Source organism: Streptomyces sp. DH10 (assembly GCF_029813805.1).
In the GTDB taxonomy this organism is placed as follows: Bacteria; Actinomycetota; Actinomycetes; order Streptomycetales; family Streptomycetaceae; genus Streptomyces; species Streptomyces coeruleofuscus.
On sequence record NZ_JARVKU010000038.1, the window covers coordinates 1 to 50,324 of the forward strand.

A 50,324-nucleotide genomic window follows, 5' to 3' on the forward strand; every position below is an offset into this window, starting at 1 on the left:
GTAGCGGAGGCAGCCGCCCGTTCACCGGCCTGTGCCGTGCTGGCTCGTCGTCGGACGCGAGGTGTCAGCGCTCTTCTTCGGAGGCGGCAGTCGCGGGAGCGGACGTCAGCCGCTCCGTCTCGTCCTGTATCTCAGCGGCGATCTTCTTGAGTTCCGGCTCGAACTTGCGCCCGTGGTGGGCACAGAAGAGCAGTTCTCCGCCGCTGAGCAGGACGACGCGCAGGTACGCCTGGGCGCCGCAGCGGTCGCAGCGATCAGCGGCCGTCAACTGGCTCGCAGGGGTCAGAACAGTAGTCACGTCGCCTCTTCTCTAGCTCGACGAGCTGTCGTACCAGGGTCAACATCCAACCAGCCCCAAAACGTTCCCGCTCGTGGCTTTTCCTCGAAAGAATCTTTGCGAGGCGGCTGTCTGCTGCCGGTTGGCGGCGAATGTGCCGTATTGCGTGTCTATGTGTCTTACGGAGCTTCGCGTTGTATCGGTGGTCGGTCCTCCCGGCTGGGTTGCCGGTTGTTCATGAGGACGTGCCCGGAGCCTAAATGGTTCATGCCTGGAAGGGAACGTGATGTGTGCTTCACTCCAACGAGGGATCGAACAGGCATACGAGTCTGGACTAGGGTGAGTTTCCGACGAGGGTGGCGTTACAACGGCTCTACCAGGCCTCGGTACCCTCTCACCGGTGACTGAAGCCGCGCCCTTACCCATGAGGGCCCCATCTGAAATTCAGCGAGGAGCGAACCGCGTGACCGCCGAGACGTCCGTGCCGTCCACAGCTCTGCTGGCAGGAGCAGACCGGGACGGGTCCAACTACACCGCGCGGCACCTGCTCGTCCTCGAGGGGCTCGAGGCCGTGCGGAAGCGCCCCGGAATGTATATCGGGTCGACTGACAGCCGTGGCCTGATGCACTGCCTCTGGGAGATCATCGACAACTCCGTCGACGAGGCCCTCGGCGGCTACTGTGACCACATCGAGGTCATCCTCCAGGATGACGGCTCGGTCGAGGTCCGGGACAACGGCCGGGGCATCCCGGTCGATGTTGAGCCCAAGACCGGCCTCTCCGGTGTCGAGGTCGTCATGACCAAGCTGCACGCCGGCGGCAAGTTCGGCGGCGGCTCCTACGCCGCATCCGGTGGTCTGCACGGCGTCGGCGCCTCCGTGGTGAACGCCCTGTCCGCCCGTCTGGACATCGAGGTGGACCGCGGTGGACACACCCACGCGATCAGCTTCCGGCGTGGTGTCCCCGGTGCCTTCGCCGGGAACGGCCCCGACGCCAAGTTCGAGGCCAAGAGCGGCCTGCGCAAGGCCAAGAAGATCCCCAAGACCCGCACCGGCACGCGCGTGCGGTACTGGGCCGACCGGCAGATCTTCCTCAAGGACGCCAAGCTCTCCCTGGAGAACCTGCACCAGCGCGCCCGCCAGACCGCGTTCCTGGTGCCCGGCCTGACCATCGTCGTGCGCGACGAGTACGGGCTCGGCGAGGGCGGCAGCAAGGGCGAGGAGTCCTTCCGCTTCGACGGTGGAATCAGCGAGTTCTGCGAGTACCTGGCGAACGACAAGCCGATCTGCGACGTCCTCCGCTTCTCCGGATCGGGCTCCTTCAAGGAGACCGTCCCGGTCCTGGACGACCACGGCCAGATGACGCCCACCGAGGTCACCCGCGAACTCGGCGTCGACGTCGCGCTGCGCTGGGGCACCGGCTACGACACGACGCTCAGGTCGTTCGTCAACATCATCGCGACCCCCAAGGGCGGTACGCACGTCGCCGGCTTCGAGCAGGCCGTCGCCAAGACGATGAACGAGGTGCTGCGCACCAAGAAGCTCCTGCGCGTCGCCGAGGACGACATCGTCAAGGACGACGCCCTGGAGGGCCTGACCGCGGTCGTCACCGTGCGTCTCGCCGAGCCGCAGTTCGAGGGCCAGACCAAGGAGGTCCTCGGGACGTCGGCGGCCCGCCGCATCGTGAACAACGTGGTCACCAAGGAGCTCAAGGCCTTCCTGACGTCCACGAAGCGGGACGCCGCCCAGCAGGCCCGCGTGGTCATGGAGAAGGCCGTCGCCGCGGCCCGTACGCGCATCGCCGCCCGGCAGCACAAGGACGCGCAGCGCCGCAAGACGGCCCTGGAGTCCTCCTCGCTGCCGGCCAAGCTCGCAGACTGCCGCAGCGACGACGTCGACCGCAGCGAACTGTTCATCGTTGAGGGCGACTCCGCGCTCGGCACGGCGAAGCTGGCCCGGAACTCCGAGTTCCAGGCGCTCCTGCCGATCCGGGGCAAGATCCTCAACGTCCAGAAGTCGTCCGTGACGGACATGCTCAAGAACGCCGAGTGCGGCGCGATCATCCAGGTCATAGGAGCTGGGTCGGGCCGCACCTTCGACATCGACACGGCCCGCTACGGCAAGATCATCATGATGACCGACGCCGACGTCGACGGCTCGCACATCCGCACACTGCTGCTGACCCTGTTCCACCGCTACATGCGGCCCATGGTCGAGGCCGGCCGGGTCTTCGCGGCGGTGCCCCCGCTGCACCGCATCGAGATCGTCCAGCCGAAGAAGGGACAGGACAAGTACGTCTACACGTACTCGGACCGGGAACTGCGGGACAAGCTCATGGACCTCCAGAGCAAGGGCGTCCGCTACAAGGACTCGATCCAGCGCTACAAGGGTCTCGGCGAGATGGACGCCGACCAGCTGGCCGAGACGACCATGGACCCGCGCCACCGCACTCTGCGCCGGATCAACCTCTCCGACCTCGAGGCCGCCGAGCAGGTCTTCGATCTGCTGATGGGCAACGACGTCGCGCCGCGCAAGGAGTTCATCTCCAACTCGGCGGCGACGCTGGATCGGTCGCGGATCGATGCGTAGCCGCTGCGCTGGGCTTCGGCCGGGCAAAGCAGGACAGGGCGGGGCTGGGTGCTGGTGATCTGAGCGGGGCGGGTGCTGGTCGGGGTCGGTGCCGGTGTCGGTTGGGTTTTGGTGTTGGCCTGAGCTGGGGCTGACAGAGCCAGGTATCGGCGGGAGCTGGGGCTGACAGCGCCAGGGATCGGCAGGTGCTCGGGCTGGTTCCGGTTGGCCGGCTCGGCCGGGAAGCCGGCGCATGGCTCCGTGGCATGCCTGGAAGCCGGCGCATGCTGCTCTTGCCATGCCTGGTGTTACGGGCCGACCGGCTTGGACGACCCGGCCCGCATGCGGCCCAGGCCGCCGTGTCCAGGCCGTTTCTCCACCCTTGGGTGGAGAGACGCACCGTCGGAGATCCACCCACGGTCCACCCGTACTCCGATCCCGTGAACTGGCCATTTCCGTAGCGTCGAAGGCGTCGGCGGCAACGCTGCCGGCATCCCTTTCTCGCTCACGGAGGTTGTGATGTCCGGGCTCGTCGACGCGCTGGTGATCGTGCTCGTTGCCGTGCTGGTGATCGCCCGGCAGTTCCGCGCAACCCCCATCGACGGCGAGCGCCGCCGGTGGCTCCTGCCCGCGATTCTGGCCGTCGTCGCACTGCGCGAGCCCGGCGTACTCGACGCCCATCACCACACGACCTCGGCGCTTTTGCTCGGCGTCGAACTGCTCGTCGGCCTGGCCATCGGGGCCGGTTGGGCCTGGACCACCCGCATTTGGGTGCAGCCGGACGGCACGGTATGGAGCAAGAGCAGCAGCGCGAGCGTCGCCGTCTGGGGCGTCGGAATCGGACTGCGCGCCGGGCTCTTCGTGCTCGGTGCCGCGATGGGCGTTCACCAGGACAGCTCGGCCCTGCTGCTGGGGCTTGCCGGCACCTTGCTCGCACGGGCCGGAATCCTGGCCCGGCGCGGTCGGTTGTCAGGCCCTGCCGTGAAGTCGGGCCGGGCGTACGGTGACAGCACGGTGCGGCCTGCGGGGAGGGAGCGCGTGTGAAGGAGAACGCCTGGACACGCTGGCCTTCCCGGGAGGCGCTCAGCCGCGAGGGACTCTCACGCTCCCGGTGTCTGCTGGCCTGGACGGTGAGGGCACTGGTCCTCGGTGTGCTGATGTGGGGTGCCTTCGCCGGGACCGAGATACGCGGCTGGAAGGCGGCGGCCGGAGCCGGAGGGGTGCTTGTGGCGGCACTGCTCGCCTGGGCGTTCTTCCGGACCACGCTCCAGCACCGCCTGTGGCCGTCGCTGGCGTTGCTCGCGCTGCTTCAGGGCGTCGCCGTCGCGGCCCAGATGTCGGGGTTCAAGGTCGCGGCCCTGGTCATGTGGTGCGGATGTGCCGTCTCGGCACTGGAGCGACTCCCACCGGCAGTCGCCCTCAGCGCGGCGGGCGTGGCACTCGGTTCGTTCGGGGCCGTGAACAACGACGACGTGCTGACGTCCGTCGTCACCGGCCTGGGCCTCACCCTGGCCGGATACACGCTGCGCCTGGATGCCGAGGCCCGCGGCAGCGCACAGCGGCTGCTCGCCCAGGAGCGGGCCGCGCGGGCGGCCGAGGCGGAGACGGCGGCGCTAGCCGAACGGGCCCGTATAGCGCGGGAGATTCACGACGTGCTGGCACACAGCCTGTCCGCCCAACTCGTGCACTTGGAGGCGGCCCGGTTGCTGATCGAGCGTGGCGGGGAACGGGAGCAGGTTCTCGAACGAGTGGTGGCGGCACGGAAGATGGCGCGTGGCGGGCTCGCCGAGACGCGGCAGGCGCTCTCCGCCCTGCGCGGGGACCTGACCCCGCTGGAGGAGTTCCTGAACCAGTTGGCGGGCGCGGCCGACGGCGCCGAGATCACCATCACGGGTGAACGCAGGGCACTGCCGGCCGAGGCTTCTCAGGCTGTGCGCAGAGCGGCTCAGGAAGCTCTGACGAACGCCCGCAAGCACGCCCCGGGCGCCAAGGTGCGCCTGAGGCTCGACTACAGCCCGCACGAGGTGACCCTGGATGTGCGGGACTCGGGTGGCTCGCCGGGCGACCTGACCGGGACGGGAGCCGGGTACGGTCTGCTGGGCATGCGGGAGCGAGCCGAGTTGCTGGGCGGTTCGTTCGAGGCCGGGCCGGGCGAGGAGGGGTTCATGGTGACGTTGAAGGTGCCGGTATGACGGAAGAGGCCGAGCGGAAGCCCGCTCGGGTGGTGGTCGCGGACGACCAGACCGTGGTGCGGGAGGGCATCGTGATGCTGCTTGGTCTGCTGCCCGGGATCGAGGTCGTCGGCGCGGCGGGGGACGGCGAGGAGGCGGTGCGGCTCGTCGCGGAAGTCGCCCCGGACGTGGTGCTGATGGACCTGCGCATGCCTCGCTGCGACGGAGTGGAGGCGACCCGCAGGATCCGCGCGGAGCACCCCGGGACGCAGGTCGTGGTGCTCACGACGTATGCCGACGACGAGTCGCTCTTCCCGGCCCTGGCTGCGGGAGCGCGCGGCTATCTCACGAAGGACGCCGACGGAGAGGAGATCGTGCGGGCCGTGCACAGCGTGCTGTCCGGGGACGCGGGTCTCTCGCCGAGCATCCAGAGGCGGCTGCTGGAGCGGCTGACGGAGACTGAGGCGAGACAGGCCGCACCCCCTGAGGCGCCGGACGGGCTCACCGTGCGGGAGACGGAGGTGCTGCTGCTCATCGCCGAAGGGCTCAGCAATCAGGAGATCGGCCGCAGGCTGCATGTCTCCACCGCGACCGTGAAGACCCACATCAATAACCTCTTCGCCAAGACGGGGCTCAAGGACCGTGCGCAGGCGGTGCGTTACGCCTACGGAAAGGGACTGGTGCGGCCACCAGTGGGTTGAGTCACCTGATGGGGTGAAGAGCAAGGGGAAGAAGAGTCGGGGATCTTCCCGTTCTGTCCATCCTTGGGCATGCAGCCAAGCAAGGGCCGTCCCCGTAGAGACGGGGCCGGCCAGGAAAGTCCGGTCGAGCCACTCGACGGTGCCGGCCCGGTCCCGGCCGATGAGGCCGGGCGCCTCAGGTACGACGATCCCTGGTACGACGCCCTCGCCTCCGGCTGGGGCGAGGCGGCGGGTGCCGGGGTGCCGGATCCGGCCGTGGTCCCGTCGGCACGGAGGGAGGGCGAGACCGGGGTCGCTGCGGCCGATGTGTATCTGGAGGTGCGGCGCAGCGAGGCCTTCCAGGAGGTGCGGCGGCGGTACCGGAGGTTCGTGGTGCCGGCCTTCGTGGCCTTCTTCGCCTGGTACGTGGGCTACGTGGTGGCTGCCACGACCGCGCCGGAGCTGATGGCGCGGCCCGTGGCGGGAGCGGTGAACGTGGCGCTTCTGGCGGGGCTCGGGCAGTTCCTGAGCACGTTCCTGTTCACCTGGGCGTACGCCCGGCACGCGCGGCTGCGCAGGGACCGGGCGGCGCTCGAACTGCGCTGGGACACACAGGAGCTGACGCGCGGCGTCAACGGCGGTGTCTCGTGACGGATGACCACCAGACGCTGGCGCTGCTGATGTTCAGCGGGTTCGTCGCGGTCACGCTGGCGATCACGACTTGGGTGAGCCGCAAGCGGCGTGGTTCGGCGGAGGAGTTCTACGCGGGCGGGCGGCTCTTCTCACCCATGGAGAATGGTTTTGCCATCGCCGGTGACTACATGTCGGCCGCCTCCTTCCTGGGGGTCACCGGGCTCATCGCGCTGTACGGCTATGACGGTCTGCTGTATGTCGTCGGCTTCCTCGTGGCCTGGCTGGTGGTGCTGTTCCTCGTGGCCGAACTGGTCCGTAACTGCGGACGGTTCACGCTCGCGGACGTCGTGGCGGCGCGGATGAGGGAGCGGCCGGTACGGATCGCGGCGGGAACGTCCTCGGTCACCGTGTCCGTTCTGTATCTGGTGGCGCAGATGGTCGGCGCGGGCAGCCTGGTGGCGCTGCTGCTCGGGGGCACGAGTGAGGCGGCGCGGGCCTGGACCGTCATCGGCGTCGGCGCGCTCATGGTGATCTACGTGTCGTTGGGAGGGATGCGGGCGACGACGTGGATCCAGATCGTCAAAGCCGTCCTGCTGCTCGGCGGCACGATCGCGCTGACGGTGCTCGTCCTGATGCGCTTCCACGGCGACCTGGACCGGCTGCTGCTCACGGCGGCGGAGCGCAGCGGTCACGGGCAGGCGTTTCTGGCGCCCGGGCTGAAGTACGGCGGGGACTGGACCGCCCGTTTCGACTTCATCAGTCTGGGGCTTGCCCTGGTGCTGGGCACGGCCGGGCTCCCGCACATCCTGTCCCGCTTCTACACCGTGCCCACCGCGCGCGCCGCACGTCGCTCGGTCGTGTGGGCCGTCGGGCTCATCGGCGGCTTCTACCTGATGACGATCGTGCTCGGATTCGGCGCGGCCGCCATCGTGGGTCCGGACGCGGTACGCGGGTCGAACGCGGCCGGGAACACGGCCGTTCCGCTGCTGGCGCTCGATCTGGGCGGTGGTGCCGGATCCACGGGTGGAACGGTTCTCTTCGCGATCGTCGCCGCGGTCGCCTTCGCCACGATCCTCGCCGTGGTCGCCGGTATCACGCTCGCGTCCTCGGCGTCGGTGGCCCACGACCTGTACGCGTCCCTCAGGCGCCGGCGCGGCAAGCCCCGTAGCGAGGTGGCCGTGGCCCGTGTCGCGGCCGTCGGTGTCGGCGTGGTGGCGATCGCCCTCGGGCTGCTGGCGCGGGACCTCAACGTCGCGTTCCTGGTGGGCCTCGCCTTCGCCGTCGCCGCGTCGGCGAACCTTCCGGTGCTGCTCTACTCCCTGTTCTGGAGCCGCTTCACCACACGCGGCGCCGTGTGGGCCGTCTACGGCGGTCTGGTCCCGGCCCTGGTGCTCGTGGTGCTGTCCCCGGTGGTTTCCGGAAGCCCCGACTCGCTGTTCCCGAGCGTCGACTTCCAGTACTTCCCGTTGCAGAACCCGGGCCTGGTCTCGATCCCGCTGGGCTTCCTCGCGGGCTGGCTGGGCACGGTCACCTCGGCGGAGGTCCCGGACGAGGCCAGGCACGCGGAGACGGAGGTGCGGTCGCTGACCGGGGCGGGAGCGGCGTAGGGGGCGGGGCCTTCACCGGCGTACGGTTACGGCGCACCCCGACATCAAGAACGCCAGGCTCGATCTCGCGCGGACCCGCACGACGGAGTTCGCGAAGAAGGCCACGGGCCGACAGCCGAAACGGCCTCAGACGGACCGCCTAGGCGCGGGTCGCCCACACGTAACGGTGTTCCGGGCGGCCCGCGTCGCCGTACTTGAGGGTCAGTCTGGCCCGTCCCGTGCGTTCCAGGAGCTTCAGATAGCGCTGGGCGGTCTGGCGGCTCACCCCGGTCCGCTCGGCGATCTCCTGGGCGGACAGCGGCCCGTCCGCGTTCATCAGGGACTGACGGACCAGCTCCGCGGTGGTGGGGGAGTGGCCTTTGGGCAGATCCGGCTCGGAGGGGGTGGACAGCGCCCCGAAGATGCGGTCGACCTCGGCCTGCTCCGCCTCCCCGCCGCCGTCGAGGGTGCGGCGCAGTTCCGCGTACGCCTCCAGCTTGGAGCGCAGGCCGGCGAAGGCGAACGGCTTGACCAGGTACTGCAACGCGCCGTGCCGCATCGCCGCCTGCACGGTGGAAACGTCCCGGGCCGCAGTCACCATGATCACGTCGGTCTGGTGGCCGCGCCGGCGCATCTCCTGGACGACCGCGAGCCCCGTCTCGTCGGGCAGGTAGTGGTCCATGAGCACCAGGTCGAGCCGGGGCAGCGTCTCCAACTGACGCAGCGCGTCCGCGGCGCTGTGGGCCTCGCCGGCGACATGGAAGCCCGGCACCTTCTCGACGTAGGCGGCGTTGACCCGCGCGACCCTGGTGTCGTCGTCCACGACCAGCACCTCGATCATCACGACTCCTCCTTGGCGGTCTGTGGAGCTGACGGCACGGTCAGGGCAGGTTCCGGGCCCGGCTGGGCCAGCGCCTCGGGCAGGACGACGGTGAACTCCGCGCCTCCGCCGTGCGCCTCGCCGACGGTCGCGCTGCCCCCCTGCCGCTCGGCGAGCCTGCGCACCAGGGAGAGCCCGATGCCCCGCTCACGGTGCGCCGGCGGCTTCTTCGTGGACCATCCCTCGGTGAAGATCAACTCTCGGTGCTCCGGCGGGATTCCCGGCCCCGTGTCGCGCACCCGGAGGATCGCCGTACGCCCCTCGACGCGCAGTTCGACCTCCACGCGCGCGTGCGGCTTGCCCGCGACGGCGTCGAGGGCGTTGTCCACCAGGTTGCCGACGACGGTGACGAGCCCCTGGGGGTCGATCAGCCGGTCGGGCAGCCGGGTCCGGTCCGACACCCACAGTGCTACGCCCCGCTCGGCCGCGACGGTCGCCTTGCCGACCAGCAGGGCGGCGAGCAACGGGTCCTCGATCCGCTCGGTGACCTGCTCCGCGGTCGCCCGGTGGTCGCCGACCACTTCGCCGACGAACTCCACGGCGTCGTCGTACATCTCCAGCTCGAGGAGCCCCAGGAGCGTGTGCATACGGTTGGCGTGCTCGTGGTCCTGCGCGCGCAGCGCGTCGATCAGACCGCGGGTGGAGTCGAGCTCGCGGCCCAGCTGCTCCAGCTCTGTGCGGTCGCGCAGGGTGGCCACGGCGCCGCCGTCGTCGGTGGGCATGCGGTTGGCGACCAGCACCCGCTGGCCGCGGACGGTGAGCAGGTCCGTGCCGGCCACGCGCCCGGCCAGCACGTCGGCCGTGCGGCCCGCGCCGAGCGCCTCGTCGGGGGAACGGCCCACCACAGCGTCCCCGATGCCCAGCAGACGCTGCGCCTCGTCGTTGACGAGCCGGATGCGGCCGGTGCGGTCCAGGGCGACGACGCCCTCCCGGATGCCGTGCAGCATCGCCTCGCGTTCCGACAGCAGCGACGCGATGTCCGAGAAGGCCAGGTCCCTGGTCTGCCGGTGGACCCGCCGGGAGATGAGCCACGCGGCCAGCGCGCCTACGGCCAGGGCACCGCCGGCGTACGCGAACAGCCCCGGGATCGCGTGGATCAGCCGGGCCCGGACGCTGTCGTAGGCGATGCCGACCGAGACGGCGCCGACGACCGTGCCGTCGCTGTCCCGCAGCGGCACCTTGCCGCGGGCCGAGCGGCCCAGGGTCCCGCTGTCGATCTCCATGACCTCCTTGCCGGCCAGGGCCTGGCCGGGGTCGGTCGAGACGATGCCGCCGATCTGCTTCGGGTCGGTGTGCGACCACCGCACGCCCCGCCAGTCCATCACCACGATGTACTCGGCCTTGGTGGCCTTCCGGATCCGCTCGGCCTCCTTCTGCACCGGGCCGTTCGGTGCGGGAGGCGTGTCCCGCACCTCCTCCGCGAGGCCCGGCTGCTGCGCGGTGGTCTGCGCGATGGCGAGTGCCCGGCGCATCGCCTGGTCGTCCAGCTGGTCGCTCAGGGGCGCGAGGAACAACCCGGTCGCGAGGACCGCGACTCCCGCGGCGATCGCCACTTGCATCAGCAGCACCTGCGAGAACACCCGCCGGGGCAGGCCGAGGCGCAGGCGGCGTGCGGGGGGAGTGGGGCTCATACCCAAGAAGGTACGTGGGGCCGGCTACCTGCCGTAATGGGTGTGGCGTGGATCTCTTGATCAATGCTTGAGGAGACGACCCGGACCCGAGGCCGGCGGACCGGTCAGCTCGCCAGCGCCGTCGTCACCCTCACCTCGTGCACCGCCACGACGTCCATCCGCGCGGGCGAACCGAGGACTGCCGCCCCGCAGCTCTCCGGCCGGGGCGGCAGGGCCGCGCCTTGGGCCACCTCGACCTGCCAGTGGCGCCCGTCGGTGTGCGCGACGGTCACCTCCCAGCGCGGGGCCGTGCCGACCGTCCGTACGACGCTCAGCGCCTCCGCGGCGTTTTCGCCCGTCCTGGTGCGCACGGCGAGCTCTGCCGCCTGACCGGGCCGTTCCCAGGCCGAACTGCCCCGGCACCCCTCCACGACGATCCGCCCCTCCCGGGCGCTGTGCAGAACCTCCTTGAGGGTGTGCGCCTCGGCGCGGCCGTACGCGTATCCGTACGGCAGTACGAGCACCGTCGGGGAGAAACGGTGACCACCCAGATGGGTGACCTCCCAGACGCCCTCGACCCCGGACGTGGCGAGTTCGGCCGCGAGGGGCCGGCCGAGGAGGGCGCAGCAGCGGTCGCGCTTGCCGTTGGTGCAGACGAGGGCGAGCGGCTCGCCGTCGTGGGGCCGTCCGCCGAGCACCGCGTCGAAGGAGCGGTGCTCGCCCCGGCCGAGTGCGGCGAAATCGAGGTCGAGGAGCTGCCCGGGGTCCGAGATCGTCGCGCCGTGCAGCCAGACGTTTCCCGGAACGGTGTGGGCCGCGTACACCCGGCGTGCGGCGGGCATCCGGCGGTCCGCGTGGCGCCCGGGGCGGCGGATGAGCACGATCCGCACGCCTGTGTCCTTCGCCGCTGCCTCCAGGGCGCGGCCCAGGGCGGGGTCCAGGTGGCTCGAAGTGAGCGCCTTGGCACCCCATGGACCGGGCTGTTCCAGCAACAGCCAGGTCCTCGCGGTGGCCGCGGTTCCCGAAACGGGCTCGTCGGAGTCCCGGGAGACGCTTGAACACGTACTCACAGAGGTGAGCCTAACCTGACTTGGCTCGCGGCGGCTCTCGGCCCCGCCCTGAGCTACTCCGGTAGTGGCTGAGGCGGCTTGGGACCGGCGTAGAGACCGCTCGGGCGCATGCGCAGCGGCCGCTCGCCGTACTCCTCCAGGGCGTGGGCGATCCAGCCCGCCGTACGGGCCACCGCGAAGATCGTCTCGCCCGCGGTCGGGGGCATGCCGCAGGACGTGGTGAGCACGGCGAGCGCCAGGTCGACGTTGGCGTGCAGCGGGGCGTGGCGGGCGGTGGTCTCGACGATGTCCCGGGCCGCGAGGAGGGCGGGTTCCGCGCGCGGGATCTGCTCCAGGAGGGCGAACAGGGCACGCGCGCGTGGGTCCTCGCCCGGGTAGAGCCGGTGGCCGAGTCCCGGGATGCGGCGTCCGGCGCGCAGTTCGTCCGCGATCACGGGCGCGGCGTCGCCCTGGTCGAGCACGTCGACGAGCAGCCGGTGGGCGAGCCCGCTGGCCGCGCCGTGCAGCGGGCCCTCGATCACGCCGAGTCCGGCGGAGACCGCCGCGTACGCGTGGGCGCGGGCCGACGCCGCGACGCGCACCGCCAGCGTGGAGGCGGCCAGGTCGTGGTCGACGAGGAGGGCGAGGGCGGTGTCCAGGGCGCGCAGGGACGCCTCGTCGGGGTCCTTGCGCGGCGACAGCCGGGTCCACAGGCGGCGGGACACGGGGCCCTCGTCGCGGCGGTCGTGTCCCGCCGGCGGCAGAGCGGCGACGAGCGTGGGAATGAGGGTGCGCGCCGTGCCGAGCACGGCGTCCTCGGACAGGTCGTAGCGCAGCGGGTCGGCGGTCGCTGCGGCGATGGTCGCGACGCGCAGCAGGTCGGTGGGCGCGGCGTGTTCGGGCAGCGTGCCGACGGCGCGGCGCGCGACGGCGACCGAGGCGGCCGGCGCGGTGAACGTGGTGTCCGGACGCATCCGGCCGGTCCACAGCCACTCGGCGACCTCCTCGTAGCTGTGCCGGGTGGCCAGGTCGACGGCGTCGACACCGCGGTAGTAGTAGCGGTCGCTCTCGATGAGTGTGATGCGGGTCCGTACGGACAACTCGCCGCAGGAGGGGGAACTGCCCGGGGCTTCCCTCCTGTTGCGCCGGGCGAGCGCCTCGACCTCCCCGGCGTCGAAGGTGCTGCCCCGTCCGCCCGTCACCCGCCGGCTGCTGAGCTGACCGCGGCTCACGTACGCGTACACGGTCTGCGGCTTCACGCCGAGCAGCTCGGCGGTCTCCTTGGTGCTCAGCCGCCGTTCCGCGTCGCGGTGGGCGGGTTCTTGATCGCGCATGGGGGTCACCGTATCCGTCTAGCGGAACCATTGACCGATCTATTGATCGAATCAATATTGACACAACTTGAGTCAACCATGGACAGTCGAATCAAGTACAGGGGGTCCAGGGAGGAAGACATGTCCGTCAACAGGTCCGCATCTGCTCTCATCGACGCACCGCGGGGACTCGCCGGTGTCGTCGTCACCGACACCCGGATCGGTGACGTCCGTGGTGTCGAGGGCTTCTACCACTACCGGCAGTACTCCGCCGTCGACCTCGCGCGGACCCGCACCTTCGAGGATGTCTGGCACCTGCTCGTCCACGGCGAACTGCCGGACGCCCGGCAGAGCGCGGTCTTCACGGTGGAGACCGCGGCGCTGCGGCGGCTGCCCGACGAGGTGCGAGCGGCGCTGCCGGCCATCGCGGCGGCCGGCGGGCGCTCCGGCCCGCTCGCCGGGATGCGCACGGCACTGTCGCTGCTGGGCGCCGCCAAGGGATTCCGGCCCGTGTACGACATCGATGCCGACCGGCGCAGGCAGGACACCCTCGAGGCGGCAGCGGCCGTACCCACGCTGCTCACCGCGCTGCACCGGCTGGAGAAAGGTCTCGAGCCGGTGGAGCCGCGCGTGGACCTGTCGTACGCGGCCAACTACCTGTACATGTTGACCGGCTCGGTGCCGGCCGAGCAGCACGCACGGGCGATCGAGCAGTATCTGATCTCAACCATTGATCACGGATTCAATGCGTCAACCTTCACGGCCCGGGTCATCGCGTCGACCGGTGCGGACGTGGCGGCATGCCTCGCCGGCGCGGTGGCGGCGCTGTCGGGGCCGTTGCACGGCGGTGCGCCCAGCCGCGCGCTGGACACCCTGGACGCGATCGGCACCCCGGACCGGATCGACTCCTGGGTACGGCAGAGGGTGCTCTCCGGTGAGCGCATCATGGGCTTCGGGCACGCGATCTACCGCACGGAGGACCCGCGGTCGCGGATGCTGCGCGAGGTCGCCCAGGGGTTCGGCGGTCCGCGGGTGGACTTCGCCGTGGAGGTCGAGCGGCACGTCGAGGCGATCCTGGCGGAGCTGAAGCCGGGCCGCGAACTCCACACCAACGTCGAGTACTACGCGGGCGTGGTCATGGAACTCTGCGGCCTGCCCCGGGAGATGTTCACACCGACGTTCGCCGCCGCGCGCGCGGTGGGCTGGAGCGCCAACATCCTGGAACAGGCGGAGGACACGAAGATCATCAGGCCGGTGGCGCGCTATGTGGGGCCGGCTCCGCAGGTGAGTGGCAGCGCCTGAGTGCCTGCCGCACGTCACGGTGGAGAGCGTGTTGAGCGGACCGGCGAACGGTGGGCGCCGCTGGCCGTCTCCCAGCGTGCCGAGCGGCTCTGATCGGCGGGAGGCGAGAGGAGGCGCACGGAGGGAAGCGAGAGTCCACAAACCGGCGCCATGGCCAACGTCTGCCCCGCGAGTGCTGCTGACAGTCGGTCACTTCGTCGCGATTCCCGCGGCTCGTATCCTGGGGCGGCATCCCATCCTCGTACGTGTGCCGGAAACGTAAGCCGGTGCACGCGTCGGCGTGAGAGAGGTCGTACGGTGAGCCTGCCGAGCCCGGAACCGCAGCAGATCCCGGTCGTCGTCCTGGCCGGATTCCTCGGCTCGGGAAAGACCACACTCCTCAACCACCTCCTCCACCGCAGTGGCGGCAGTCGCATCGGCGCCATCGTCAACGACTTCGGGGCCATCGAGATCGACGCGATGGCCGTGGCGGGAGCGCTCGGAGACTCCACGGTCTCGCTGGGCAACGGGTGTCTGTGCTGTGCCGTCGACGCTAGCGAGCTGGACGAGTACCTGGAACGCCTCGCGGAGCCCTCCCTAGGCATCGACGTCATCGTCATCGAGGCGAGCGGGCTGGCCGAGCCGCAGGAACTCGTGCGGATGGTGCTCGCCAGCGAGCACCCCGGGATCGTGTACGGCGGGCTCGTCGAGGTCGTAGACGCCGCCGAGTTCGACGACACCCGGTCCAGGCATCCCGAGATCGACCGGCACCTCGCGCTGGCCGATCTCGTCGTGGTCAACAAGTACGACCGGGCGGCGGACGGCGAACGCGTCCTCGGACTGGTCCGCTCCCTCGTCGACCGCGCCGCCGTCGTCCCGGCCTCCTACGGCCGGATCGACCCCGAGTTCCTCTTCGACTGCCGGCCGAGCGAGGAGCGCATCGGGCAGCTGTCCTTCGACGACCTGCACGAGCACGGCACGGACGACCACGCCGGGCACCTGCACAGCGCCTACGACAGCCTGTCGTTCGTCTCGCGGGAGCCCCTCGACCCGCGCCGGCTGATGGAGTTCCTCGACAGCCGGCCCGAAGGGCTGTACCGGATCAAGGGCTACGTCGACTTCGGGCCGTACGACGTGCTGAACCGCTACGCCGTCCATGCCGTCGGGCGGTTCCTGCGCTTCTACCCGGAGCCCTGGCCGGCCGGCGGCGAGCGCCTCACCCAGCTGGTGCTCATCGGCTCCGGCATCGACTCCTCCGCCCTCGACAAGGAACTCGGCGCGTGCAGGAGCGACGCCCCACACGCCGACGAGCGCGGCATGTGGGGCGTCCTCAGGTACGTACAGAATCCGGAGGAGGACCCGGCAGAGCCTGCCTGAGCCCTCCGCCGGGGGCTCTAGACGGGTCCCGCCACCACGGCCACCGTCTTCGCCAGGGACACACCCGAGCCGTCACGCCGCGGGTCCATCTCCGGGAGGTCGGCCGGTGTGCCGTTCTTCTGCGCGGCGAGGGCGGGGGCCGGGCCCGCCCAGGCCAGGGACAGGCAGTCCTCGCCCTTCAGGAACCGCTGGCAGCGGACGCCGCCGGTGGCGCGGCCCTTGCGCGGGTACTGGTCGAACGGGGTCATCTTGGCCGTCGTCTGCACGGAGTCGTCCAGCGTGCCCCGCGAGCCGGCGACGGTGAAGACGACGGCGTCCACCGCCGGGTCCACCGCCGTGAACGAGATGACCTTGGCGCCCTCGGTGAGCTTGATGCCGGCCACGCCGCCGGCCGGGCGGCCCTGCGGCCGGACCTGGGACGCCTGGAAACGCAGCAACTGGGCGTCGTCCGTGATGAAGACCAGATCCTCCTCCCCGGTGCGCAGCTCGACCGCGCCGACGATCCGGTCGCCCTCCTTGAGGGTGATCACCTCGAGCTCTTCCTTGTTGGCCGGGTAGTCCGGCACCACGCGCTTGACGACGCCCTGTGCCGTGCCGAGCGCCAGGCCCGGCGACGACTCGTCGAACGTCGTCAGGCACACCACCGTCTCGTCGTCCTCCAGGGAGACGAACTCCGCCAGCGGGGCGCCTCCCGCGAGGTTCGGCGTCGGCATCGACTCCGGCAGCTGGGGCAGGTCGATCACGTTCAGCCGCAGCAGCCGGCCAGCGGACGTGACCGCGCCCACCTCGCCGCGGGCGGTGGCCGGCACCGCCGAGACGATCACGTCGTGCTTCACGCGCTTGGCGCCGGCGTCCTCCGGGAACGGCTCGCCGTTCGCCGTGCGGGCCAGCAGCCCCGTCGAGGACAGCAGCACCCGGCACGGGTCGTCGGCCACCTGGAGCGGCACGGCGGCGACCGGGGCCCCGCCCGACTCCAGCAGGACCGTACGCCGGTCGGTGCCGAACTTCTTGGCGACGTTGGCCAGTTCGGTGGAGACCAGCTTGCGCAGCTCCGTGTCCGAGTCCAGGATCCTGGTCAGTTCCTCGATCTCCGCGTTGAGCCGGTCCTTCTCCGCTTCCAGCTCAATGCGGTCGTACTTGGTCAGGCGGCGCAGCGGAGTGTCGAGGATGTACTGCGTCTGCACCTCGCTCAGCGAGAACTGCTCCATCAGGCGCTGCTTGGCCTGCGCGGAGTTGTCGCTGGAGCGGATGAGGCGGATGACCTCGTCGATGTCCAGCAGGGCCGTCAGCAGGCCCTCGACCAGATGCAGCCGGTCGCGCTTCTTGCCGCGGCGGAACTCCGAACGCCGCCGCACGACGTTGAAGCGGTGGTCGAGATAGACCTCCAGCAGCTCCTTCAGACCCAGCGTGAGCGGCTGGCCGTCGACCAGGGCGACGTTGTTGATTCCGAAGGACTCCTCCATCGGCGTCAGCTTGTACAGCTGCTCCAGGACCGCCTCCGGCACGAAGCCGTTCTTGATCTCGATGACCAGGCGCAGGCCGTGGGCGCGGTCGGTGAGGTCCTTGACGTCGGCGATGCCCTGAAGCTTCTTCGAGCCCACCAGGTCCTTGATCTTGGCGATCACCTTCTCCGGGCCGACCGTGAACGGCAGCTCGGTGACCACGAGACCCTTGCGGCGGGCCGTCACGGCCTCCACGGACACCGTGGCGCGCATCTTGAACGAGCCGCGGCCCGTCTCGTAGGCGTCCCGGATGCCGGACAGGCCGACGACGCGGCCGCCGGTGGGCAGGTCGGGGCCCGGGACGTGCTTCATCAGGGCGTCGAGATCCGCGTTCGGGTACCTGATCAGGTGGCGGGCGGCGGCGATCACCTCCCGCAGGTTGTGCGGCGGCATGTTCGTGGCCATACCGACCGCGATGCCCGAGGCGCCGTTGACCAGGAGATTCGGGAAGGCGGCCGGCAGCGCCACCGGCTCCCGCTCCTGGCCGTCGTAGTTGGGGTTGAAGTCGACGGTGTCCTCTTCGATGGACTCCGTCATCAGGCTCGTCGCCTCGGCCATCCGGCACTCGGTGTACCGCATGGCGGCCGGCGGGTCGTCGTTGCCCAGCGAACCGAAGTTGCCGTGGCCGTCGACCAGGGGGACGCGCATCGAGAAGGGCTGGGCCATGCGCACGAGGGCGTCGTAGATCGACGTGTCGCCGTGCGGGTGCAGCTTGCCCATCACCTCGCCGACGACGCGGGCGCACTTGACGTACCCGCGCTCGGGGCGCAGGCCCATCTCGTTCATCTGGTAGACGATGCGGCGGTGCACCGGCTTGAGGCCGTCGCGCGCGTCGGGCAGAGCGCGGGAGTAGATGACCGAGTACGCGTACTCGAGGAAGGAGCCCTGCATCTCGTCGACGACGTCGATGTCGAGGATTCTCTCCTCGTACGAGTCGTCGGGCGGCGGGGTCTTCGTGCTGCGGCGGGCCATCGCTGCCGGCTCCTTGCTGAAGCGTGGAACGAGATCTGACGCCGACCATTGTGGACCGCCGCACTGACAACCGGGACCAGGACCCTGTCTACGGCCCCACCGACAGGGGTTGGCCACGGGCCGAGGGTGCCGCTCGCCGGGCCGCCGCGGCCGCCGGGGCCCCGTCGGAGAACTGCCGTGGGCCGGCCCGCCCGCGCTCTTCCGTCCGGCGTCCTCCCGACTCCGGGCGGCCTGCCGTGTGCCGGGATGACCGTACGCGGACACCGCGGTGACCGGGCCCCGGGAGAGGCACGCCGTCACCACGGCACACCGCCACGGCCGCTTCCCTCTCACGCTCTCCGCGTACGCCCCTCGGGAACTTCACCAGGGCCCCGCACGCTTGCATACAGTGGCAGGACTCGCCAGGAAAACCGCGGTTCGAGCGACCGCGCCGCGATCGAAGGGACGTACATGCCCATGGGTCACACGGCCACAGCCCAGGCAGGCTCCGGGGGCCTGACAGCGACCGAGCACCGCCTGGCCAACGGCCTGCGCGTGGTGCTCTCCGAGGACCACCTGACCCCGGTCGCGGCGGTGTGCCTCTGGTACGACGTCGGCTCGCGCCACGAAGTCAAGGGGCGTACCGGGCTGGCTCACCTTTTCGAGCACCTCATGTTCCAGGGTTCCGGCCAGGTGAAAGGCAACGGCCACTTCGAGCTCGTCCAGGGCGCGGGCGGCTCGCTGAACGGCACCACCAGCTTCGAGCGGACCAACTACTTCGAGACCATGCCCGCCCACCAGCTGGAGCTCGCCCTCTGGCTGGAGGCCGACCGCATGGGCTCCCTGCTGGCCGCGCTCGACGACGAGTCGATGGAGAACCAGCGGGACGTCGTCAAGAACGAGCGCCGGCAGCGCTACGACAACGTCCCCTATGGCACCGCCTTCGAGAAGCTGACCGCCCTCGCCTACCCGGAGGGCCACCCCTACCACCACACCCCGATCGGCTCGATGGCCGACCTGGATGCGGCCACCCTGGAGGACGCGCGCGCGTTCTTCCGCACCTACTACGCGCCGAACAACGCCGTGCTCTCCGTGGTCGGCGACATCGACCCGGAGCAGACCCTGGCCTGGATCGAGAAGTACTTCGGCTCCATCCCCGGCCACGACGGCAAGCCCGCGCCCCGGGACGGCGCGCTTCCGGAGATCATCGGCGAGCAGCTGCGCGAGGTCGTCGAGGAGGAGGTGCCGGCGCGCGCCCTGATGGCCGCCTACCGGCTGCCGCACGACGGCACGCGCGCGTGCGACGCGGCCGACCTGGCCCTCACCGTCCTCGGCGGCGGCGAGTCCTCCCGCCTGTACAACCGCCTCGTTCGGCGCGACCGTACGGCCGTGGCGGCGGGCTTCGGCCTGCTGCGGCTCGCCGGGGCGCCCTCCCTGGGGTGGCTGGACGTGAAGACGTCCGGTGACGTGGAGGTCCCGGTCATCGAGTCCGCCATCGACGAGGAGCTCGCCCGGTTCGCCGAGGAGGGCCCCACGGCCGAGGAGATGGAGCGCGCCCAGGCCCAGCTGGAGCGCGAGTGGCTGGACCGGCTCGGCACGGTCGCCGGCCGCGCCGACGAGCTGTGCCGGTACGCCGTTCTGTTCGGCGACCCGCAGCTCGCCCTGACCGCCGTGCAGCGCGTGCTGGAGGTGACGGCGGAGGAGGTCCAGGAGGTCGCCAAGGCCTGCCTGCGGCCCGACAACCGTGCGGTGCTCGTCTACGAGCCGATCGCCCCGGCCGACCCGGAGGCCGAGAGCGCGGAAGGCACCGAAGACCCGGAGTCCGCGGCGACCGTGGAAGCCACCGACGAGAACGAGGAGGCGGCGAAGTGACCGAGCTCGCCACGATGGATTTCCACCCCCAGCCGCAGGGGGGCGAGCCGAAGCCCTGGGCGTTCCCGGCTCCTGAGCGCGGCACGCTCGGCAACGGCCTGACGGTTCTGCGCTGCCACCGCCCCGGCCAGCAGGTCGTCGCCGTGGAGGTGCTGCTGGACGCACCCCTGGACGCCGAGCCGGCCGGTCTCGACGGCGTGGCCACGATCATGGCCCGGGCCTTCTCCGAGGGCACCGACAAGCACTCCGCCGAGGAGTTCGCCGCCGAGCTGGAGCGCGCCGGCGCCACCCTCGACGCGCACGCCGACCACCCCGGCGTCCGGATCAGCCTGGAGGTCCCGGCCTCCCGGCTCGCCAAGGGGCTCGGCCTGATCGCCGACGCCCTGAGGGCACCCGCGTTCGCGGACAGCGAGGTCGAACGGCTGGTCCGCAACCGCCTCGACGAGATCCCGCACGAGATGGCCAACCCCGGCCGCCGTGCCGCCAAGGAGCTTTCCCGGGAGCTGTTCCCGGCGGGCTCGCGCATGTCGCGGCCCCGCCAGGGCACCGAGGAGACGGTCGCCGCGATCGACTCCGCGGCCGTACGCGCCTTCTACGAGAGGCACGTCAGGCCCGCCACGGCCACCGCCGTGGTCGTCGGTGACCTCACCGGCATCGACCTCGACGCCCTGCTCGGCGACACGCTGGGCGCCTGGACCGGCTCCGCGGCCGAGCCGCGCCCGGTACCGCCGGTGACCGCCGACGACACGGGCCGGGTCGTCATCGTGGACCGCCCGGGCGCCGTCCAGACACAGCTGCTGATCGGCCGGATCGGCCCGGACCGGCACGACCGTGTGTGGCCCGCGCAGGTGCTCGGCACGTACTGCCTGGGCGGCACCCTCACCTCCCGCCTGGACCGCGTGCTGCGCGAGGAGAAGGGCTACACCTACGGGGTGCGGGCCTTCGGCCAGGTCCTCAGGTCCGCCCCGGACGGGACCGGTGCCGCGATGCTCGCCATCAGCGGTTCCGTGGACACGCCCAACACGGGCCCAGCCCTCCAGGACCTCTGGACGGTGCTGCGCACCCTCGCCGCCGGGGGGCTGACCGACGCCGAGCGGGACGTCGCCGTGCAGAACCTGGTCGGCGTGGCGCCGCTGAAGTACGAGACCGCGGCGGCCGTCGCGGGCACGCTGGCCGACCAGGTCGAGCAGCACCTGCCCGACGACTACCAGGCCACGCTGTACCGGCAGCTCGCCGCGACCGGCACCGTGGAGGCCACCGCGGCGGCCGTCAGCGCCTTCCCGGTGGACCGTCTGGTGACCGTCCTCGTCGGTGACGCGGCGCAGATCAAGGGCCCCGTCGAGGCCTTGGGCATCGGTGAAGTCTCGGTCGTCGCCGCCGAGTAGGAGCACGCGCGCGCAGGGGCCCTGGTTGTCTTCTAAGGCACCAGGGCTCCTTTATGCCCGAATTGGTGCGGAGGTTGCCTGTCTGCCCTGTGGGATGCGCTACAAAAACCGGGATCCGTTTGGGAATTGAAAGTGGCCCCGCTTAGGTTCGTCCGGGCTGTTCGTCAGGCAGTGCGCCGCACCCGCGGCACCGGACAGTCATCGCCGAGTCCCCGTACGGCGCGAGCCAGGGGAGCCGGGGACCCAACTCAGTCCCTGGGGTGAATCGGACGCCCGCGCGAGCCGCGAGGGGGTCCGTAGGAGACCTTCCTGCTCCGAACCCGTCAGCTAACCCGGTAGGCGAGAAGGAAGGAAAGGACCAGCCACTCCATGGCGTTCACCCGCGCCACCGGGAAGCATCGTCGTCCCAGCCGTATGCAGCGCGGCACGGCCCGCGCCGCGGGCGTCGCGGCCCTCGCCACCACCGGCGTCATCGGCACCGTGGCCGCCCCGGCCTTCGCCGCCGAGCCCGCCGTCGAGCAGACCGGTCTCACCCCCGTCGTCACCATGGGCGGCACCGTGGCCGAGCAGATCGACGCCCAGGCCGCCGCCCAGAAGCAGGCCGCCGAGGAGGCCGCCGCCAAGAAGAAGGCCGAGGAGGCCGCCCGCAAGCGGGCCGCCGAGGCGGCCGAGGAGGCCAAGGAGGCGGCCGAGAAGGCCCGTGAGGCCAAGGAGCGCGCCGCCCGCGAGGCCGAGCGCAAGCGCCTCAACACCTTCGTGTCCCCGATCTCCGGCTCGTACATCTCCACCGGCTACAAGGCCGGCGGCGCCGTCTGGTCCTCCGGCAGCCACACCGGCGTCGACTTCCACGCCGCCAGCGGCACCTCCGTCCACTCCGTCGGCATGGGCACGGTCGTCGAGGCCGGCTGGGGCGGTTCCTACGGCAATCAAGTAGTGATCAAGATGAACGACGGGACGTACACCCAGTACGGCCACCTGTCGTCCGTCGGTGTCTCGGTGGGCCAGCAGGTCACTCCGGGGCAGCAGATCGGCCTGTCCGGCGCGACCGGCAACGTCACCGGTGCGCACCTGCACTTCGAGGCCCGTACGAGCCCCGAGTACGGCTCCGACATCGACCCCGTCGCCTACCTCCGCTCGCACGGCGTGAACGTCTGACGGCGTACCACCGCGTTACCCGAGGCCCCGGCTCCCGAGCCGGGGCTTTCGGCGTTTGTGACGCGTGGCTGTCCAAAAAATATCCATGGATTCCGGTCCGCCGTCGGAAATTCCGGCTCATTGCAATAGAGTCACGGAACACGCGTCACTCGTCGACGTTTCACGGGGATTAAACGGAGGTCGGTCATGCGTATTCCCGCGCACTCGGTGTGCACGGCCATCCGGGACGACATCGTCGCGGGTGTCTACGAGCGCGGCAGCCGGCTGACCGAGGAACTCCTCGCCCGCCGCTACGGTGTCTCGCGCGTCCCCGTCCGGGAGGCCCTGCGCACCCTGGAGGCCGAGGGCTTCGTGGTGACCCGGCGGCACGCGGGCGCGTGCGTCGCCGAACCCACCGAGCAGGAGGCCGCCGACCTGCTGGAGATGCGGACGCTGCTGGAGCCGCTCGGCGCCGCCCGCGCCGCCCAGCGCCGAACCGAGGCCCATCTGAAGGTCCTGCGTGGCCTGGTCAGGCTCGGCCAGGAGCGCGCTCGCCGGGGCAACAGCGACGACCTGCGCTCCCTGGGCGGCTGGTTCCACGAGACGCTCGCGCAGGCCTCCGGCAGCCCCTCGCTGACCTCGACGCTCACCCAGCTCCGCCACAAGATCGCCTGGATGTACACCGTCGAGGCGCCGGCCGGTCCCGTGGAGTCCTGGACCGAGCACGGCGCGATCGTGGACGCGGTGGCGCGCGGTGACAGCGAGCGCGCGCGGGCGGTCACGGCGCTGCACGCCGAGCGCGCGACGGGTGCGCACCGGCTGCGTTTCGGCTTCGCCGGGGAGCGGGCCGAGCGTGTGAGGAACTCGCAACATCCCGTAAACACGGCGAGCCTGCGGCATTAACACGAGAGCCGTATACAAAGAGCAGGTAATTCGCGGGGGATTATTTCTGCTGCCCGTGAACGGGAATTCGACCACCCGTGACCGGAAAAGGCCGAAGGGCCCGCCCGAGGAATTCGGACGAGCCCTTCAGTGGTGCACCGGATCAGGTGCGGAAAAAACTCAGACAGTCTCGGGCAGTTCCTCGAGACCCTCGGAGACCAGCTTCGCCAGCCGGTCCAGAGCGGCGTCAGCGCCCTCGGCGTCGGAGGCGAGGACGATCTCCTCGCCCCCCTGGGCGCCGAGGCCGAGGACGGCCAGCATGGAGGCCGCGTTGACGGGGTTGCCGTCTGCCTTGGCGATCGTCACCGGGACGCCTGCGGCCGTGGCGGCTCGGACGAAGATGGAGGCGGGGCGGGCGTGGAGGCCCTCGGCCCAGCCGACGTTGACGCGGCGCTCAGCCATGTGTTGCTGCCCTTCGGTTTTCAGGGTTGTCTAGACCAGTTTCCCATATCGTGAAGCTGCACCGGGGCGGACCTGATGTCCCGCCCCGGGGTGCCGTCGGATCGCGGCCTCGACCCGACTGACGCCCTCCACAGACTGCCTCGCGCCGCTGTCGGACGCTAGCCGTACTCTGGGGCCCATGCAGACCTCGCCGGACCGGCACGAGTATCCCGCCCACTGGGAAGCCGACGTGGTGCTGCGCGACGGTGGTACCGCGCGCATCCGGCCCATCACCGTTGATGACGCCGAGCGCCTGGTCAGCTTCTACGAGCAGGTCTCCGACGAGTCGAAGTACTACCGCTTCTTCGCGCCGTACCCTCGCCTGTCCGCCAAGGACGTCCACCGCTTCACGCACCACGACTTTGTGGACCGGGTGGGACTCGCGGCCACGGTGGGCGGCGAGTTCATCGCCACCGTACGCTACGACCGGATCGGCGCGGACGGAACGCCCGCGTCCGCACCCGCCGACGAGGCCGAGGTCGCCTTCCTCGTGCAGGACGCCCACCAGGGCCGCGGAGTCGCCTCAGCCCTGCTCGAACACATCGGGGCCGTCGCCCGCGAGCGCGGCATCCGCCGCTTCGCCGCCGAGGTGCTGCCCGCCAACACCAAGATGATCAAGGTGTTCACGGACGCCGGGTACACCCAGAAGCGCAGTTTCGAGGACGGCGTCGTCCGTCTGGAGTTCGACCTCGAACCCACCGACCGCTCCCTCGCCGTGCAGTACGCGCGCGAGCACCGCGCCGAGGCCCGCTCCGTGCAGCGGCTGCTCGCGCCCGGCTCGGTCGCCGTCATCGGCGCCGGGCGCACGCCGGGCGGCGTCGGCCGGAGCGTCCTGGCGAACATCCGCGACGCCGGGTTCACCGGCCGCCTGTACGCCGTGAACAAGGCCCTCCCCGAGGAGCAGAAGGATCTCGACGGGGTGCCCGCCCACCGCTCGGTGCGGGACATCGACGGCCCGGTCGACCTCGCGGTCGTCGCCGTGCCGGCCGAACACGTCCCCGAGGTCGTCACCGAGTGCGGTGAACACGGCGTGCAGGGGCTGGTCGTGGTCTCCGCCGGATACGCCGAGAGCGGCACCGAGGGGCGCGAACGCCAGCGCGCCCTCGTGCGGCAGGCGCGCACGTACGGCATGCGGATCATCGGGCCGAACGCCTTCGGCATCATCAACACCTCCCCGCGGGTACGGCTCAACGCCTCCCTCGCCCCCGAGACGCCGCGGCCGGGCCGGATCGGCCTGTTCGCCCAGTCCGGCGCCATCGGCATCGCCCTGCTGTCCCGGCTGCACCGGCGCGGCGGCGGCGTCACGGGCGTGACCGGCGTCTCTACCTTCGTCTCCTCCGGCAACCGGGCCGACGTCTCCGGCAACGACGTCCTCCAGTACTGGTACGAGGACCCGGACACCGACGTCGTCCTCATGTACCTGGAGTCCATCGGCAACCCCCGCAAGTTCACCCGACTCGCCCGCCGGACGGCCGCGGCCAAGCCACTGGTCGTGGTCCAGGGCGCCCGGCACGGAGCGGCCCCCCAGGGGCACGCCGTACGGGCGACCCGCCTGCCGCACACGACCGTCTCGGCGCTGCTCCGGCAGGCCGGCGTGATCCGGGTCGACACCATCACCGAGCTGGTGGACGCCGGGCTGCTCCTCGCCCGCCAGCCGCTGCCGGCCGGGCCCCGGGTGGCGATCCTCGGCAACTCGGAGTCGCTCGGCCTGCTCACGTACGACGCGTGTCTCGCCGAGGGGCTGCGGCCGCACCCCCCGCAGGACCTGACCACGGCGGCCTCCGCCGCCGACTTCCACACGGCCCTGTCGCGGGCGCTGGCCGACGACCGGTGCGACGCGGTGGTCGTCACCGCCATACCGGCGGTGGGGGAGGGCTCGGTCGCGGACGCGGCCCTCGCCGGCGCGCTGCGCTCCGCGGTGGCCGCCGCCCCGGCCAAGCCGGTCCTGGTGGTGCACGTGGAGCTGGGCGGCCTGGCAGAGGCCCTGTCGGCGGCGGCGAGCACGGCACCGCAGACCGACGCGGGCAATCCGCCGCGAACCCGCCCCGAGAGCCCTCAGGTCACCCTCAGCCCGACGCCTCCCGGAGAACCCCCTGAGGACTCCCACCTCATCCCCGCCTACCCCGCCGCCGAACGCGCCGTCCGCGCCCTCGCGCAGGCCGTCGCCTACGCACAGTGGCGGCGCGACGCCGCCGACCCCGGCAGGGTGCCGGAGTACGAGGACATCGACGAGAAGGGCGCCGCCACGCTGATCGACGGGCTCCTCGCGCGCGGGCAGGGGCTCACGCTCGGCCCGGAGGAGACCTGCGACCTGCTCGGCCACTACGGCATCCACGTCCACCGCGCCCTGCCCGCCCCGACCCCCGACGCCGCCGCCGAGGCCGCCCGCACCCTCGGCTACCCCGTCGCCCTCAAGGCCACCGCCCCGCACCTGCGGCACCGCGCGGACCTGGGCGGTGTACGCCTCGACCTCGCGGACGAGGACCAACTGCGGCGTTCGTACACCGAGTTGACCGAACTGTTCGGCGCGCCCGAGGAGCTGCGCCCGGTCGTGCAGCGGATGGCGCCGCGCGGGGTGGACGTCGTCGTACGGGCCGTCATCGACCCGGCGGCCGGAGCCGTGCTCTCTTTCGGGCTCGCCGGAGCGGCCTCGCAGCTGCTCGGGGACACGGCACACCGGCTGATCCCGGTCACCGACAAGGAGGCGACCTCGTTGGTGCGCTCGATCCGCACCGCCCCCCTGCTGTTCGGCTGGCGCGGCTCCGCACCGGCCGACACCGGCGCCCTGGAGGAACTGCTGCTGCGGGTGTCCCGGCTGGTCGACGACCACCCCGAGGTCGTCGCGGTCACCCTGGAACCGGTCGTCGTCGCCTCGCACGGCCTGAGCGTCCTGGGCGCCTCGGTCCGCCTCGCGCCCCCGCCCGCCCGCGACGACCTCGGCCCGCGGACCCTCCCCGCGTACTGACAGGGGACCCTCCCCGCGTACTGACAGGGCCCTCCCCGCGTACTGACAGGGGGCGAGCGGTGCCTCGCAGTCAGTGGGCCCCCGTAGGATGGGCGTCATGGCCAAGACCAGTACGACGACCCAGGGGCTGCGGGCGGCGATCGAGCGCAGCGGCTACTACCCGGCCCTCGTGGCCGAGGCGGTGGAGGCCGCCGTGGGCGGCGAGCCCATCCGGTCGTACCTGGTCCATCAGGAGACGACGTTCGACCAGAACGAGGTGCGGCGGCACGTGACCGTGCTCGTCCTCACCGACCACCGCTTCATCGTCAGCCACACCGACGAACAGGCCGCCGACAGCACCTCTCCGACGCCGTACGCCACGACGTCGACGGAGTCCGTGAAGCTGAGCCGCATCTCGTCGATCGTGGTCAGCCGCGTGGTGGCCAACCCGGAGTCGTACAAGCCGGGCACCCTGCCCCGTGAGGTCGTCCTCACCATCGGCTGGGGCGCCGTTTCCCGCATCGACCTGGAGCCGGCCGCCTGCGGCGACCCCAACTGCGAGGCGGACCACGGCTACACCGGCAACTCGACGGCGGACGACCTCAGCCTGCGCGTCAGTGAGGCCGGGGACGGACCGGAGACCGTGCGCCAGGCACTCGCCTTCGCGCAGGCCCTCTCCGAGGCGACCGCGGACAGCGCCCGCTGATGGCACAGCCGAACACGGCCTGGGACCACCATCCCGAACCGCTCACCGTCACCTCCGCGCCGGCCCCCGAGTACGGCAGCGGCTCCCTCGCCGACCTGTTGCCCACGCTGGCCGCAGGCCTGGGCGTGCCGGGCACGACCGCCACGATCTCCGAGCTGACCCCCGCCGACCGGAACTGCGTGTTCCTGATCGACGGCCTCGGCTGGGAGCAGCTCAGGGCGCACCCCGAGGACGCCCCCTTCATGACGTCCCTGCTCGCCACCTCGCGCGGCGGCACCGGACGTCCGCTCACCGCCGGCTACCCGGCCACCACCGCCACCTCCCTGGCCTCGGTCGGCACCGGCCTGCCGCCCGGCGCGCACGGCCTGCCCGGCTACACCGTGCGCAACCCGGACACCGGCGAGCTGATGAACCAGCTGCGCTGGCAGCCGTGGACCCCGCCCGGCGCCTGGCAGCCGTACCCGACGGTCTTCCAGCTGGCCCACGAGGCGGGGGTGCACGCCGCGCAGGTGTCGTCCCCGACCTTCGAGACCACTCCGCTGACCAAGGTGGCGCTCAGCGGCGGAACGTTCCTCGGGCGGCTGACCGGCGAGGACCGTATGGACCTGGCGGCCGAGCAACTGGCCGCGGGCGACCGCTCCCTGGTCTACACGTACTTCGCCGAGGTCGACGGCGCCGGCCACCGCTTCGGCGTCGACTCCGACACCTGGCGCGGCCAGCTCATGTACGCCGACCGCCTGGTCCAGCGCCTGGCCGAGCAACTGCCCCCGCGCAGCGCCCTCTACGTCACCGCCGATCACGGCATGATCGACGTGCCCTTCGACGAGCAGCACCGCATCGACTTCGACGAGGACTGGGAGCTGAGCGCCGGCGTCGCCCTGCTCGGCGGCGAGGGCCGCGCCCGGCACGTCTACGCGGTGCCCGGCGCCGCGAACGACGTCCTGACCTGCTGGCGCGAGGTGCTCGGCGAGCAGTTCTGGGTGGCCTCACGCGACGAGGCCATCGCGGCGGGCTGGTTCGGCCCGAAGATCGACGAACGGGTGTACGACCGGATCGGCGACGTGGTCGCCGCGGCGCGTGACGACGTCCTGCTCATCGCCTCCGAGCGGGAGCCGAAGGAGTCGGCGATGGTCGGCAACCACGGTTCGATGACCCCCGCCGAGCAGTTGGTCCCGCTGCTCGAAGTACGCTCCTGAAGCCCGCCCCGACCCGCCTCGCCCCGACCTCTCCGCCTGACCTCCGACGCCGAAAGGTGCTCAACTCGACATGCCCGAGCTGGTGTTCTTCTCCGGAACGATGGACTGCGGGAAGTCGACGCTGGCTCTCCAGATCGAGCACAACCGCTCGGCGCGAGGCCTCCAGGGCATGATCTTCTCGCGGGACGACCGCGCCGGCGAGGGCAAGCTGTCCTCGCGCCTCGGCCTGGTCACGGACGCGGTGGAGGTCGAGGACGGCCAGGACCTCTACGCCTACATCGTCGACCACCTCTCGCAGGGCGGCCGCGCGGACTACGTGATCGCCGACGAGGCGCAGTTCCTCGCGCCGGAGCAGATCGACCAGCTCGCGCGTGTGGTCGACGACCTGGGCCTCGACGTCTACGCCTTCGGCATCACGACCGACTTCCGCTCCAAGCTGTTCCCCGGCTCCCAGCGGCTGGTGGAACTGGCCGACCGGGTCGAGGTGCTCCAGGTGGAGGCCCTGTGCTGGTGCGGCGCCCGGGCCACGCACAACGCCCGCACGATAGGCGGCGTCATGGTCGTCGAGGGTGCCCAGGTGGTCGTCGGTGACGTCACCCACTCCGCCGACGAGGTCGGCTACGAGGTCCTGTGCCGCCGCCACCACAGGCGCCGCATGACCTCGGCGACGGCCCACGCGGCGGCCCTGTCCCCGGATGTGCTGCCGGTGTCGTCTTCCTGACCATCGGCCGGCTCGTCCTCCAGTGCGTCATTGCCGCCGTTGCAACAGCGCGAACCTCGCCCCTTCCGGATCCGCCACCGAGGCCACCCGCCCGTGCGCGGTGTCGTGGGCCGGCTTGAGGACCTGCCCGCCCAGATGCACCAGGTGGTCCAGGGCGTCGTCGACGTCGGCGACCTGGAAGTACGTCACCCAGTGCGGGCCCCGGTCGCGGGGCAGGGCCTGCCCCAGTCCGTGGATGCCGGCGACGGGCGCGCCCCCGAGATTCAGGGTCACGTAGTCGAAGTCGGCGGACACCACCGGCTCCTCCTGGAAGCCGAACACCGTCCGGTAGAACTTGGCGACGGTCGCCGACTCGAAGGTCAGCAGCTCGTTCCAGGCGGGTGTGCCGGCCACGCCCGAGACGGACGTGCCGAGATGGGCGGCGGCCTGCCACACGCCGAAGACCGCCCCCGAGGGGTCGGAGCCGATCGCCAGGCGGCCGGCGTCGGCGGCGTCCAGCGGGCCCACGCCGATCGTGCCGCCGCAGCTGCGCACCGTCTCGGCGGTCAGATCCACGTTCTCCGAGGCGAAGTAGGGGGTCCACGCGATGGGCAGATGGCGGTCCGGCGGCAGCCGGCCGATCCCCGCCACCTCGTGCCCGTCGAGCAGTGCCCGTACATACGGGCCGAGTTGCTGAGGGCCCGGCTGGAACTCCCAGCCGAACAGCGTTCCGTAGAACTCCTGGGTCGCGGCCGGCCCGTGCACCATCAGGCTCACCCAGCAGGGCGTGCCGGGCGCGTGCCGAGCGGGTGGTACGCCGTTCGGGCCGGCTGATTCCCGTGCGTCGGTCATCGTCACTCTCTTCTCGGCCTCGCTGTGGGCGTGCTCTGCGCCGCCCTCGTGGGCGCGCCCTGCGGGGCGGTCCCTGTCCGGGAGAATGCCTGATGTGCGGTGCGCTGTCCCTTGCGGCGCGCTTGTCGGCACGTGTCGTTCAGCTGTACAGCATGTGCTTGTTCCCGTACACCGCGTGCTGGCCCCGGCTCGGCCGAGGAGAGTAGCCGGACCCGGACGGCTCGGCCACCCCTGTGCGCGAGGATGGAGCCATGAACGCCATCATCTCCGCATCCGACCTGGCGAGCGACCTGGCGGGCGCCAACCCGCCCGTCCTGCTCGATGTCCGCTGGCAGCTCACGGCGGCCAAGGCGACTGGTGAGCCGCCGTACGACGGCCGGGCCGCGTACGAGGCAGGGCACCTTCCCGGGGCCGTCTTCGTCGACCTGGACCGGGAGTTGGCCTCGGAGCCGGGGGAGGGCGGCCGGCATCCGCTGCCCGACCTCGCGCGCTTCGGTACCTCGATGCGCCGGGCGGGCGTGTCGTCCGGGACGCCGGTGGTCGTCTATGACGGCGGCCAGGGCTGGGCGGCGGCCCGGGCGTGGTGGTTGCTGCGCTGGACGGGTCACCCGGACGTGCGGGTCCTCGACGGCGGGTTGCCGGCCTGGGAGGGGCCGTTGGAGAAGACCGTACCGACACCGGCCGAGGGTGACTTCGTGCCCGAGCCGGGGGCGGGCGGCCTGCTCGACGCCGACGCCGCCGCGGAGTTGGCGCGGTCCGGGGTGCTGCTGGACGCGCGGGCGGGGGAGCGGTACCGGGGCGAGGTGGAGCCGATCGATCCGGTGGCCGGGCACATCCCGGGCGCGGTGTCGGCGCCCACGACGGAGAACGTGGGGGCGGACGGGTGCTTCCTCCCCGCCGGGGAACTGCGCGCGCGGTTCAAGGGGCTCGGCGTGACCGAGGACGCGCGGGTCGGCGTGTACTGCGGGTCGGGGGTGTCCGCGGCCCATGAGGTCCTGGCGCTGGCGGTCGCGGGCATTCCGGCGGAGCTGTACGTGGGTTCGTGGTCGGAGTGGTCCTCGGACCCGGACCGGCCGGTCGCGGTGGGACCTGATCCCCGGTAACCAGGCATGAGTGAGGGGCCGCGCCCGAAAGGCGCGGCCCCTCATCCTCGTACAGCATCCTCGTATAACCGAAGCCGAAGCCGATCCGGCTACTCCTGCTTCTTGCGCCGCGTCCCGAACACGATCTCGTCCCAGCTCGGGACGGCGGCTCTGCGCCCCGGTCGGACGCCATCGGCCTCGGCCTGGCGGTCGGTGGCGCCGATGAGCCGGTCGCGGTGGCTGCCGACGGAGCGCGGCATGAGAACGTCCGCGTAGGCGGAACCGGCCGAGGCGGCGGGAGCCGGGGGCTCCTCCTCCTCGGGTTCGGCGATGGGCTCTTCCTCGGGCTCCGGTGCCGGGCGCTCGGGCACCACCAGGTCGCCGCGGAAGCTCGGCACCGCTTCCAGCAGGCTGGTCAGCGAGTCCCGCTCAGCCGTCGTGCTCTCCTCCACCGGCTCGGACGCCGCAGGCGGAAGGCTGGGCCGCTCGCGGTCGGCGGAACGGTCCAGCGGCCGGTCGCGCGGCAGCCGGGCGATCCGCGGGACGAACGGGAAGCTGGGCTCGGGCGCGGCCAGGTCGTCGGACTCGCCGATGAGCATGCGCGCCTCGTCGTCGACGGCCTGGACGAGCCGCCGGGGCGGGTCGTACGTCCAGCTCGCCGAGTGCGGTTCACCCGCGACGCAGTAGACCAGCAGGACTTCCCACGTGCCGTCGTCACGACGCCACGAGTCCCACTGGACGGTGTCCTTCTCGGCACCGCGCAGCAACAGCCGCTCCTGCACGGCCTCGCCCAGCGGCGGACCGGAGTTCTCGCCGGGGCGGCGGACCGGGGTCTTGCGGGCCCGCTCGGCCATGAACGCACGCTCGGCCAGCACCGGACCCTCGAAGCGGCGGACCCGGTCGACGGGGATGCCTGCCATTTGCGCGACCTCTTCCGCGGTCGCGCCGGCACGTATACGCGCCTGGATGTCGCGGGGGCGGAGGTGGCTCTCCACCTCGATCTCGATCTGGCCGAGGCGAGGACGGTCGCCGCGCACGGCGGCGCGGAGCCGTTCGTCGATCGGAAGCGTGTACTCCGTGCTGTCCGCAGCCTTCAGCACCAGCCGTGTGCCGTCATTCGAGACGGCCACGACACGCAGTTCGGGCATGGGGACCTCCCGGGTGGTGCCTGCCGACGTCACGTGCGTCGCTGCTTCCGCTAGTCGAGTGTGGCCTGCCCGGGTGCAGCCTGCCACAACCTTGCCGAGTTGCCCGGCGTGTCGGGCACGGGCCCTGGATCGCCGTTATGGCACGGTTACCTATTCGCAACGCTAAGTGACGAACTCTGTCACCCTGTGCAACTAGCCCCCTCCCGGCGGTCCTTAAAGGCCCCGTGCACCCTGACAGGAGACCGGACCCAGGGCTCGCCACAGTACTCCATTTGGGCCACCTGCGTGGATTGGCGCGCCGTCCAACTTCTGGCAAGGGGGCGGACTCGGCCGCCGCTCCCCGCTTTTCTCGATCTTGAACGTGGGGAACTTCACGCGATCTCCAGAAGCGGAACTGTCACTTCCGGACACGCGTCCCCTTCTTGTGCAGTTGAACGGCCTTGTACGGGAGTTCCTGCGGTGAGGGCGACGCCACGACCGGGGGAGCGAGGCTCCGGGGAACACAACCCCCCAATGCGTCGCCTACGCCCCCAGAACCCTCCGCAAGTAGTCGTTCTGGAACCGCCGGTCAGGATCGAGACGGTCCCGCAGCGCCGTGAACTCGGCGAAGCGCGAATACACCCGGGAGAAGTACTCGGCGTCCCTGGTGTGCACCTTGCCCCAGTGCGGACGCCCTTCATAGGCGGTGAAGATCCGCTCCGCCGCGGTGAAGTACCGCTGGTAGGGCGTGCCCTGGAACATGTGGACGGCGATGTACGCGGTGTCCCGGCCCGAGGCGGTGGACAGGGTGATGTCGTCGGCGGGGGCGGTGCGCACCTCCACGGGGAAGCTGACCTTCAGGCCGGAGCGGTCGACCATCGTCTTCAGCTCGCGCAGCGTCTCGACGACGGCCGCGCGCGGAACGGCGTACTCCATCTCCACGAAGCGCACCCGGCGCGGAGACGTGAAGACCTTGTAAGGGATGTCGGTGTAAGTCCGCGCGGACAGGGCCTTGCTGGAGATCTGGGCGATCGCGGGGATCGTGGCGGGCACCGCGCGGCCGACCCAGTTGGCCACCTGGAAGACCCCGTTGGAGAGGAACTCGTCCTCGAACCAGCTCTGGAGCTGCGGCACCGGCTTCTCCGGGCCCGCGCTGCGGTTGTTGCGCTTGGTGTTGGTGTTCCCGGTGTGCGGGAACCAGTAGAACTCGAAGTGCTCGTTCTCCGCCCAGAGTTCCTCGAAGTCGGCGAGGACCCGGTCGAACGGCATCGGCTCCTCGCGAGCCGTGAGCAGGAAGACCGGCTCCACGGCGAAGGTGATCGCGGTGACGATGCCCAGGGCGCCGAGGCCGATGCGGGCGGCCGCGAAGACCTCCGGGTTCTCCTTCTCGGAGCAGGTGAGGACCGAGCCGTCGGCGGTGACCAGTTCCAGGCCCTTGATCTGGGCGGCGATCGAGCCGGAGTCGCGGCCCGTGCCGTGCGTTCCGGTGCTGGTGGCCCCGGAGACCGTCTGCTCCATGATGTCGCCCATGTTCGTCAGCGACAGTCCCTCGCGCGCCAGAGCGACGTTGAGTCTCTTGAGCGGGGTGCCGGACTCCACCGTGACGGTCATGGCCTCGCGATCGATATCGCGTATGCCGGTCAACAGTTGAGGACGGATCAACACACCGTCCGTCGCGGCTATGGACGTGAAGGAATGCCCGCTGCCGACGGCCTTCACCTTCAGGCCGTCCTCGGCGGCCCGCCGCACCGCGGCGGCCAGCTCGTCGACGGAGGCCGGGGTGACCTCCCGTGCGGGCCGCGCGGAGACGTTGCCGCCCCAGTTACGCCACGTGCCGTTCTTTCCGTTCGCCGTGCTGCTCAACGGAGCCTCCCCGACCCGTAGCCGGCCGCTTGAGCCGACGGAATCCGAGGAAACCCACCGCGACCGCGACGGCCCCGGCCACCGCCGGAACCCCGTACCCGGCACGCGCCCCGGCCGCGTCGATCACCCAGCCGGCCGCGGAGGAGCCGAGTGCGACCCCCACCGCGAGCCCGGTGCTCACCCAGGTCATGCCCTCGGTGAGCTGCGCGCGTGGTACGTGCTCTTCGATGAGGGACATCGTCGTGATCATCGTCGGCGCGATGGACAGACCCGCAACGAACAGCGCCACGGCCAGAAACGGCAAGTTTCCGACCAGTAGGAGGGGGATCATACTCACGGCCATGGCGCACACGCCCAGCAGCCACCGGCGTTCCGGCGCCCCGGCGAAGCGCAGCAGCCCGAAGACCATGCCCGCCACGCAGGAACCGGCCGCGTACAGCGCGAGGACGACGCTCGCGGCGGCCTTGTGCCCCTCCTCGTCGGCGAAGGCCACGGTGACCACGTCGACCGCCCCGAAGATCGCCCCGGTCGCCACGAAGGTGGCCACCAGGACCTGAAGGCCCCGCGAGCGCATGGCCGTACCCCCGCCGCGCTGCTCGCGCGGATGCGGCTCCGGCTCGGTGGCGCGCTGCGCGGTCAGCCAGAAGACGCCGACAGCCAGGAAGCAGGCGGCCAGCAGCGGACCGGCCTCCGGGAACCAGGCCGTGGACAGGCCGATGGAGATGATCGGCCCGAAGATGAAGCACACCTCGTCCACCACGGACTCGAAGGAGTACGCGGTGTGCAGCTGCGGCGTGCCCCGGTAGAGCGCCGCCCAGCGGGCCCGGATCATCGCGCCGACGCTCGGCACGCAACCGATGCCGACGCACGCCACGTACAGCACCCAGTCCGGCCACCCGTAGTGCGCCGCGAACAGCAGGACGGCCGCCGCGGTGAGCGAGATCAGCGTCGCCGGCCGCAGCACCCGCCGCTGCCCGTACTGGTCCACCAGCCGCGAGACCTGCGGTCCGGCCACCGCCGCCGCCAGCGCGATGGTGGCCGACAGGGCGCCGGCCAGGCCGTACCGTCCGGTGAGCTGGGAGACCATCGTGACGACGCCGATGCCCATCATCGACAGCGGCATACGGCCGAGGAACCCCGCGGCGGAGAAACCTTTGCTGCCGGGAGCGGCGAACAGGGCGCGGTAGGGGCTGGGCACGGGGTCTCCGGAAAACTCAGTAAGCTGCGAACGCAGTCGACACAGATTACGCCTCGGGATGCGCCCGACGCACCCGCCAAGGACCACTGCGGGCCGTCCGCCGCGCAGGTGTCACCCCACCGTTTCCCGGCTGTCAGTGCAGGGTGGCAGGATCGACTCATGCCAGACGCGCGCGATGTCAGCTCCTACGACGCCCTGCTCCTGCTCTCCTTCGGCGGCCCGGAAGGCCCGGACGACGTGGTCCCGTTCCTGGAGAACGTGACGCGGGGGCGCGGCATCCCCAAGGAACGCCTCAAGGAAGTCGGGCAGCACTACTTCCTCTTCGGCGGGGTCAGCCCCATCAACGACCAGAACCGGGCCCTGTTGGACGCCCTGCGCAAGGACTTCGCCGACCACGGCCTGGACCTGCCGGTCTACTGGGGCAACCGCAACTGGGCGCCGTATCTGACCGACACGCTGCGCGAGATGGTCCGCGACGGCCGCCGCCGCATCCTGGTCCTCGCCACCAGTGCCTACGCCTCGTACTCGGGCTGCCGCCAGTACCGCGAGAACCTCGCCGACTCGCTCGCCGCCCTCGAGGCCGAAGGGCTGGAGCTGCCGAAGATCGACAAGCTGCGGCACTACTTCAACCACCCGGGCTTCCTCGAGCCCATGATCGACGGGGTGATCCGGTCCCTCGCCGAGCTGCCCGAGGGCGTCCGGGACGGGGCGCACATCGCCTTCTCGACGCACTCGATCCCGACGGCCTCGGCCGACACCTCAGGGCCTGTCGAGGACCACGGAGACGGCGGCGCGTACGTCAGGCAGCACCTGGACGTGGCGCAGCTGATCGCGGACGCCGTCCGCGAGCGCACCGGCGTCGACCACCCCTGGCAGCTCGTCTACCAGTCGCGCTCCGGCGCCCCGCACATCCCCTGGCTGGAGCCCGACATCTGCGACCACCTGGAGGAGCGGCACGCGGCAGGTGTCCCGGCCGTGGTGATCGCTCCCATCGGCTTCGTCTCCGACCACATGGAGGTCCTCTACGACCTCGACACGGAGGCCAGGGCCAAGGCGGAGGCGCTGGGGCTGCCGATGCGCCGCTCGGCCACCGTCGGCGCCGACCCGAGGTTCGCCGCCGCGGTCCGCGAGCTCGTCGTGGAGCGCGCCGCCGTCGAGCGCGGGCAGGAGGTCACGCCCTGCGCCCTGGGCGCCCTGGGGGCGAGCCACCACCTCTGCCCGGTCGGCTGCTGCCCGGCCCGCGCCCAGCGCCCCGCCGCCGCGGGCGCCGACAGCACCTACGCGTGAGGAGCCCCGTGACCGACCCCCTGCACAAGGACCTGCTCGTACTCGCCCACGAGGCCGCTCGCCGCGCCGGCGCGCTGCTGCGGGACGGGCGCCCGGCCGACCTCGCGGTGGCCGCGACCAAGTCCAGCCCCATCGACGTCGTCACGGAGATGGACATCGCGGCCGAGAAGCTGATCACCGGCCTGATCGCCGAGCGCCGCCCGGACGACGGCATCCTCGGCGAGGAGGGCGGTACCACCGAGGGCACCAGCGGCGTCCGCTGGGTGATCGACCCGCTCGACGGCACGGTCAACTACCTGTACGGGCTCCCCACCTGGTCCGTCTCCATCGCCGCCGAGCAGGACGGCGAGACCGTCGTCGGAGTCGTCACGGCCCCGATGCGCGGCGAGACCTTCCACGCGGTGCTCGGCGGCGGAGCCTGGGCCACCGGGGCCTGGGACGGCGAGCGCAGGCTGGCCTGCCGCCCCGCGCCGCCCCTGGACCAGGCGCTGGTCTCGACGGGCTTCAACTACGTGGCCGACGTCCGCACCCACCAGGCCGAGGTCGCCCGGCGGCTGATCCCGCTGCTGCGCGACATCCGGCGCGGCGGTTCGGCGGCGGTCGACCTGTGCGACCTGGCCGCGGGACGCCTCGACGGCTACTACGAGCGCGGCCTGCACGCCTGGGACCTCGCGGCGGGCGACCTGATCGCCCGTGAGGCGGGCGCGCTGACCGGCGGACGCCCCGGAGAGCGCCCGTCGGGGGATCTGACAGTCGCGGGTACCCCGGGCGTCTTCGAGCCCCTCCAGCGCCTGCTGGAGGACTTCGGGGCCTGGCACGACTGAGGACGGCCAAACCGTCGTGCGACGACCTGCGGCCCGCCCGCCGTCGTGCGACGGCCGGTGGCCCGCCCGCTGTCCTACGACGGCGGGCGGCGCGCCCGGCACCGAGTGAACGGGGCCGCAACACGACGAAGCGGGCCCCGGCGCTGGATTCGCCGGGACCCGCTTCGTACGGCCTGATCAGACGCTCGTCGCGCCGACCTCCACACCGTGCTCGGCGGCGAGACGGCGCAGGTCGTCGAGCTCGCCCTGCTCCACCTCGACGAGGAAGTCGTCGCCCTCGTCGCGAGCCCGGGACAGATCGGACTCGGTCGCCCTTATGCGCTGCAGAAGTCCTGCGGTGAATGCGTCCATGCTGCGCCCCCTCGTCCTGGGTCGTGGGTCGATGGCACGGGGGTGTGCCGTTCGGAAGGGACGATCACGTCTCCGGTGGATGCCCAGCGCCGCTCAGCTGGGCGGCGACGGTGCCGGACACCCACGCCCGCCCTGCGGAAGCGGGTTGAGCCGCACCGCATGGTGGTGCGGTACAAGCAGAGCGTGATCGTGGGATGTAAAGCCGTCCTCCCCAAGCTCCCTTCCGTGGAAACCTAACCGGAGGAGAAAATCTCTTATTCCGCCTCGGGCGCCGTCCCCCCACCCGCCTTACCTCCGACTTATGGCCGAAAAGGGCAGGATGGAGGGCAACACACCAACGAACCGTCGAAGACCCCTGCCCGTCTGCGCCCGTGCGGCGCTACGCGGGTGGACATGAGGAAGGACCAGGGACGTGCGCGTACTCGTCGTCGAGGACGAGCAACTGCTCGCCGATGCGGTGGCCACCGGGCTGCGCCGGGAGGCCATGGCCGTCGACGTCGTGTACGACGGTGCGGCCGCCCTGGAACGCATCGGCGTGAACGACTACGACGTGGTCGTCCTCGACCGCGACCTCCCGCTCGTGCACGGCGACGACGTCTGCCGCAAGATCGTCGAGCTCGGCATGCCCACGCGCGTGCTGATGCTCACGGCCTCCGGTGACGTCAGCGACCGGGTGGAGGGCCTGGAGATCGGCGCCGACGACTATCTGCCCAAGCCGTTCGCGTTCAGTGAGCTCATCGCGCGCGTGCGGGCCCTCGGCCGGCGCACCAGCGTGCCCCTGCCGCCGGTCCTGGAGCGCGCCGGGATCAAGCTCGACCCCAACCGCCGCGAGGTCTTCCGCGACGGCAAGGAGGTCCAGCTCGCGCCCAAGGAGTTCGCCGTCCTGGAGGTGCTGATGCGCAGCGAGGGCGCCGTCGTCTCGGCGGAGCAGCTGCTGGAGAAGGCCTGGGACGAGAACACCGACCCGTTCACGAACGTCGTCCGCGTGACGGTCATGACCCTGCGCCGCAAGCTCGGCGAGCCGCCCGTGATCGTCACCGTCCCCGGCTCCGGCTACCGGATCTGATACCCCGTGGCAGCGACTCCCGCGCCCCCGCAGGCACCCCCGAAGCCCACCTGGGACCCCAGAAGGCCCGCGCCCCCCTTCCCGTGGCTGCGCCCGACCATCCGCATACGGCTCACGCTGCTCTACGGCGGCATGTTCCTGATCGCCGGCATCCTGCTGCTGTCGATCATCTACCTGCTGGCCGCGGAGGCGCTGAACGTGGGCAGCGAGCTGCCGTTCAAGATCGTCGAGGGCAAGGTCACCAGCGACATCTGCAACCTGCCCGACCAGGCCTCGCCCAGCGAGTTCAACCACGCCATGAACCAGTGCGTGAACGACCAGCGTCAGGCCGCCCTGGACAACCTGCTCAGCCGCTCGCTCCTGGCCCTGCTCGGGCTGGCGGTCATCGCCTTCGCCTTCGGCTACGCCATGGCCGGGCGCGTCCTGTCGCCGCTGGGCCGGATCACCCGTACCGCCCGCGCGGTGGCGGGTTCGGACCTGTCCCGCCGGATCGAGCTGGACGGCCCGGACGACGAGCTGAAGGAGCTGGCGGACACCTTCGACGACATGCTGGAGCGGCTCCAGCGTGCCTTCACGGCCCAGCAGCGCTTCGTCGGCAACGCCTCGCACGAGCTGCGGACACCGCTGGCGATCAACCGCACCCTCCTGGAGGTGCACCTGTCCGATCCGAACGCGCCGATGGAGCTCCAGCAGCTCGGCAAGACGCTGCTGGCCACCAACGAGCGCAGCGAGCAGCTCGTCGAAGGCCTGCTGCTGCTCGCCCGCAGCGACAACCAGATCGTCGAGCGGGGCCCGGTGGACCTCGCCGAGGTCGCCGGGCAGGCCATCGACCAGGTGCACGGCGAGGCCGAGGCCAAGGGGGTGCGTATCCGCGGCGAGCAGAAGTCCGCGGTCGTCCAGGGCAACGGCGTGCTGCTGGAGCGGGTCGCGCTCAACCTGGTGCAGAACGCCGTGCGCTACAACGTGGCCGAGGGCGGCTGGGTCGAGGTCACGACCGAGGTCCAGCACGGCCAGGCTCTCCTGGTCGTCTCCAACACGGGCCCCGTCGTGCCGGCGTACGAGATCGACAACCTCTTCGAGCCGTTCCGGCGGCTGCGCACCGAGCGCACGGGCAGCGACAAGGGCGTCGGACTGGGTCTGTCCATCGTCCGGTCGGTGGCCCGGGCGCACGGCGGGCACATCTACGCACAGCCGCGGGAAGGGGGTGGGCTCGTGATGCGAGTCACGCTGCCCATCTGAGATCATGTCGCCGATCAACTCGGCGGCACACGGGGATGTTCGCTTTGCGCGGAATTTTCGACATCGCACCGCGCGTGCCCCGTGTGTGATCGATCACAGAGACGCTTTTCCGGCCATCTACTCTCTGTGATCATGTGTCCTGTCGGAAAGCCGGGAAAATCCCGGTTTTCGGGGGTCTTGATCACGGGAAGTACACGGTGAGACGCCTTTGAAGTGCGGCATTCGGACCGTGTACGGTCCCCATCGCCATCCAAGCCGATCACTCGTGAGGAGTCCGGTTGGGTGTCGATTGAGTAACAGACCTTGATGTGAGGCAAAATCTCCGCCTCAGGTCGGGCACAAGTCCGGCCTCTCACGCGTTACGTGCGCTGGAGACACCGCAGACACCCAGAGGGGGAGAGCGACATGGCAACCGATTACGACACTCCACGCAAGACCGATGACGACGTTGACTCGGACAGCCTCGAAGAGCTGAAGGCTCGGAGGAACGACAAGTCGGCCTCCGCAGTGGACGTCGACGAGTTCGAGGCCGCAGAGGGCCTCGAGCTGCCCGGCGCCGATCTCTCGAACGAGGAGCTGGCAGTACGAGTGCTCCCGAAGCAGCAGGACGAGTTCACCTGCATGAGCTGCTTCCTGGTGCACCACCGCAGCCAGCTGGCCCGGGAGAAGAACGGCCAGCCGATCTGCCGCGACTGCGACTGAGGCGGGGTCGGCCGTGACTGGCTCGACCCCTCCCTGGAAGCGCCGCTTCTCCAAACGGAAAGCGGACGAAGGGCCGATCGACGGCCCGCAAGACGGCGCGCGTGACGACGAGCGAGGCTCAACCAGTACGGGGGCGGCCTCGCTCGAACCGGCAGCGGACCGGGGTGACCTTCCGGCGTCCGTGGACGTCCCCGCACCCGTCGACCGGACGGCGGGGACGCTCCGGGAGCGGGCCATGGACAGTGCCCGCAAGGGCTCGGTCCGGGCCCGGGCCGGCCTCGCCCATCTCGCCGACCGGATCATCGAACTGGCCCCGCGCGTCCCCGTACGGGACCTGGCGACGCTCCGCAGGCAGTTCCCGGGCCTGGGGCCCGAAGAGCTCGCGGACAAACTCGTCGCGGGCGCGGCGAAGGCGACGGCGACGGTCGGAGCGGGCATCGGCGCGGCGGCGATGCTTCCCGTGCCGCCCGCCATGCCGACGGAACTGGCCGCCGAGATCACCGGCGTAGCGGCGATCGAGCTGAAGCTGATCGCCGAACTCCACGAGGTCTACGGCGTGCGGCCGCCCGGCAACCTCAAGCAGCGCAGCACCGCGTACCTCCACTCGTGGTCGGGGGAGCGCGGGATCGACGCGTCCAAGCCGTCGACGCTGAGCACGGCGCTGAACAGCCGTATGAAGCGGGACCTGCGGCAGCGGATCATGAAGCGAATGGTCCGCAGCATGCCGAACCTGGTGCCGTTCCTGATCGGCGCCGCCGTCGGAGCGGCCATGAACCGCAGCGAGACGAGAAAGCTCGCCGCCAGGATCCGCGAGGACCTGCGCAGGATTCAGGTGCCCTGGGACGCTTTGGAGCCGCTCCCCGCCCTGGAACGTCCGGCGGACGCCCTGGAGATGGGCGAGATCACTGACGACCCCCTGGGCCGCCTCGGGAACGAGAAGTCCGAGAGCGAGAAACGCGACTGGCGCGGCGACGGGCACTGAGGCGACGCCGAGCCGACGGTCCCGGGGGAGGGGAGAGTCCGGGCCCGCGTGTGCGCGTGCCGTCGGTCCGCCGTCCGCCGCCGGGTGACGCCCCGCGCAGGTGTGCTACGCCGGTTTGGCCGTCCTCAGTGCCTCCGCCAGGCGCTCCGGCTCGCGCGTGGACAGGTACAGGTACGGAGTCGGGTCCTCCGGGTCCGTGACCTCCACGCGCAGGGCCGTGGGGATGTAGGCGCGCAGCAGCATGAAGGCACGCGGGTCGGCCTTGTGGGTGCGCCAGGCACGGGTTTCCTCCGCGTCCAGGACCTCCGCCTCGCCCAGCGCCGCCAGCGGGATCTTCGCCTCGCCCGCGATCAGCGAATCGCCCACCACGCGGATGCGGACCGAGCCGTACGAGCTCGCGGCGACGGCCGCGACCGCGGTGCCCCCGGCCAGGCCGCCGAGCGTGGGCAGCGTGCCGAACGGGAGCAGGACCAGGGCCAGGGAGACCCCGATCAGGAACGAGATCAGCCACCAGGACCGGGGAGCGGTCAGGCGTTCTTCGTACGGGGCGGCGGAGAGCTGCATGGAGCCAAGCTTGACACGGTGTCCGGAAGGGGCCGACGCGCGGGTAAGGTCTCCGGCTGTGAGTCGTACTTCCCCTGCTCTTCAGCCTCCGGCAGACGCCGTCCGACCGGTGCGGCATCCGGACGCTCCGGCGCCCGGTGAGCTCCTCGGCGCGCACTACGGCCAGTGCTTCGGCTGCGGCGGCGACCAGCCGCACGGGCTGCACCTGGAGGCACGGGCGGGCGAGGGCGTGTCACTCACCGCGGAATTCACCGTGCAGCCCGCCCACCAGGGTGCCCCGGGCCTCGCCCACGGCGGTGTGCTCACGTCCGCCCTGGACGAGACCCTCGGTTCGCTGAACTGGCTGCTGCGCACGATCGCCGTGACCGGCCGGCTGGAGACCGACTTCGTACGTCCCGTGCCCGTCGGCACCACGCTGTACCTGGAGGCGGAGGTGACGGCGGTGGCCGGGCGCAAGATCTACTCGACCGCCACCGGGCGCGTCGGCGGCCCCGGCGGGCCCGTCGCCGTCCGTGCCGACGCGCTCTTCGTCGAGGTGAAGGTCGACCACTTCGTCGACCACGGCCGCCAGGAGGAGATCCAGGCGGCCATGAACGACCCGGACCAGGTCCGGCGTGCCCGCGCCTTCGAGGTGAACCCGTGAGTCCGGACGGCCACTTGGGCCCCACGGCCCCCACGGCCTCCGCAATTCCCATGACCCCCACGAGCCCCGTCAGCCCGGAAGGCCCCATGACTCCTGCGAGCCCTGTGAGCCGTCAGCCCGTGGACGTGCTGATCCGGCGCGTCGATCCGGACGTACCGCTTCCGTCGTATGCGCACCCCGGGGACGCGGGAGCCGATCTGCGCACCACCGAGGCGTGCCAACTGGCGCCGGGCGAGCGGGCCGTGCTGCCGACGGGAGTGTCTGTGGCACTGCCGGAGGGGTACGCGGCCTTCGTGCACCCCCGGTCCGGCCTGGCCGCCCGCTGCGGCGTCGCCCTGGTGAATGCCCCGGGGACGGTTGATGCCGGGTACCGTGGGGAGATCAAGGTGATCGTGGTGAATCTCGACCCGCGCGAGGCCGTGCGGTTCGAGCGCTTCGACCGGATTGCCCAACTGGTCGTCCAGCAGGTCGAGAGGGTCCGCTTCCACGAGGTGGCGGAGCTTCCCGGCTCCGCGCGGGCCGAGGGGGGCTTCGGGTCCACCGGAGGGCACGCCGCGGTGGACGGGACGAGCGGCACAAGTGGTCAGGCCGCCCTGGGCGGTCAGGCGGGTGGGAATCGATACGCTTCGGTCGTATCCGACCGGGAAGGACAGTGACGTGTTCGGACGTCGCAAGAAGAGGGATGCCGCCGAGGACGCGGCCGGCGAGGCCGAGCAGGTCGTCGACGGTGTCGACAGTGAGGCGGGCGGCGAGGGCGAGCGCCTGAGGCTCGAGCCGGCGCCGCGGCCCGACGGGCCCTGGGACAGCTCCGAGGTACGGGACCCCGGCGAGGGCCGGGTCGACCTGGGCGGTCTGTTCGTGCCGGGCGTCGACGGCATGGAGCTGCGGGTCGAGGTCGCGGGTGACGCGATCGTGGCGGCGACGGTCGTGCTGCGGGACAGCGCCATCCAGTTGCAGGCCTTCGCCGCGCCCAAGCGCGAGGGCATCTGGGGCGAGGTGCGCGAGGAGATCGGCTCGGGCATCACCCAGCAGGGCGGCATCGTCGACGAGGTCGAGGGGCCGCTGGGCTGGGAGCTGCGGGCCCAGGTGCCGGTACAGCTGCCGGACGGCACCGGCGGCTTCCAGGTCGTGCGGTTCGTCGGTGTGGACGGCCCCCGCTGGTTCCTGCGTGGGGTCATCTCGGGCCAGGGTGCGGTGCAGCCGCAGGCCGCCGGGCTGCTCGAGCAGATCTTCCGGGACACGGTCGTCGTCCGCGGCGAGGGCCCGATGGCGCCCCGCGACCCGATCGTCCTGAAGCTGCCCAACGACGCCCAGATGGTCCCCGAGGGCATCCAGCAGGAGGAGGAGGGCTCCCGTTTCGCCGGCGGAATGGGCCAGCTCCAGCGCGGACCGGAGATCACCGAGGTTCGCTGAGCATCGTAGAGACACCAGGGCCGTACCCCCACCGGGTGCGGCCCTTTGTCGTGCGGGGAGCCTTGACGGGTCATTGGTCTGTACCTACCGTCTCGTTCAACGCGTCTGTTCATAAAGGCGCTTCACGTTCACATATGAGAACGGAAGGCCCCGCGTATGCGCAGAACCGGACTCTTAGCGGCCGCGGCCGCCCTCGTCGCCGGTGTCCTCACCTGGCCCGCCGACGCCGCTCCCAGTGGCTTCGTCCACCCCGGAGTCACCGTCTCCAAGGGCCAGTTGGACTTCACCCGCACCAAGGTCAACGCCGGTGCCCAGCCCTGGAAGGGCGCCTTCGACCAGATGATGGCGAGCAAGTACGCCGACCTGAACCGCACGCCGAGACCCCGGGCGGTCGTCGAGTGCGGTTCGTACTCCAAACCCAACAACGGTTGCACCGACGAACGCGAGGACGCGATCGCGGCCTACACCCAGGCCCTCGCCTGGTACGTCACCCGCGACGAACGGCACGCGCGCAAGGCGATCGAGCTGATGGACGCCTGGTCCGCCGTGATCCGGGACCACACCAACAGCAACGCGCCCCTTCAGACCGGCTGGGCCGGCTCCTCCTGGCCCAAGGCCGCCGAGATCATCAAGTACACGTACACCGGCACCTGGGCCGACTCCGGCCGCTTCGCCACCATGCTCCGCACCGTGTACCTGCCCGAGGTGATCAACGGCTCGAACTCCAACGGCAACTGGGAGCTGTCGATGATGGAGGCCGCCGTCGGCATCTCCGTCTTCCTGGAGGACAAGGCGTCGTACGACAAGGCCATGGCGAAGTTCCGCACGCGCACGGCCGCCTACGTCTACCTGGCCTCCGACGGCGACCTGCCGAGGACCGTGCCGAGCCAGAACCTCAACTCCCGCGAGAAGATCGTCAAGTACTGGCAGGGGCAGTCGGCCTTCGTCGACGGGCTCAGCCAGGAGACCTGCCGGGACTTCACGCACACCGGGTACGGCCTCTCGGCCATCTCGCACGTCGCCGAGACCAGCAGGATCCAGGGGCAGGACCTCTACGGCACCGACGTGGGGGAGCGGCTGCGGCACGGGCTCGGCTTCCACGCCAAGTACCAGCTCGGCGCCGCCGCCCCGGGCTGGCTGTGCGGCGGCTCCCTCAAGCTCGGGCTCGGGCCGGTCCCCGAGGTCGGACACAACGCCCTGGCCAACCGTCTCGGACACGCCATGACCAACACCGGGACGCTGACCCTGCGCGGCCGTCCCGCCGGCAGCAACAACCTCTTCGTCGCCTGGGAGACCCTCACCCACGGCGACAACCCCGCGTAGGGCCCCGGTCGGCCGGGCGCGTCAGAGTTCCGTCAAAGACGGCCGCACTGCCGCGCCCGGAGCCCATATGCCGTGATTGCCGGCCGTAAGGTCGACGCTGCGCAGTGGGCGGACCGGAAGACAATGAGGCCATGGGACGCGGCAAGCTTCGGATCTACCTCGGTGCGGCACCGGGCGTCGGCAAGACGTACGCGATGCTGTCCGAGGCGCACCGCCGCGTCGAGCGGGGCACGGACTGCGTGGCGGCCTTCGTCGAGCACCACGACCGTCCCCGCACCGAGGTGATGCTGCGCGGCCTGGAGCAGGTGCCGCGCAGGCGGCTGGAGTACCGCGGCGGCGTCTTCCCCGAGATGGACCTGGACGCCGTCCTCGCCCGCCGCCCCCAGGTCGCCCTGGTCGACGAACTCGCCCACACCAACGTCCCCGGCTCCCGCAACGCCGAGCGCTGGCAGGACGTGGAGGAACTGCTGGCGGCCGGTGTCGACGTGATATCGACCGTCAACATCCAGCACCTGGAGTCACTGGGCGACATCGTCGAGTCGATCACCGGGGTGCGGCAGCAGGAGACCGTGCCGGACGAGGTGGTACGGCGGGCCGACCAGATCGAGCTGGTCGACATGTCGCCCGAGGCGCTGCGGCGGCGGATGGCACACGGCAACATCCACCAGCCCGACAAGGTCGACGCGGCCCTGTCGAACCACTTCCGCCCCGGCAACCTGACCGCCCTGCGCGAGCTGGCGCTGCTGTGGGTGGCCGACCGGGTCGACGCCCACCTCACCCAGTACCGCAGCGATCACCGGGTGTCGAGGATCTGGGGCTCGCGCGAGCGGATCGTGGTCGGCCTGACCGGCGGACCCGAGGGCCGGACGCTGATCCGCCGGGCCGCGCGGCTGGCCGGGAAGGGCGCCGGCGGGGAGGTGCTGGCCGTCTACATAGCCCGCAGCGACGGGCTGACCTCGGCCTCGCCGAAGGAACTGGCGTTGCAGCGGACCCTCGTCGAGGACCTGGGCGGAACGTTCCATCACGTGGTCGGCGACGACATACCGGCCGCGCTGCTCGCCTTCGCCCGGGGTGTGAACGCCACTCAGATCGTGCTGGGCTCCTCGCGCCGCAGGACCTGGCAGTACGTCTTCGGACCCGGCGTCGGCGCGACGGTCGCCCGGGAGTCCGGGTCCGACCTCGACGTGCGCATCGTCACCCACGACGAGGTCGCCAAGGGCCGCGGACTGCCCGTGGCCCGGGGCGCGCGCCTCGGGCGGTCCCGGCGGGCGTGGGGCTGGCTGGTCGGTGTCGCCGGCCCGCCTGCCCTGGCGGCGCTGCTCAGCGCCGTCGACCTCGGCCTCGCCAACGACATGCTGCTGTTCCTGGCGCTGACCGTGGCGGCGGCCCTGCTCGGCGGGCTGATGCCGGCGCTGGCCTCGGCGGCGGTGGGCTCCCTGCTGCTGAACTACTTCTACTCGCCGCCTCTGCACCGGTGGACCATCGCCGACCCGAAGAACATCGTCGCCCTCGTGATCTTCGTCGCCGTCGGTGCCGCGGTGGCCTCCGTGGTCGACCTCGCCGCCCGCCGCACCCACCAGGCCGCCCGGCTGCGGGCCGAGTCCGAGATCCTCTCCTTCCTCGCGGGCAACGTGCTGCGCGGCGAGACCGGCCTGGAGGACCTGCTGGAACGGGTCCGGGAGACCTTCGGCATGGAGTCGGCGGCCCTGCTGGAGAGGGCGGGCGACGTCGAGCCGTGGACCTGCGCCGGCCGCGTCGGGCAGGGACGTCCCGTCGAGCGGCCCGACCAGGCGGACGTGGACATGCCGGTCGGGGACCACATGGCGCTCGCGCTGACCGGCCGCGTCCTGCCCGCCGAGGACCGCCGCGTGCTGGCCGCCTTCGCCGCCCAGGCCGCCGTCGTCCTGGACCGCCGCCGGCTCCGGGAGGAGGCCGACCGGGCCCGCACCCTCGCCGAGGGCAACCGCATCCGCACGGCGCTGCTCGCCGCCGTCAGCCACGACCTGCGCACTCCGCTCGCCGGGATCAAGGCGGCGGTGACCTCCCTGCGCTCCGAGGACGTCGAGTGGTCCGAGGAGGACCGGGCGGAGCTGCTGGGAGGCATCGAGGAGGGCGCCGACCGCCTCCACCACCTCGTCGGCAACCTGCTCGACATGTCCCGGCTCCAGACCGGCACGGTCACCCCGCTGATCCGCGAGATCGACCTCGACGAGGTGGTGCCGATGGCGCTCGGCGGCGTACCCGAGGGCAGTGTCGACCTGGACGTCCCGGAGACGTTGCCCATGGTCGGCGTGGACCCCGGGCTGCTGGAGCGGGCCATGGCCAACCTCGTCGAGAACGCCGTCAAGTACAGTCCGTCCGGCACGCCCGTGCTGGTCGCCGCCAGCGCGCTCGCCGACCGGGTCGAGGTGCGGGTGGCCGACCGGGGGCCGGGCGTCCCCGACGAGGCCAAGGGCCGCATCTTCGAGCCCTTCCAGCGCCACGGCGACGCCCCGCGCGGCACCGGCGTGGGGCTGGGGCTCGCGGTGGCGCGCGGCTTCGCCGAGGCCATGGGCGGCACGCTCGACGCCGAGGACACCCCGGGCGGCGGGCTCACCATGGTCCTCACCCTCCGGGCGGCGGGACCGCGCCCGGACCTTCTCCACATGGCGGAACACGCAGCCGAAGCGGAAAGGCAGGACTCATGACCCGTGTGCTGGTGGTCGACGACGAGCCGCAGATCGTACGCGCCCTCGTGATCAACCTCAGGGCACGCGCGTACGAGGTCGACGCGGCCCACGACGGCACCACCGCCCTCCGGCTCGCCGCCGCCCACCACCCCGACGTGGTCGTCCTCGACCTCGGCCTGCCCGACATGGACGGCGTCGAGGTGATCAGGGGGCTGCGGGGCTGGACCCGGGTGCCGATCCTGGTGCTGTCGGCCCGGCACTCCTCCGACGAGAAGGTCGAGGCGCTGGACGCGGGCGCCGACGACTACGTCACCAAGCCCTTCGGCATGGACGAACTGCTGGCCCGGCTGCGGGCCGCCGTGCGCCGGGCCGAACCGGCCGGGGGAGGTGAGGACGACGTGATCGTGGACACCGGCGAGTTCACCGTCGACCTGGCCGCGAAGAAGGTCAACCGCGCCGGGAAGGACGTACGGCTGACCCCCACGGAGTGGCACCTGCTGGAGGTCCTCGTCCGCAACAGCGGCCGACTGGTCGGGCAGAAGCAGCTGCTCCAGGAGGTGTGGGGGCCGTCGTACGGGACGGAGACCAACTACCTGCGCGTGTACATGGCGCAGCTGCGGCGGAAGCTGGAGGCGGATCCCTCCCATCCGAAGCACTTCATCACGGAGCCGGGGATGGGCTACCGGTTCGAGAGGTGAGGTCCTCGCCACGGGGCTACGTGGGTGTCGGCACGCCCCGGTAGGCTCTAGACATGAGTGCTGTTCCTCGTTCGCAGAAGCAGGCGGGCCGGTTCCGGCGCATGCTCGACCGGCTCTCCTCGTCGCAGGAGGACCTGGAGTCCGAGGAACTGCGCGAGGACACCGAGACCGCGGGCTGTATCCGGATCGGAGACTGCCAGGACCGGCAGATAGTGACGGTTACTGGTACCTTGCGCACGGTCACCCTGCGGCCGCGCGCCGGAGTCCCGGCCCTGGAGGCCGAGCTCTTCGACGGCTCAGCGGCGCTGGACGTGGTGTGGCTCGGCAGACGCTCGATCGTGGGCATAGAGCCGGGGCGCAAGCTGATCGCATCGGGCCGGGTCTCCATGAGCCGGGGCCGCCGGGTGCTGTTCAATCCCAAGTACGAACTGAGACCCCTCGGACGGGAGTAGCCGGTGACGTCGCTCGACAAGCCGACCGAAGAGACATCTGCGGACGACGCCCGGGCGGTGACCGAGGCCGCCCTGTTCGAAGCGTTCGGCGGCGTGCGGGGCATGGTCGAGACGGTGCTGCCCGGCCTGCTGTTCGTCACCATCTACACGATCAACAAGGACCTGCACCTGTCGGCGATCGCGGCGCTGGCCGTGTCCGTGGTGCTGGTCGTGGTCCGGCTGGTGACGAAGGACACCGTCAAGCACGCCTTCAGCGGTGTCTTCGGCGTGGCCTTCGGTGTCGTCTTCGCGATGATGACCGGCAACGCCAAGGACTTCTACCTGCCCGGCATGCTCTACACGCTGGGCCTGGGACTCGCCTACATCATCACCACCCTGTGCGGTGTCCCGCTGATCGGGCTGATCCTCGGCCCGGTCTTCAAGGAGAACCTCTCCTGGCGCACGCGGAACCCCGGCCGCAAGAAGGCCTACGCGAAGGCCAGTTACGCCTGGGGCGCGATCCTGCTCGCCAAGTGCGCGATCCTCTTCCCGCTGTACTGGTGGGCCGACACGACACAGCTGGGCTGGGTCCTGGTCGCCTTGAAGATCCCGCCGTTCCTGCTCGCCGTATGGCTGACGTGGGTCTTCCTGGCGAAGGCGCCCGCGCCCATCGACGTGTTCGCGGAGATGGAGGCGGAGGAGAAGGCCGCGGAGGAGAGGGAGCGGGGGGCTGCTACTCGGTCCGCCGAGTAGTGACCGGCGTTTGTGCCGGACTTACTGGGGGCTCCGCCCCCAGACCCCCAGGGCCTATGCC

The 50,324-nt window shown here is 71.2% G+C and carries 44 protein-coding genes and 1 riboswitch; of the genes, 31 read left to right on the top strand and 13 right to left on the bottom strand.

Annotated elements, in window-relative coordinates; genetic code table 11:
• Window positions 1-64 precede the first annotated feature (64 nt).
• Window positions 65-298, bottom strand: coding sequence for a DUF7455 domain-containing protein (locus tag QC385_RS41650; protein WP_059417413.1), 234 nt, complete (start codon window positions 296-298; stop codon window positions 65-67).
• 442 nt (window positions 299-740) lie between these two features.
• On the opposite strand from QC385_RS41650, the gene QC385_RS41655 reads away from it, so the two are divergent.
• The 6 genes from QC385_RS41655 to QC385_RS41680 all read left to right on the top strand — a co-directional run bounded on the left by QC385_RS41655 (window position 741) and on the right by QC385_RS41680 (window position 7,934).
• Window positions 741-2,864, top strand: coding sequence for a DNA gyrase/topoisomerase IV subunit B (locus QC385_RS41655; RefSeq protein WP_279546621.1), 2,124 nt, complete (start codon window positions 741-743; stop codon window positions 2,862-2,864).
• A gap of 498 nt (window positions 2,865-3,362) precedes the next feature.
• Window positions 3,363-3,887 (top strand): CcdC protein domain-containing protein, encoded by a 525-nt coding sequence (locus tag QC385_RS41660; RefSeq protein WP_279546622.1) that lies wholly within the window; start codon window positions 3,363-3,365, stop codon window positions 3,885-3,887.
• On the top strand, window positions 3,884-5,035 hold the full coding sequence (locus tag QC385_RS41665) for a sensor histidine kinase (RefSeq protein ID WP_279546623.1): 1,152 nt from the start codon (window positions 3,884-3,886) through the stop codon (window positions 5,033-5,035). The genes QC385_RS41660 and QC385_RS41665 overlap by 4 nt, the downstream gene beginning before the upstream one ends.
• Entirely contained in the window at window positions 5,032-5,715 is a 684-nt protein-coding gene (locus QC385_RS41670) for a response regulator transcription factor (RefSeq protein WP_279546624.1), read from the top strand. The genes QC385_RS41665 and QC385_RS41670 overlap by 4 nt, the downstream gene beginning before the upstream one ends.
• A 69-nt stretch (window positions 5,716-5,784) precedes the next feature.
• On the top strand, window positions 5,785-6,345 hold the full coding sequence (locus tag QC385_RS41675) for a DUF485 domain-containing protein (RefSeq protein ID WP_279546625.1): 561 nt from the start codon (window positions 5,785-5,787) through the stop codon (window positions 6,343-6,345).
• A complete protein-coding gene (locus tag QC385_RS41680) occupies window positions 6,342-7,934 on the top strand; it encodes a solute symporter family protein (RefSeq protein ID WP_279546626.1) in 1,593 nt (530 codons plus the stop codon). Before QC385_RS41675 ends, QC385_RS41680 begins: the two co-directional genes overlap by 4 nt.
• A gap of 139 nt (window positions 7,935-8,073) precedes the next feature.
• On the opposite strand, the gene QC385_RS41685 is transcribed toward QC385_RS41680, so the two are convergent.
• The 4 genes from QC385_RS41685 to QC385_RS41700 form a co-directional block, all read right to left on the bottom strand.
• A complete protein-coding gene (locus QC385_RS41685) occupies window positions 8,074-8,754 on the bottom strand; it encodes a response regulator (protein WP_086845712.1) in 681 nt (226 codons plus the stop codon).
• Complete coding sequence (locus QC385_RS41690; RefSeq protein WP_279546627.1) at window positions 8,754-10,424, bottom strand: sensor histidine kinase; 1,671 nt, start codon at window positions 10,422-10,424, stop codon at window positions 8,754-8,756. Before QC385_RS41690 ends, QC385_RS41685 begins: the two co-directional genes overlap by 1 nt.
• A 104-nt stretch (window positions 10,425-10,528) precedes the next feature.
• The gene (locus QC385_RS41695) at window positions 10,529-11,473 is read right to left on the bottom strand and encodes a sucrase ferredoxin (RefSeq protein WP_279546628.1); all 945 of its coding nucleotides are present in this window, start codon (window positions 11,471-11,473) and stop codon (window positions 10,529-10,531) included.
• A gap of 53 nt (window positions 11,474-11,526) precedes the next feature.
• Complete coding sequence (locus QC385_RS41700) at window positions 11,527-12,786, bottom strand: citrate synthase family protein (protein WP_279546629.1); 1,260 nt, start codon at window positions 12,784-12,786, stop codon at window positions 11,527-11,529.
• Between the two features lie 120 nt (window positions 12,787-12,906).
• On the opposite strand from QC385_RS41700, the gene QC385_RS41705 reads away from it, so the two are divergent.
• Both QC385_RS41705 and QC385_RS41710 read left to right on the top strand, forming a co-directional pair.
• Complete coding sequence (locus tag QC385_RS41705) at window positions 12,907-14,067, top strand: citrate synthase/methylcitrate synthase (protein ID WP_279546630.1); 1,161 nt, start codon at window positions 12,907-12,909, stop codon at window positions 14,065-14,067.
• 297 nt (window positions 14,068-14,364) lie between these two features.
• Window positions 14,365-15,423 carry a CobW family GTP-binding protein gene (locus QC385_RS41710; RefSeq protein ID WP_279546631.1) on the top strand — a complete coding sequence of 353 codons (1,059 nt, stop codon included), beginning with the start codon at window positions 14,365-14,367 and terminating at the stop codon, window positions 15,421-15,423.
• Window positions 15,424-15,440: 17 nt separating this feature from the next.
• On the opposite strand, the gene QC385_RS41715 is transcribed toward QC385_RS41710, so the two are convergent.
• Window positions 15,441-17,897 (bottom strand): DNA gyrase/topoisomerase IV subunit A, encoded by a 2,457-nt coding sequence (locus QC385_RS41715; RefSeq protein WP_279546632.1) that lies wholly within the window; start codon window positions 17,895-17,897, stop codon window positions 15,441-15,443.
• Window positions 17,898-18,353: 456 nt separating this feature from the next.
• On the opposite strand from QC385_RS41715, the gene QC385_RS41720 reads away from it, so the two are divergent.
• The 4 genes from QC385_RS41720 to QC385_RS41735 all read left to right on the top strand — a co-directional run bounded on the left by QC385_RS41720 (window position 18,354) and on the right by QC385_RS41735 (window position 23,170).
• Window positions 18,354-19,748 (top strand): M16 family metallopeptidase, encoded by a 1,395-nt coding sequence (locus tag QC385_RS41720; protein WP_279546654.1) that lies wholly within the window; start codon window positions 18,354-18,356, stop codon window positions 19,746-19,748.
• Window positions 19,745-21,133 (top strand): M16 family metallopeptidase, encoded by a 1,389-nt coding sequence (locus QC385_RS41725; protein ID WP_279546633.1) that lies wholly within the window; start codon window positions 19,745-19,747, stop codon window positions 21,131-21,133. Before QC385_RS41720 ends, QC385_RS41725 begins: the two co-directional genes overlap by 4 nt.
• Before the next feature lie 192 nt (window positions 21,134-21,325).
• A riboswitch (cyclic di-AMP (ydaO/yuaA leader) is annotated at window positions 21,326-21,489 on the top strand.
• Between the two features lie 13 nt (window positions 21,490-21,502).
• Window positions 21,503-22,288: a M23 family metallopeptidase gene (locus tag QC385_RS41730; RefSeq protein WP_279546634.1), complete on the top strand. Its 786-nt coding sequence runs from the start codon at window positions 21,503-21,505 to the stop codon at window positions 22,286-22,288.
• Window positions 22,289-22,474: 186 nt separating this feature from the next.
• Window positions 22,475-23,170, top strand: a complete 696-nt coding sequence (locus QC385_RS41735; RefSeq protein WP_279546635.1) for a GntR family transcriptional regulator — start codon at window positions 22,475-22,477, stop codon at window positions 23,168-23,170.
• 159 nt (window positions 23,171-23,329) lie between these two features.
• Here QC385_RS41735 and QC385_RS41740 read toward each other — a convergent pair whose 3' ends face one another.
• Complete coding sequence (locus tag QC385_RS41740) at window positions 23,330-23,611, bottom strand: HPr family phosphocarrier protein (RefSeq protein WP_003993478.1); 282 nt, start codon at window positions 23,609-23,611, stop codon at window positions 23,330-23,332.
• A gap of 178 nt (window positions 23,612-23,789) precedes the next feature.
• Between QC385_RS41740 and QC385_RS41745 the strand changes: the two genes are divergently transcribed.
• From QC385_RS41745 to QC385_RS41760, 4 genes are all read left to right on the top strand, one after another.
• On the top strand, window positions 23,790-26,615 hold the full coding sequence (locus tag QC385_RS41745) for a bifunctional acetate--CoA ligase family protein/GNAT family N-acetyltransferase (RefSeq protein ID WP_279546636.1): 2,826 nt from the start codon (window positions 23,790-23,792) through the stop codon (window positions 26,613-26,615).
• 97 nt (window positions 26,616-26,712) lie between these two features.
• The gene (locus QC385_RS41750; RefSeq protein ID WP_099054597.1) at window positions 26,713-27,300 is read left to right on the top strand and encodes a DUF5998 family protein; all 588 of its coding nucleotides are present in this window, start codon (window positions 26,713-26,715) and stop codon (window positions 27,298-27,300) included.
• Window positions 27,300-28,496: an alkaline phosphatase family protein gene (locus QC385_RS41755; RefSeq protein WP_279546637.1), complete on the top strand. Its 1,197-nt coding sequence runs from the start codon at window positions 27,300-27,302 to the stop codon at window positions 28,494-28,496. The genes QC385_RS41750 and QC385_RS41755 overlap by 1 nt, the downstream gene beginning before the upstream one ends.
• A gap of 70 nt (window positions 28,497-28,566) precedes the next feature.
• On the top strand, window positions 28,567-29,217 hold the full coding sequence (locus QC385_RS41760) for a thymidine kinase (RefSeq protein ID WP_086854903.1): 651 nt from the start codon (window positions 28,567-28,569) through the stop codon (window positions 29,215-29,217).
• Between the two features lie 27 nt (window positions 29,218-29,244).
• Here the strand turns inward: QC385_RS41760 and QC385_RS41765 are convergent, their stop codons facing one another.
• Entirely contained in the window at window positions 29,245-30,048 is an 804-nt protein-coding gene (locus QC385_RS41765; protein ID WP_279546638.1) for a VOC family protein, read from the bottom strand.
• A 251-nt stretch (window positions 30,049-30,299) separates the two neighbouring features.
• On the opposite strand from QC385_RS41765, the gene QC385_RS41770 reads away from it, so the two are divergent.
• The gene (locus tag QC385_RS41770) at window positions 30,300-31,151 is read left to right on the top strand and encodes a sulfurtransferase (protein WP_279546639.1); all 852 of its coding nucleotides are present in this window, start codon (window positions 30,300-30,302) and stop codon (window positions 31,149-31,151) included.
• An 89-nt stretch (window positions 31,152-31,240) separates the two neighbouring features.
• Here QC385_RS41770 and sepH read toward each other — a convergent pair whose 3' ends face one another.
• The 3 genes from sepH to QC385_RS41785 form a co-directional block, all read right to left on the bottom strand.
• A complete protein-coding gene (gene sepH, locus QC385_RS41775) occupies window positions 31,241-32,278 on the bottom strand; it encodes a septation protein SepH (protein ID WP_279546640.1) in 1,038 nt (345 codons plus the stop codon).
• A 522-nt stretch (window positions 32,279-32,800) separates the two neighbouring features.
• The gene (locus QC385_RS41780; RefSeq protein WP_279546641.1) at window positions 32,801-34,120 is read right to left on the bottom strand and encodes a D-arabinono-1,4-lactone oxidase; all 1,320 of its coding nucleotides are present in this window, start codon (window positions 34,118-34,120) and stop codon (window positions 32,801-32,803) included.
• The gene (locus QC385_RS41785) at window positions 34,080-35,318 is read right to left on the bottom strand and encodes an MFS transporter (RefSeq protein WP_279546642.1); all 1,239 of its coding nucleotides are present in this window, start codon (window positions 35,316-35,318) and stop codon (window positions 34,080-34,082) included. Before QC385_RS41785 ends, QC385_RS41780 begins: the two co-directional genes overlap by 41 nt.
• 159 nt (window positions 35,319-35,477) lie before the next feature.
• Between QC385_RS41785 and QC385_RS41790 the strand changes: the two genes are divergently transcribed.
• Both QC385_RS41790 and QC385_RS41795 read left to right on the top strand, forming a co-directional pair.
• The gene (locus QC385_RS41790) at window positions 35,478-36,605 is read left to right on the top strand and encodes a ferrochelatase (protein WP_279546643.1); all 1,128 of its coding nucleotides are present in this window, start codon (window positions 35,478-35,480) and stop codon (window positions 36,603-36,605) included.
• 8 nt (window positions 36,606-36,613) lie between these two features.
• Window positions 36,614-37,429 carry an inositol monophosphatase family protein gene (locus QC385_RS41795; RefSeq protein WP_279546644.1) on the top strand — a complete coding sequence of 272 codons (816 nt, stop codon included), beginning with the start codon at window positions 36,614-36,616 and terminating at the stop codon, window positions 37,427-37,429.
• A gap of 177 nt (window positions 37,430-37,606) precedes the next feature.
• Here QC385_RS41795 and QC385_RS41800 read toward each other — a convergent pair whose 3' ends face one another.
• Window positions 37,607-37,780, bottom strand: a complete 174-nt coding sequence (locus QC385_RS41800) for a hypothetical protein (RefSeq protein ID WP_010035018.1) — start codon at window positions 37,778-37,780, stop codon at window positions 37,607-37,609.
• A gap of 412 nt (window positions 37,781-38,192) precedes the next feature.
• Here QC385_RS41800 and QC385_RS41805 point away from each other — a divergent pair, with 412 nt between their 5' ends.
• The 4 genes from QC385_RS41805 to QC385_RS41820 all read left to right on the top strand — a co-directional run bounded on the left by QC385_RS41805 (window position 38,193) and on the right by QC385_RS41820 (window position 41,769).
• Window positions 38,193-38,846, top strand: a complete 654-nt coding sequence (locus tag QC385_RS41805) for a response regulator transcription factor (protein ID WP_003993508.1) — start codon at window positions 38,193-38,195, stop codon at window positions 38,844-38,846.
• Between the two features lie 6 nt (window positions 38,847-38,852).
• Window positions 38,853-40,085 (top strand): sensor histidine kinase, encoded by a 1,233-nt coding sequence (locus QC385_RS41810; protein ID WP_279546645.1) that lies wholly within the window; start codon window positions 38,853-38,855, stop codon window positions 40,083-40,085.
• A gap of 405 nt (window positions 40,086-40,490) precedes the next feature.
• On the top strand, window positions 40,491-40,787 hold the full coding sequence (locus QC385_RS41815; protein ID WP_003993510.1) for a DUF4193 domain-containing protein: 297 nt from the start codon (window positions 40,491-40,493) through the stop codon (window positions 40,785-40,787).
• 13 nt (window positions 40,788-40,800) lie between these two features.
• The gene (locus QC385_RS41820; RefSeq protein WP_279546646.1) at window positions 40,801-41,769 is read left to right on the top strand and encodes a hypothetical protein; all 969 of its coding nucleotides are present in this window, start codon (window positions 40,801-40,803) and stop codon (window positions 41,767-41,769) included.
• A 105-nt stretch (window positions 41,770-41,874) separates the two neighbouring features.
• Here QC385_RS41820 and QC385_RS41825 read toward each other — a convergent pair whose 3' ends face one another.
• The gene (locus QC385_RS41825) at window positions 41,875-42,333 is read right to left on the bottom strand and encodes a DUF3093 domain-containing protein (RefSeq protein WP_279546647.1); all 459 of its coding nucleotides are present in this window, start codon (window positions 42,331-42,333) and stop codon (window positions 41,875-41,877) included.
• Between the two features lie 58 nt (window positions 42,334-42,391).
• Between QC385_RS41825 and QC385_RS41830 the strand changes: the two genes are divergently transcribed.
• From QC385_RS41830 to QC385_RS41865, 8 genes are all read left to right on the top strand, one after another.
• Window positions 42,392-42,976, top strand: coding sequence for a PaaI family thioesterase (locus QC385_RS41830; RefSeq protein ID WP_279546648.1), 585 nt, complete (start codon window positions 42,392-42,394; stop codon window positions 42,974-42,976).
• A gap of 86 nt (window positions 42,977-43,062) precedes the next feature.
• Window positions 43,063-43,632 carry a dUTP diphosphatase gene (gene dut / locus QC385_RS41835; RefSeq protein WP_279546649.1) on the top strand — a complete coding sequence of 190 codons (570 nt, stop codon included), beginning with the start codon at window positions 43,063-43,065 and terminating at the stop codon, window positions 43,630-43,632.
• A 1-nt stretch (window position 43,633) separates the two neighbouring features.
• The gene (locus QC385_RS41840; protein WP_086602687.1) at window positions 43,634-44,389 is read left to right on the top strand and encodes a DUF3710 domain-containing protein; all 756 of its coding nucleotides are present in this window, start codon (window positions 43,634-43,636) and stop codon (window positions 44,387-44,389) included.
• A 156-nt stretch (window positions 44,390-44,545) separates the two neighbouring features.
• Entirely contained in the window at window positions 44,546-45,712 is a 1,167-nt protein-coding gene (locus QC385_RS41845; protein WP_279546650.1) for an alginate lyase family protein, read from the top strand.
• Window positions 45,713-45,843: 131 nt separating this feature from the next.
• The gene (locus tag QC385_RS41850) at window positions 45,844-48,399 is read left to right on the top strand and encodes a sensor histidine kinase (RefSeq protein ID WP_279546651.1); all 2,556 of its coding nucleotides are present in this window, start codon (window positions 45,844-45,846) and stop codon (window positions 48,397-48,399) included.
• Window positions 48,396-49,079, top strand: a complete 684-nt coding sequence (locus QC385_RS41855; protein WP_279546652.1) for a response regulator — start codon at window positions 48,396-48,398, stop codon at window positions 49,077-49,079. The genes QC385_RS41850 and QC385_RS41855 overlap by 4 nt, the downstream gene beginning before the upstream one ends.
• Window positions 49,080-49,132: 53 nt before the next feature.
• On the top strand, window positions 49,133-49,531 hold the full coding sequence (locus tag QC385_RS41860; RefSeq protein WP_150483445.1) for an OB-fold nucleic acid binding domain-containing protein: 399 nt from the start codon (window positions 49,133-49,135) through the stop codon (window positions 49,529-49,531).
• A 3-nt stretch (window positions 49,532-49,534) separates the two neighbouring features.
• Complete coding sequence (locus QC385_RS41865) at window positions 49,535-50,263, top strand: DUF3159 domain-containing protein (RefSeq protein WP_279546653.1); 729 nt, start codon at window positions 49,535-49,537, stop codon at window positions 50,261-50,263.
• The last annotated feature ends 61 nt before the right edge of the window (window positions 50,264-50,324 follow it).

Bases quoted from the DNA above. Each gene is read 5' to 3' on its own strand.
- QC385_RS41735 (WP_279546635.1), top strand. From the start codon at position 22,475: ATGCGTATTCCCGCGCACTCGGTGTGCACGGCCATCCGGGACGACATC.
- QC385_RS41745 (WP_279546636.1), top strand. From the start codon at position 23,790: ATGCAGACCTCGCCGGACCGGCACGAGTATCCCGCCCACTGGGAAGCC.
- QC385_RS41675 (WP_279546625.1), top strand. From the start codon at position 5,785: ATGCAGCCAAGCAAGGGCCGTCCCCGTAGAGACGGGGCCGGCCAGGAA.
- QC385_RS41770 (WP_279546639.1), top strand. From the start codon at position 30,300: ATGAACGCCATCATCTCCGCATCCGACCTGGCGAGCGACCTGGCGGGC.
- QC385_RS41705 (WP_279546630.1), top strand. From the start codon at position 12,907: ATGTCCGTCAACAGGTCCGCATCTGCTCTCATCGACGCACCGCGGGGA.
- dut (WP_279546649.1), top strand. From the start codon at position 43,063: ATGACTCCTGCGAGCCCTGTGAGCCGTCAGCCCGTGGACGTGCTGATC.
- QC385_RS41790 (WP_279546643.1), top strand. From the start codon at position 35,478: ATGCCAGACGCGCGCGATGTCAGCTCCTACGACGCCCTGCTCCTGCTC.
- QC385_RS41700 (WP_279546629.1), bottom strand. From the start codon at position 12,786: ATGCGCGATCAAGAACCCGCCCACCGCGACGCGGAACGGCGGCTGAGC.
- QC385_RS41750 (WP_099054597.1), top strand. From the start codon at position 26,713: ATGGCCAAGACCAGTACGACGACCCAGGGGCTGCGGGCGGCGATCGAG.
- QC385_RS41660 (WP_279546622.1), top strand. From the start codon at position 3,363: ATGTCCGGGCTCGTCGACGCGCTGGTGATCGTGCTCGTTGCCGTGCTG.
- QC385_RS41715 (WP_279546632.1), bottom strand. From the start codon at position 17,897: ATGGCCCGCCGCAGCACGAAGACCCCGCCGCCCGACGACTCGTACGAG.
- QC385_RS41670 (WP_279546624.1), top strand. From the start codon at position 5,032: ATGACGGAAGAGGCCGAGCGGAAGCCCGCTCGGGTGGTGGTCGCGGAC.
- QC385_RS41860 (WP_150483445.1), top strand. From the start codon at position 49,133: ATGAGTGCTGTTCCTCGTTCGCAGAAGCAGGCGGGCCGGTTCCGGCGC.
- QC385_RS41730 (WP_279546634.1), top strand. From the start codon at position 21,503: ATGGCGTTCACCCGCGCCACCGGGAAGCATCGTCGTCCCAGCCGTATG.
- QC385_RS41800 (WP_010035018.1), bottom strand. From the start codon at position 37,780: ATGGACGCATTCACCGCAGGACTTCTGCAGCGCATAAGGGCGACCGAG.
- QC385_RS41755 (WP_279546637.1), top strand. From the start codon at position 27,300: ATGGCACAGCCGAACACGGCCTGGGACCACCATCCCGAACCGCTCACC.
- sepH (WP_279546640.1), bottom strand. From the start codon at position 32,278: ATGCCCGAACTGCGTGTCGTGGCCGTCTCGAATGACGGCACACGGCTG.
- QC385_RS41765 (WP_279546638.1), bottom strand. From the start codon at position 30,048: ATGACCGACGCACGGGAATCAGCCGGCCCGAACGGCGTACCACCCGCT.
- QC385_RS41815 (WP_003993510.1), top strand. From the start codon at position 40,491: ATGGCAACCGATTACGACACTCCACGCAAGACCGATGACGACGTTGAC.
- QC385_RS41760 (WP_086854903.1), top strand. From the start codon at position 28,567: ATGCCCGAGCTGGTGTTCTTCTCCGGAACGATGGACTGCGGGAAGTCG.
- QC385_RS41855 (WP_279546652.1), top strand. From the start codon at position 48,396: ATGACCCGTGTGCTGGTGGTCGACGACGAGCCGCAGATCGTACGCGCC.
- QC385_RS41740 (WP_003993478.1), bottom strand. From the start codon at position 23,611: ATGGCTGAGCGCCGCGTCAACGTCGGCTGGGCCGAGGGCCTCCACGCC.
- QC385_RS41825 (WP_279546647.1), bottom strand. From the start codon at position 42,333: ATGCAGCTCTCCGCCGCCCCGTACGAAGAACGCCTGACCGCTCCCCGG.
- QC385_RS41845 (WP_279546650.1), top strand. From the start codon at position 44,546: ATGCGCAGAACCGGACTCTTAGCGGCCGCGGCCGCCCTCGTCGCCGGT.
- QC385_RS41720 (WP_279546654.1), top strand. From the start codon at position 18,354: ATGGGTCACACGGCCACAGCCCAGGCAGGCTCCGGGGGCCTGACAGCG.
- QC385_RS41685 (WP_086845712.1), bottom strand. From the start codon at position 8,754: ATGATCGAGGTGCTGGTCGTGGACGACGACACCAGGGTCGCGCGGGTC.
- QC385_RS41850 (WP_279546651.1), top strand. From the start codon at position 45,844: ATGGGACGCGGCAAGCTTCGGATCTACCTCGGTGCGGCACCGGGCGTC.
- QC385_RS41690 (WP_279546627.1), bottom strand. From the start codon at position 10,424: ATGAGCCCCACTCCCCCCGCACGCCGCCTGCGCCTCGGCCTGCCCCGG.